The sequence below is a fragment of the Rhizobium sp. N621 genome, assembly GCF_001664325.1.
Classification (GTDB): domain Bacteria; phylum Pseudomonadota; class Alphaproteobacteria; order Rhizobiales; family Rhizobiaceae; genus Rhizobium; species Rhizobium esperanzae.
This window is the reverse complement of the sequence record NZ_CP013495.1, coordinates 3,749,212-3,804,907: the sequence shown is the minus strand read 5'-3', so window position 1 is coordinate 3,804,907 and position 55,696 is coordinate 3,749,212. Positions and strand designations below refer to the sequence as shown.

The window sequence follows — 55,696 nt, the reverse complement described above, 5'->3', positions numbered from 1 at the left end:
AGGCGAGCCGGCTGTCTTCGAAATCCGCCCTTTCGTAGCCGACGCCGACTTCACCCTTCAGCTTTTCGCCGAGGTCGACTTCGACGCCGGCCTTGGCGCCATAACTGTGGCCTGAACGCTCGTAACCGGCGGAATCGCGCGTCTCGTCATAGATCGTACGGCCGATCGTGGCCTCGATGAAGGGGATGAGCGCGGGCGACAACTCGTAGCCGACGCGACCGCGCAACGTACCGGTCGTCTGATTGCGATCGCTCAACGCCAGGGTCGTGCCGTTCGCAAGCGTGGCGTCGGAATAGATCGAACGGTTCAGTGCCAGCGCCGTCGTGCCGCGCAGGATGCCGAAATCGCGCTGGACGGAGGCGCCGGCGGTGAACTCCTGCACATCGGACTGCTGTGTGGCATCGGCGATGGCGTCGGGATCGTCCGTATCTTCGCGGTAGAAATTGTAGCCGGCCGTGAGGTGCGCCACCGCGTCGTCGGGAAGGTCCAGCCGGAGATCGCCGTTGACCTTGAAAGACGGCTGCTCCTCGCCTTCGCCGCTGATATTCCTCTGCCAGGCGCCTTCCGAGGTCACGGTCAGCTGGTGTCGTCCCCAGTCGGAGGTGAGCGTCGCGGCTGCGTCCGTTTCGAGGAAAGCGCGCCGCTGCCTGGTATTGCCGTCCTTGGTGGTCTCGGTGTTGATGCTTTGGGTCACGCTCGGACGGAGCACGAAGGTGCCGATCGGAATGCCGGGTGTTTCTGCCGTCGAGGCACTTTCGCCAGCCCTGCGGACCGGCGGCGTCTCGTCGATCCGCGCTTCACGGGTGTTCAGTCGGCGCATGTCCTCATCGAGGATGGAGCCGGTAATGTCGTCGCCGGATTGCGCGTCCGGTATGGCGGGCCTCTGGGCATCGTCCGCGTTTGCGGCCGCACTGTTTGCGGCCGGCGTGGCCGAACCGTCGCTCTCGTCATCGAGGCCGGTTTCGGATGCCGCGCCGGTCGTCGCGCGATTGTTCTCGGAGGATACCGCGCGGCTGGTCGCCGACTGCAACGTGGCGGACTGTGCGAGTGCCGCAGTCTGGCCGAACAGCAGTGTGCCGAACGCAGTAAAGCAGACGACACGCCTCATCGCGCGGAGCGGCGTCACACTGCTCGTCTGTTTTGGCTGGCCCATTCACTCGCCTGACATGCTTTCGGTTCTTACTCAAAGGTAAAGCCTTGTGGTTAATCATTCGTTGCTCGCGGCGGGCGCTGTTCACAATTCGGAAATGGTGCGGGGTGGACTTGGAAAGTGAAAAGGTCTAACGCATCTCCATGAACAGAAGAGCGATCAAACTCGTTGAAAACAGCGTGCTCGAATCGGCAAAACGCACGATAGAGACCGAGAAACGCGGTCTTGAAGCGCTTGAACAGGCCTTTGACAACGGACTGGCCGGTCCTTTCACCCGCGCCGTCGAGATCATCGGCGACATCTCCGGGCGGGTCATCGTTACCGGCGTCGGCAAGAGCGGCCATATCGGTACCAAGCTCGCGGCGACATTCGCCTCGACCGGCACCCCCGCCTTTTTCGTGCATGCGGCCGAAGCCAATCATGGCGATCTCGGCATGATCGCGCGCGATGACGTCGTCTTGGCGATTTCCAAGGGCGGCGAGAGCGCCGAGCTCAAGAGCATCATCTCCTACACGCGGCGCTTCTCCATTCCGCTGATCGCAATCACCTGCAGCGAACGTTCTTCGCTTGCTACGGCCGCCGATATCGTCCTTCTGGTGCCGAACGAGCAGGAGGCCTGCCCCAACGGCTTGGCGCCGACGACGTCGACGCTGATGCAGCTTGCGCTCGGCGATGCCCTGGCGGTGGCGCTTCTGGAGGCGCGGGGCTTTACCGCCACCGATTTCCACGTCTTCCATCCCGGCGGCAAGCTGGGTGCGAGCCTGATGCATGTCGGCGATATCATGCATATCGGCGAGAAGCTGCCGCTCGTTGCCAAGGGCACGCCGATGCCGGAGGCGATCACGGTGCTGTCGCGCAAGCATTTCGGCTGCGTCGGTGTGCTCGACGAAGACGGACGGCTCTGCGGCATCGTCACCGAAGGTGACATGGCGCGCAACCTGACGCGCAATCTTGCCAATCTTGCCGTCGACGACATCATGACGAAGACGCCGAAGACGGTGAAACCGACGATGCTGGCGACGGCGGCCCTGGCGCTGCTCAACCAGCACCACATTGGCGCCCTGATCGTCATCGACGAGGACAGCCGGCCGATCGGGCTGGTGCACTTCCATGACCTGCTGCGGATCGGCGTCGCCTGATCAGACCGGTTCGACCCGCAGGTCGCGGCCGTGACACGAGATCACCTTCACCTGTGTTCCAACGGGCAAATCAGGCCCCATTACCTGCCATAGCGTATCGTCGAGGCGGATGCGGCCGCGGCCCTCGCGGATCGGCTCCTGCAGCGTGGCGGTGCGTCCGACAAGACTTGCGCCGCGCTGATTGAGGAAGGGCTCGTCGGTCTCGGCGTTGCGCAGTGTCAGTCGGCGGCCGGCAAAGGTCGTGGCCACGGCCAGAAGCGCAAAAAGGATCGCCTGGATTTCCCAGACCCAGAAGACGCTGTCCCAGAAGAGCAGCGACAGTGCGCCGACGATCAAGGCCGCGAGGCCGATCCAGACCAGGAAGAAACCGGGCACGATCATTTCGGCGGCGAGCAGCACGAGGCCTGCAACCCACCAGTTCCATGGACCGAGTTCCGCGATGATCTTCGCCAGCATGGCTTATCGCTCCTGATCCGGATTGAAAGGATTGGGGGCCGGTGGATTGATTGGCGGCGTAGAGCGGATCGGCGCGGGACGCGAACGCGGCGGGGGAGGCGGTGGCGGATTGCCCGCGTCACCGAAGACTTCGCGGGCGATGGCGCCGATGCCGCCGAGCGAGCTCAGGATGGAAGAGGCTTCCATCGGCATCAGCACGATCTTGGAATTGGGCGCCGAGCCGACCGAGGCGAGCGCTTCGGTGTATTTCTGGGCGACGAAATAGTTGATCGCCTGAACGTCACCGGCGGCAATCGCTTCGGAGACCATCTTCGTCGCCTTGGCTTCGGCCTCGGCCAGTCGCTCGCGGGCTTCGGCATTGCGGAAGGCGGCTTCGCGCTGGCCTTCTGCCTGGAGGATCGCGGATTGCTTGGCTCCTTCGGCCCTGAGGATCTGCGCATTGCGCGCGCCTTCGGCCTCGAGAACCTGGGCGCGCTTTTCGCGCTCGGCCTTCATCTGGCGAGCCATCGCATCGACGAGGTCGCGTGGCGGCTGGATGTCCTTGATTTCGACGCGGGTGACCTTGATGCCCCAGGGCTGTACCGCCTCGTCGACGACGCGCAGCAGCCGGTCATTGATCGCGTCGCGATTGGAAAGCAGTTCATCGAGATCCATGGAGCCCATGACCGAGCGGATATTGGTCATGGTGAGATTGAGGATGGCATTTTCGAGGTGGGAAACCTGGTAGGCGGCCTGGGCGGCATTCAGAACCTGAAAGAAGGCGACGGCATCGGCTGAAACCGAGGCATTGTCTTTGGTAATCACTTCCTGGGTCGGCACATTCAGCACCTGCTCCATCACGTTCATCCGCGCCCCGACGCGCTCGATGAAGGGAGTGATGAGGTTAAGGCCTGGCTCCAGCGTGCGGGTATAGCGGCCAAAGCGCTCAATGGTGTAGCGATAGCCCTGCGGCACGGTCTTGATCCCGGCAAAGAGCACCAGGATGACGAAGATGACCAGCACGATCACGACGATATCGAAACCGCCCAACAGCATGAAGAATTCCTCCCATCGGCGCATGCGCCCATACACTGATGTGGTGAGTTAGCATGTTCTTCGCGCGGAAGAAATGACCCACGGATGCACCACCTCCGAGGGAAAAGGCAGGTGGCGTCTCGGCAAGATTCTTCGGGCGAACCGGCGGGCGGGAAGGTCTGTCAGACCCAGCCCTGCAATTCGCGGCGGACGACCTTTTCTAGCACCTTCATGCCGTCCTCGCCGTCATTGAGGCAGGGGATATGCGTAAACTTCTCGCCGCCGTTCTCGTGGAAGGAATGGGCAGCCTGTTCGGCGATTTCCTCCAGCGTCTCCAGACAGTCGGAAACGAAGCCGGGATTGATGACGGCGATGCGCTTGACACCGTCGCTGGCGAGTTTCTCCACAGTCTTGTCGGTATAGGGCTGCAGCCATTCCTCCGGCCCGAAGCGGGACTGGAAAGTGACCATGAAGTTTTCCTGGGTCAGTCCGAGCCGTTCGCGCAGGAGCCGGCCGGTCTTTTGGCATTGACAGTAATAGGGGTCGCCCTGCTTGAAATAGGACATCGGGATGCCGTGGAAGGAGGCGAGCAGCATGTCCGGCTTCCAGTCGAGCGTCGCAAGATGCCTTTCGACGGACTGGGCGAGCGCCTCGATATAGGTCTCGTCATCATGATAGTCCGGCACGGTACGCAGCGCCGGCTGCCAGCGCATCGAGAGCAGCTTCTGGAAGGCCTTGTCGTTCACGGTCGCGGTCGTCGCTGCCGCATATTGCGGATAGAGCGGAAAGAGCACGATGCGGTCACAGCCTTCCTCCTTCAGCGTCTCGATGCGTGAAGCGATCGACGGCGTGCCATAACGCATTGCCCAGTCGACCTTGACGTTGGCAAGATCGTGCAGGCGCTTGGCCATCAGTTCCGACTGGTTGCGCGTGTAGGTGCGGAGATAACTTTCGTTCTTCTCCTTGTTCCAGATCAGTTCGTAAGCCTTGCCGACCTTCTGCGGACGGGTGTTGAGCACGATGCCAAAGAGGATCGGATACCATTTCCAGGGCGACCATTCGATGACGCGGCGATCGGTCAGGAACTCCTTGAGATAGCGGCGCATCGAGGTGTAGTCGGTGCCGTCGGGCGTGCCGAGATTGACCAGCAGGACGCCGATCTTGCCTGATTTGATGGCTGGATGATCTGCCGGACGGAGTGAAATATCTGCTGTCATTCTGGCCCCAACGGTCGTTGTCTCGTCGGCTGATACGCAGCCTCGAGAACATGGTTTACCCTATAGAAAGAAAAGCCGGCCCGGGAAACCCCGAGCCGGCCGATGGTGTCGAGACAAATCGTCTTACTTTGCAGGAACCTGGATCTCCTTGCCAACCGTTAGGTGGCGCGGGTTCGGCTTGCCGTTGGCCTCCGAAAGCTTCCGCCACAGCGTGCCGTCACCATAGAAGGTCACAGCCAGATCCCAGAAAGTGTCGCCGGCCGCGATGACGTGAGTGGAAGGTGTTGTTGCGGCGGGTGCGGAGGCCGCCGGAGCCGGTTCCGTCGCGGGCGCGGGAGCTGCCGGTGTTGCCGGGGCTGGCGCGGCCGGGGCAGGCTCGGTGGCTGGTGCGGGTGCAGCCGGGGCCGCCGGGGCAGGAGCGGGCTCAGTGGCCGGTGCAGGTGCCGCCGGCGCGGGAGCCGCCGGTTCGGCAGCGGGCGCCTGTGCCACGGTCGCGCCGATTTCGGTGACGCGGCCATCGGTATAGGGCTTATAAGGCGAATGCGCGGCGACGTAGTCGGCGGTCACGTCGGCAAGATCCGGGCCGTAATCGTAAGCATTCTTGCCTTCCTTGAAGATCGAATAGCCATCGCCGCCTGATCGCATGAAGTTGTTGGTGGCGATCTTGTAGGTCTTGGCCGGATCGATCGGCGCGAAATTGTCGCCCTCCTTCACCTGAACATCGCTGATGCGGCTGCCGACAGGCTTCGACTGGTCGAACGAGAACTTCAGGCCGGCGACCTGCGGGAAGCGGCCGGCGCCCTGATCGATCTGGCTGACGCCGTTTTCGAGCGCCTTGACGACGTCCGCGCCTGTGGCTTCGAAAGTGGCGAGGGTGTTCTGGAAAGGCAGCACGGTGATGACTTCGCCCTGGGTGACATCGCCGCCGTCGATAGACGCGCGCAGGCCGCCGCCGTTCTGAATGGCGATGGTGACACCCTGGTTCCTCGTGCGGTCAAGCATGGCGTCGGCCACCAGATTGCCCATCGAGCACTCCTTGACACGGCAGACCTTGCGGTCGCCCTCGATAGGACTTTCGGAGGAGCCGATCACCTTTTTCCGCAGTTCCTCGATCGGTTTTGCCAGTTCGGCGACGCGAGCGACGACGGCCGGATCGGGTGTAAAGGACGAGTCGATCAGGATCGGGTCGCCCTTGGCATCCTTGACGACGCCATTATCGTCGAAATTGACGACGATGTCGCCGAGGTACTTGCTGTAAGAGGCGGCCTGGACGACCGGCACCTTATAGCCGCCGGGGTTGTCGACCATCGTCGGATACGGGCCTTCAGCCTTCGGGTCGGTATTGGAGAGCAGACTATGGGAGTGGCCGCCGACGACGACGTCGACATCCGGAATCTTGGCGATGAAAGCGAGATCACGGGGATAGCCGACATGGGTCAGCGCAATGATCTTGTTGACGCCCTGGCCCTTCAGGTCCTGGACGGCTGATGTGATCGTCTGAACGTCATCTTCGATCGTGACATTCGGGCCGGGGGAGGAGAGCTCTGGCGTATCGTTGGTGACGGCGCCGACGATGCCGATCTTCTGGCCTCCGACATCGAGCACCAGCGAAGGCTTGATGCGGTCGCCGAGCTTGGAGACGGCGCTCGCCTTGACGTTCGCCGTCACGACGGGGAATTGCACCTTGTCGAGGAAAGTCGCAAGCCCGTCCTCGCTGTCGTCGAATTCATGGTTGCCGACGGTCATGGCGTCGAACTTCATCAGGTTCAAAAATTCTGCTTCAGCCGCGCCCTTATAGGTGGTGTAGAACAGCGAGCCCTGGAAATTGTCGCCGGCATTCAGGAGAAGGAGATTCTTGCCCGATAGCGCCTGGCGGCGCTGGTCGATCGCGGTCTTCAGGCGGGCGGCGCCGCCGAAGCATTCCTTCTTGCCTTCCTCCTCGGCCGAGCAGGTGGAATCGAATTTGTTGATTGACTCGATGCGTGAATGGAAATCGTTGATGTGAAGAATATTGAGTTCGTAATCGGCAAAGGCGGCGCCCGCGCTCAGCGCCAGCATGGACGCGGTCAAAAGACCGAAGCTGAAAGACTTCGTCATCCCTGTTCTCCTGATTGAGGCGAGAGATCCCCCTGATCCTCGCCGATCCCTATAGTGGTGTCAGGCGGTTTCCCGCGTGCCGATGTTTCAACAAACGACGCATGGCCGCAAGAGGGAAGCTGGGTTTGCAGCGGCGCTTTCCAAGAGGCCGCAAAACAAAAAAGCTCCCGAGTGGGAGCTTTCGCAGGGCCATATTGAAGCATTACAAACGACGCGTAAGCGTGAACTGCGAATTCGTTGCAGTCGTACAATTCAGCTGACTCGTGCCGCTCAAGGCGCAATTAACAAGGGAAGTCGTCCGCTTAACATTCGAGTAAAGATTTATCTGAATGATTCCGTCGGGGGTGGTTGTATATGTTCCCGACGCCATCTGCGTGTTCGTTCCGTCGCTGGTGCGGGTTACGAATTGTCCATTCGTGAAGGCGGAGGTCAAGCCGTTGGCATCCGTCCATTCGCCTTCAACAGAATTTGTTGCAGGCGGCGCGACTGCGATCGGTCGCTGTTGCGGTCCTGATGAAACGCAGGCGGCAAGAGTGGCCGCTGCACCGACAAGAACGAGACCAGTTCTGATTTTCATAAGGCTTCTCCCGGCGAATCGGCGTGGCGGTCACCCGCCAAGTTCGCGCAAAACATGGCGTGCGTCCGCCATGATGGCAAGGCTTGGAGCAGCGGGGGGCGGCATTTATACAGCCAGCGTTACAAAAATGCCCGCCTTGCGGCGGGCATTGTCAAAATCCTGTGAGGACGATTTTCAGCGAACGAGGACGTTCCTGAACTGCCAGGGATCCTTGGTGTCGATATCCTCGGGGAAGAGGCCAGGACGTCCGTCGAGCGGCGTCCAGTCGGTGTAGTGGCCTTCGACCGGGCCGAGATAGGGCATCTGCACTTCGAGGCAGCGCTTGTAATCGATCTCGTCGGCCTCGACGATGCCGGCCTTCGGATTTTCCAGCGCCCAGACCATACCGGCGAGAACGGCGGAGGTCACCTGCAAGCCGGTGGCGTTCTGGTAGGGCGCGATGCGGCGGGTTTCTTCCAGCGACAGGCGCGAACCATACCAGTAGGCATTCTTCTCATGACCGTAGAGCAGGACGCCGAGTTCATCGATGCCGTCCTCGAGCTCGTCCTCGTCAAGTACGTGGTGGACCGGCTGCGGGGTGCCGCCGTTGCCGAACATCTCATGCAGCGAGAGCACAGCGTCGTTGGCCGGATGGTAGGCATAGTGGCAGGTCGGACGGAAGGTGACTTCGCCCTCCTTGTCGCGAACCGTGAAATAATCGGCGATCGAGATCGACTCGTTGTGGGTGACGAGGAAGCCGTATTGCGGGCCGGGGGTCGGGCACCAGGTGCGCACGCGGGTGTTGGCGCCCGGCTGCTCCAGGTAGATCGCCGCCTTGTTGCCCTTCTTGTGCTTCTTGGCGTTCTTCGGCATCCACTGCTCGTGCGTGCCCCAGCCGAGTTCGGCCGGCTGCATGCCTTCGGAGATGAAGCCTTCGACGGACCAGGTGTTCCAGAAGACGTTGAGCGGCTTCGGATGCTTGGTGCGCTGGGTGTCGCGCTCGGCGATGTGGACGCCCTTGACGCCGACCTTCTTCATCAGCTTGGCCCAGCCTTCGCGATCGTGCTGGTCCGGTTCGTCGAATTTAACGCCGGTATCATGGGCGAGGTTGACGAGCGCCTGCTTCACGAACCAGGAGACCATGCCCGGGTTGGCGCCGCAGGTGGAGACGGCGGTGGCGCCGCCGGGGTTTTTCGCCTTTTCCTTGCGCACTGTCTCGCGCAGCGCATAGTTGGTGCGGTCGGCATTGCTCATGCCCTTGTCGAAATAGAAGCCGAGCCAGGGCTCGACGACCGTATCGATATAGAGAACGTCGAGCTTGCGGCAGAGCTTGATGATGTCGAGCGAGGAGGTGTCGACCGAGAGGTTGACGCAGAAACCCTGGCCTTCGCCTTTCGTCAGCAGGGGCTTCAGCAGCTCCTTGTAATTGTCCTTGGTGACATATTCCTGAATGTGGCGAACGCCGTGTTTCTTCAGGATCTCCATGTCGGAGGGTTCTTCACGCGGGTCGATGACGACCATCCGGCTTTTGTCGAATTTGAAGTGGCGCTCGATCAGCGGCAGGGTGCCGCGGCCGATGGAGCCAAAGCCGATCATTACGATCGGACCGGTAATTTCGGCATATACCGGGTGGTTCTTGTCCGTCATTCTTTTCTCCTGTGGAAGGGGACGAAGGCGATCAGCCTGAAGAATTCTTTTGAAATTGCCGCAGAAATTGCGAGGTGACCGGCTCTAACCACAAAACGGCGTCACAATAAAGAGTGTTGACCGGGAAAGGTCAAATATCGGGCGGGTGAGGCCGGCAGGCGACGGATCATCCGCCCCGCCTCTGCCAAAATCAGCGTTTCAGGATTTCCAGCCCTTCGACCGTCGTCGTCACCGCAAGCTCGGTGATGTCGTATTCGGCGACGCCGTGGACGGTGAAGGGATCGGCGGCGACATAGGCCTCGATTTCGGCGCGGTCGCCGATGGCGAGGATCGCGCCGCCGGTGCGCGGCACCTTGCGGCCGGAGGCGAGGAACCAGCCCTTGGCATAGCCCTCCTTCACCCAGGCCATATGCGGCTCCATGTGCCTGTCGGCTTCGTCATTGGATTTGCGATAGGTGAGGGAGAGAATGAACATGATCAATTCCTGAGGAGATTGGCGCGGATCAGTCCGCGCAGCGAGTTGCCGACATAAAGCGTGCCGGCATCGAGATCGGCAAGTGTCACATGGCCGACGCGAGCCTTGCGCGCGCAAATGAGCTCGGTGCGCAGCACGCCAGCAAGCAGGCCGCAGGAGATCGGCGGAGTGCGCAGCATACCGGTCCCGTCATCCAGGAAGACGGAGGTGATGGTGCCCTCGCAGACCTCGCCGCGCTCGTTCAACAGGATGACTTCATCGGCCTCGTCGGGCCCATATTCGGCGCGCGCCGTCTCGTAGACGGCGCGGCGCGTGGTCTTGTGGCGCAGCAGCCTGTCGGTGGAAACGAGGCGGGTCTCGGCGATGCGGACCGTCCAGACAGTCTCCGGCGCCAGCGGCACGAAAGCCGCGCTCGTTACCTCGATGCGGCCCTGCGCGTCGAAGATCAGTCGGATGCGCAGCGGACCGGTAGAGCGTGCAACGCCGTCCTCGAGCTTGGCAGCCGCCTCGACCGGCTGCGGAAAACCGAGGCGACGGGCGGAGCGGGAAAGCCGGGCCAGATGCAGGCGCAGACGGATGAAGCCTTCGCCGGGCTGCCAGCGCAACGTCTCGATCAGCGAGAAATCGGTCATCGCGCGATCCATTGGTCGCCCACGGCAAAGCGGGCCTTGAGCAGGCATTCCTCATATTCGGCTTCGGCGGTGGAATCGAAGACGATGCCGCCGCCGACATTGAAGACCGCCCTGCCACCGCCGAAAAGCGTGACGGTGCGGATGGCGACGGAAAAACGCATGGCGCCGGTCGGCGAGATCATGCCGATCGCCCCACAATAGGCGTCGCGTGGGTCATCCTCGAGGGCGTGCAGAATTTCCATCGCCCGTATCTTCGGGGCGCCGGTGATCGACCCGCAGGGGAAGAGGGCGGCAAATATGTCGCGGATCGATAGGCCGGATCGAAGTCTGGCCTGCACATGGCTCACCATCTGGTGGACGGTCGGATAGGTCTCGACGTCGAAGAGCTTCGGGACATCGAGCGTGCCGACCTCGGTGATGCGGGAGATATCGTTGCGCAGGAGATCGACGATCATGCGGTTTTCCGCCTGCGTCTTGATATCAGCCCGCATGGCCGCGATGATTTCGGCATCCTCGGCGGCAGTAGCGCCGCGCTTTGCCGTGCCTTTCATCGGATGGGTTTCGATCCAGCCCTGTTCATCTGTGCGGAAGAAGAGTTCGGGTGAACGCGACAGGATGACCGGACCGCCGAGATCGACCAGTGCGCCGTATTTCACCGGCTGGCGTTCGATCAGCGACCAGAAGGCGGCACGGGGATCGCCGCTCCAGCGGGCTTCGATCGGCATGGTGAGGTTCGCCTGATAGGCGTCGCCGAGCCGCAGGTGCTGGCAAAGGCGGTCGAAACGCTCTTTATATATAGGGAAATCCCAGGCCGCCTTCGGGGCGGTGAGGAATTCCTCGTTTTCGAGACGCTGTTTCGGCTGGGCAAGTGGATGCGTGTCCGGCTGCGGTGCGTCGAAGACGCCGAAACAGAGGAGCGGCGTTTCCCGACCTTCTGCGGCAAAGGACGCGAGTTTTTCCTCGAAGAGATATCCGGCCTCGTAGGCCATGTAACCGGCAAGCCATTTTCCGTCGGCCCTGGCCTCTTCCATACGGGCGAGGCCGGCGAAGAATTCGCTGCGCGTCCGGGCAATGATGATCTCAGCCGGCTCGGCGAAAAGCATCACCTGGCCGGTCGCGTCGTCGCGGAAGAGGATATAGGGTTGATCGGCCACGCAACGCTTTCGGTTTGTTCTGCTCCTCATCACTCAAGATGCGATTGGGAGGGCGAGGTATTTTCTCTTCTCCCCACGGGGGAGAAGATGCCCGAAAGGCAGATGAGGGGGAGGAGCGAAGCGACGTCCTGAGCATATGCGAAGGACGGGTTCTGCTATGTCGTCCCCTCATCCGCCTGCCGGCACCTTCTCCCCTGTGGGGAGAAGGGACTCGTTGCCGCCTCTCCGCTCCTGGCGACGAGAATTCACGCTTTATCTAACGCTTCCAGCTCATCGATCAGGCCCTCGATCATCGACAGGCCCTGGCTCCAGAACGACGGATTGGTGGCGTCGAGGCCGAAAGGCTTCAAGAGTTCGGAGTGATGCTTGGTGCCGCCGGCCTTCAGCAGTTCGAAATACTTCTCCTGAAAGCCCTTCCCGGCTTTCTGGTAGACGGCATAGAGCGAATTGACCAGGCAATCGCCGAAGGCATAGGCGTAGACATAGAAGGGCGAATGGATGAAGTGGGGGATATAGGCCCAATAGGTCTCGTAGCCTTCTGAGATATTGATCGCCGGCCCGAGGCTTTCCGACTGGACGGAGAGCCAGAGCTCGCCGATGTCGTCGGCGGTGAGTTCGCCAGCCTTGCGGGCGGTGTGCAGCTTGCGCTCGAATTCGTAGAAGGCGATCTGGCGCACGACCGTGTTGATCATGTCCTCGACCTTCTGGGCAAGCATCGCCTTGCGCTCGCGTCTGTCGGTGGTCTTTTCCAGGAGCGCGCGGAAGGTCAGCATCTCGCCGAAGACTGATGCGGTTTCGGCAAGTGTCAGCGGCGTCTGGCACATCAGCGCGCCCTGCGCGCCGGCGAGAACCTGATGGACGCCGTGGCCGAGTTCGTGGGCAAGCGTCATGACATCGCGCGGCTTGCCCATATAATTGACGAGCACGTAGGGGTGAGCCGAGGGAACCGTCGGATGAGCGAAGGCGCCGGGCGCCTTGCCTGGGCGAACCGGGGCATCGATCCATTGCTCGTCGAAGAAGCGGCTGGCGATATCGGCCATCTCGGGGGCGAAATTGCCGTAAGCCGAGAGCACCGTGTCCTTCGCGTCCGACCAGGAGATCACGGCGCTCGACGTTTCCGGAAGGGGCGCGTTGCGGTCCCAGAAATTCATCTGCTCCATGCCCAGCCATTTCGCCTTCATTTTATAATAGCGGTGCGAAAGGCGCGGATAGGCTTCCCGGACGGCGGCGGCCAAGGCGTCGACAACCTCTCGCTCGACACGGTTTGCCAGATGCCTGGAGTCGGCGATATCCTCGAAGCCGCGCCAGCGGTCGGAGATATCCTTGTCCTTGGCAAGCGTATTGGTGATCAGCGTGAAGATGCGGATATTCGCCCTGAAGGTTTCGGCAAGCGCCATGGCCGCCTTGCGGCGCACGTCGGGATCCTTCTCCTGCAGCATGTTCAGCGCCACCTCGAGCGGCACTTTCTCGCCATCGATCTCATAGCGAAGTTCCGCCATGGTTTCGTCGAAGAGGCGATTGAAGGCGGAGGCCGATGTCATCGACTTCTCGAGGAAGAGCTGCTCCAGCCTGTCATCGAGCTGATAGGGCTTATCTTTCCTGAGGTCGATCAGCCAGGGGCGATAATGGCCGGCATCGGGATCCTTGGCCATGCAAGCGTCGATGACGGCGTCGTCGATCCGGTTCAGCTCGAGCGCGAAGAACAGGAGATGGCCGGAGAATTCGGTGATCTTTGCCTGGACGTCGCCGTAGAGCTTGCCGTTTGCCGGATTGGTGGTGTCGGAGAAATAAGTGAGGCCGGCAAAGGAGCCGAGGCGGCCCATGATATCGTCAAGCGCCTCATATTCCTTCAGCGCCGCGCCGATGCCTTCGGTGCCGGTCTTCGCTGCCGCTTCGGCGAGTTTGCCCTTCCACTTTTCTTCGAAAGCGATCGCGGCCTTGCCTGCCTTTTCCATGTCGGCGACGAAGGCGGTCGACGTGGCGGAGGGATAAAGATCCTGCAGCTTCCAGACCGGCAGGTCGCCGAGCGCCGGATCGGCCGCCGCCCCGGCTGGCGCTGCTGGCGAGAAAAAAAAGCCGGCGTGCGGGGGCTCGATTTTCATGGGCGCAATTCCTCTCCACTTTATCTCAGGTCTGTTTGAATAAGCGCGAGAAGGCCCCGCATCAAGGGGCTTTCGGCGCATAAAAGGCCTCGCTTCGGCACGAAATCGGCCCATCGTAATCGTTAAAATGCAATTATTTCTCAAAACTGGATGTTCAAGCCTTTCTGCCAGAGTGCGCTTCATGGTTTCGCATGAAGTGGAGCGACAATGACCGGTTACAATGAGCTCAAAGGAGCAGGGCAAATCCTCGTGGTCGAGGACGACCCGGTGCAGCGCCGTCTGCTCAAGAACGCAATCGAGCGTCACGGCCATGTCGTGCACCAGGCGGAAAACGGCCGGATCGGCCTGGAAATGGTCAAGCGCGACAGCACCCTTTTCAACGTTATCGTGCTCGACCTGATGATGCCGGAGATGACCGGCCTCGAATTCCTCGATGCACTGCACGAATTCGGCACGCAGATCCCCGTCATCGTGCAGACGGGTCAAGGCGGCATCGAGACCGTCGTGCAGGCGATGCGCGCCGGCGCCTTCGATTTCGTCGTCAAGCCGGTTTCGCCCGAACGCATCGCTACCTCGATCTCGAACGCCATGAAGCTCGACCAGCGCGAGGTGAAGGCGCGGGCCGGACGCCGGTCGCGCTCGGGCTCCGTCGGTTTCGACGACATCGTTTCGGCCAGCCCGGCGATGATCCGTGTCATCGACCTCGCCCAGCGGGCGGCGCAATCCAACATCCCTGTCGTGCTCGAAGGCGAATCCGGCGTCGGCAAGGAACTGGTGGCGCGCGCCATCCAGTCCGGCGGCGACCGCTCCAACAAGCCGTTCGTCACCGTCAATTGCGGGGCGATCCCGCATAACCTCGTCGAAAGCATTCTCTTCGGCCATGAGAAGGGCGCCTTCACTGGCGCGACCGAGCGTCACATTGGCAAATTCATGGAAGCCGACGGCGGCACCATCTTCCTCGATGAGATCGGCGACCTGCCGCTCGAAGTGCAGGTGAAGCTGCTGCGCGCCGTGCAGCAGGGCGAGATCGAGACGGTCGGCGCGCGCACCGCGCATAAGGTCAATGTCCGGCTGATCTCGGCGACCAACAAGGATCTGATCGAAGAGGTCAAGAACGGCCATTTCCGCGAGGATCTCTATTATCGCCTCAACGTCTTCCCGATTACCATTCCGGCGCTGCGCAAGCGCAAGGAAGACATCCCGCATCTGGTGCGCGTCTTTACCGACCGCTTCTCCAGCGAACAGAAGAACGGCCGCCGCATGACCGTGAATTCAGGCACGCTGGCGCTGCTGACCGCCTATGACTGGCCGGGCAACATCCGCCAGCTCGAAAACGCGATCTTCCGTGCGGTCGTTCTCGCCGAAGGGCCGGAGCTGACGGAGGCGGATTTCCCGCAGATCGCCGCCCAGCTTCCGGAATATGAAGTGGTGGATCATCTGGCGCTCGTGGCCGACAATACCGGCCTCGACCCGGACGAGGCATATAGCGAAGAATACCGCACGCCGCCGGAGGTTCACCATCACCGCCTGTCCGAGGCCTCCGATAATGCAATCGCCAGCGTCAACCCCTCAGGCGACGTGCGCAAGCTTGCCGATGTCGAGGAGGAGCTCATCCGATTCGCGCTCAAATTCTATCGCGGACAGATGAGTCAAGTGGCGCGCAAGCTTGGCATCGGCCGATCCACACTTTATCGCAAACTCAAAGATTACGGCATAGACCCCGATAATCCCCAGAAAGATGCGGCTTAAGCCCTATTTATTAAGACTCAGGCAACCACGATTTGTTACTGATCATAAACCACTTGTTAGTGGCTCGTTCACTATGTAAAGAAAAGGTTGATCATGTGTGGCATTTTTGCCATCGTGTGACCGCATTTGACAGTCATCTGAGACAGTACGGGACATTGTCTGTCTGACGGGGATCGAGTTGCCGAATCTGAATGGGATTTCCAAGCCTTCGCGCTTGAGCTGGCGTTCTTTGTGCGCCGACATCTGCGGAAAGGCAGTGAGGACGGCGGCGGCCGCCCTTCTTGCGCTTGCGGTTTCCTCGCCGGTATTCGTTAGTACGCCTTCCGAGGCCGCGGGCGAAACCCGCAGCCTCAAGCTCTATTTCATTCATACCGGCGAAAAGGCCGTCATCACCTATAAGCGTAACGGCAAGTTCGACCCCAAGGGTCTGGAGCAGCTGAACCGCTTCCTCCGTGACTGGCGCAAGAACCAGCCGACGAAGATGGATCCGCGCCTGTTCGACCTGATCTGGGAAGTCTATCGCCAGAGCGGTTCACGGGACTACATCAATGTCGTCTGCGGCTTCCGCTCGCCGGCGACCAACGAGATGCTGCGCGGGCGCTCGCGCAATTCCGGCGTCGCCGAAAAGAGCCAGCACATGCTCGGCAAGGCGATGGACTTCTTCATTCCCGACGTCAAGCTTGCGACGCTCAGGGCCATCGGCATGAAGATGCAGATCGGCGGCGTCGGCTTCTATCCGAAATCAGGTTCGCCCTTCGTGCACATGGATGTCGGCGGCGTTCGCGCCTGGCCGCGCATGAGCCGCGACGAGCTCGTCCGACTTTTCCCGAACGGCAATACCATCCATATCCCCGCCGACGGTAAGCCGCTGCCGGGCTATCAGCAGGCGATGGCCGACTACAAGCGCCGCGTCAGTGGCACGCAGATCGAGATCGCCAGCGCTTCCGAATCGGCGCCGAAGCACAAGACGCTGTTTGCGGCGCTCTTCGGCGGCGGCGCGGACGAGCAGGAAGACGATACCGACGATTCGGCCCCGGTCGCCGTCGCCAAGGCAACGCCGCCGAAGGCCGAGCCTGCTCCGGCCGAACCTGCTCCGGCCGAACCACAGCAGGCCGAGGTCGCAGCCCTGAACGCGCCGGTGCCGCAGGTTCGCCCGGCCTTCAGCAACCAGCCGGCCGGCAGCGAAATGGCCAGCGCACTGGTGGCGCCGTCTTCGGGTAACGCCGCGCAGCAGGCCCTTGCCGAGGCGCTTCCGGCCGATCAGGCCCAGCCGCAGCAATTCGCCGATCTCAGCGCCTACAGCATTCCCATTCCCTCGCTTCTCGGCCAGCGCCGCGCGCCGGGTGACGCCGAGGTCGCGTCGGTCGATCCGAATATGCAGAACGGAATGCCGGTTCCCACTCCGGTCGAGCGCCCTGCCGTTGCCGAAAATCTGCTTGCGGCGGCGGATGCCGATCCGGAAGCGGAGGCAGACGAGGCCGATCAGGATGGCGGCCTGTCTCCTGCCATCGCCGACGCGCTCGAACAGCAGAACAAGGATACGGAAAGCCAAGTCGCCTCGCATGAGCCTCAAATGAGCGTAGAGCAGGCAATCGCCGCCGCGATGCCGCAAAAGGCGGCCGCCGAAAAGCCGTCATTGCAGCTCGCTGCCTTGGCGTCGGCGACGAAATCGGCGAGCTTCGGTGACGCTTTCGACGCCCCGGCTGCCGAGAGCCCCGCGCCGCAGCCCCTTCCGGTCAAGGGCGGGCGCCCGACGCAGAAGGAAGCCGCAGCAGCCGATGCCAGCCGCACGACAGTGCGTACCGAGCCGAAGCTGACGCAGAAGATGATCTCGCAGTGGGCGCTGACCAATGCCCGTCTCGAAATGGCGTCCAAGCAGGTCAAGGCGCCGCGCTTCGTCAGCCAGACGATGCGCGCCCAACCGACCGCTGTCTATGCCGAGGGCTTCAACGTCAAGACCGCCTCGGTTGATCCGGCCCGCTTCAGCGGCACGGCCGTTAACTTCATGGAAGTGCGCAAGTTCAACACGAACTGAGCCTGCCGATCTCGTCAGACCGAAAACCGCCGGAGTGATCCGGCAGTTTTTCTTCTGACTGTTTGAGCGGTTGGACAAGCGGTTGGACAGTTGGACGGCCAGCAGGATCCGGTGTAAAAGAAAAGCCGCCGGAAGATCCGACGGCTTTTCGAAAGCAGCGATGTTGCCGAATCAGCCTTCCGGCGGCGCCTCGATCATGCCGAGTGCGTGCAGATAGGTGTCGAGGATTGCTTCCTCCTCCATGCGCTCCTGCTCGTCCTTCTTGCGCAGCGCCACGACCTTCTTCAGGATCTTGGTATCGAAGCCCATTCCCTTGGCCTCGCCATAGACGTCCTTGATGTCGTCGGCGATGGTCTTCTTTTCTTCTTCCAGCCGTTCAATGCGCTCGATGAAAGCGCGAAGCTGATCGCGGGCGACGCCATGAGCATCAGACATCGTGTTCTCCTGATTTTTCGGTGATCAATTCGGGATGCACGTGACTGCCGCGAAGCGGCGTCACGGTCAAGCCTGTTAAAGGCCAAGCGGACTATTTGTGTGGCTTGTTCAGCTCAAATGCCGCCTTTTGCACAGGTGAGGCCTCCTTCTGGTGGAGGTTCTTCCAGTCCTCGTAGGGCATGCCGTAGATCATCTCGCGCGATTCGTCCCGGCTGACCGGAACGCCCTCCGCCTCGGCGGCCTCGCGGTACCAGTTCGACAGGCAGTTGCGGCAGAAGCCGGCCAGGTTCATCAGATCGATGTTCTGGACGTCACTGCGGTTACGAAGATGCGCGACCAGACGACGGAAGACGGCGGCTTCGAATTCGGTCTGTTGTTCCTTGCTGAGCGCGGTCATCTCGCTCTCCTTTCATTCCGTGGGCGTCAGTAGGGGCCGGTGCGCGACGGATGGACGTCGTATTCGTGCAGGCCCGGATCGGCATTCATCGCTGTAAAAATCGGCGCCAGGCGCTCCGCCCATGCCGATATGCCGGTTTCATCCGCGATCAAATCCTGACGCACTTCGAGCAGGGCATGCGGGATGCCTGTCACCATACAATGGCGGTACATGGTATCGCCCTTCAGAGCGCCGTCATAGGGTTCGTTGTCGCCGACGACGAGATCGGGATCGGCGCGCAGCTTGTCGATCAGCGGGCCGACGGCGCGCCGGTCGCTGTCCCAAAGAACGGCGGCGTGCCAGGGTCGGGGAATGCTCTTCCACGCCGGCGTGAAAGAATGCAGCGACAGCACCAGCGGTGCCTTGCCGGTGCTATTTGCCACCGTGTCGATCGTACCTGCGACGGCTTCGTGGTAGGGGCGATGAAAGGCTTCGATCCGGTAATTCCATTCCTGCGGCGTGATCGGGTGATTGCCTGATATGACGGCGCCGTCCGATATCTTCATGATCAGCGTCGGGTCATCCTCCCCGCGGTTCGGGTCGATCAGCAGGCGCGAGAAACCGCCGAGCACTGCCGGTATGCCGAGCCTCGCCGAAAGCTGTCGCGTCAGGCCCTCGATGCCGATATCGTAGGCGATGTGGCGGGCAAAGGCAGACTCGGGCAGGCCGAGCCTTTCATACCGGGCGGGAAGGCGGTTCATCGCGTGATCGGCGAGGATCACCATGCCTTTGTCATGTTTTCCAGGTAGGATTTCGAAGGATTGAAAGTCGTCCATGAAGGAATTTGCCGTTGGCCGTTGCGCAGTCGCGCCCAGTGATTGCATGAGCCCGCGACCGGTTCAAGCGCGACAGGCGAAGAGAGCGGATATGAGCCTCCGCGGGCAGTTATGAAAGGGAATATAATCGATTAGCATTGCGTTGACTTTCGGATGAGGGCGGCGCAAGAAGACACGGACATGAATAACCGTGGAGCTATTTGGGAGCCGTGTTGATTCAAGCCGCGCCAAGTTTCCTCACGCGGTCCGGACCGCTGGTCCGACTCGCCCTGTTTGCTCTTGCAGCCGCCATGCCGTTCTTCATCGCAGATGCCGCACGCGCCGATTTTCGCGTCTGCAACGGAACGCAAAATCTGGTTGGGGTGGCAATCGGATACAGGGCCAAGGACGGCTGGATCACGGAGGGCTGGTGGCAGGTGCCGGCAACGACCTGCGCCACGCTGATCGAGGGAGAATTGCAGTCGCGCTATTATTACCTCTACGCAGAGGACGCCGCCCGGGGAGGACGGTGGACGGGGGACGTGCAGATGTGCGTGGCGGAAAACGAATTCAAGATCTCGGGTGTGCAGGATTGTTATGCCCGGGGTTACCAGAAGATGGGATTCAAGGAATATGACACGGGCCGCCAAGGCAGCTGGATGGTTCAACTCTCCGACACCCCCGGGACGCAAGAAAGTCAGAATTGATGAAGCGTAATCGCAAAATTAAAATCCTCGCCACCCTCGGGCCCGCCTCCGCCGAGGAATCGATGATCGAGAAGCTGCACCAAGCCGGTGCCGACGTCTTCCGCATCAATATGAGCCATGCGAGCCACGACCTGATGCGAACGCTCATCCAGCGCATCCGCTCGGTCGAGGCGCGCTCAGGCCGGCCGATTGGCATTCTCGCCGATCTGCAGGGACCGAAGCTGCGCGTCGGCAAGTTTACCGACAGCAAGGTCGACCTGAAACCCGGCCAGACCTTCACGCTCGACAACAATGAAGCGCTCGGCGACCAGAACCGCGTCTATCTGCCGCATCCCGAGATCCTGGAATCGGTGCAGCCCGGCCACCGCCTGTTGATCGACGACGGCAAGCTCGCCCTGCGCGCAGAAAAATGCGACGGCAAGAGCATCGTCACGACGGTGATCTCCGGCACACGCATTTCCGATCGCAAGGGTGTCAGTCTTCCCGACACGCTGCTTGGCGTTGGTGCGCTGACCGACAAGGACCGGTCCGATCTGGACGCCGTGCTCGCGACTGACGATGTCGACTGGGTGGCGCTGTCCTTCGTCCAGCGTCCGGACGACCTTGCCGAAGTGCGCAAGATCGCCCGCGGCCGCGTCGGCCTGATGTCGAAGATCGAAAAACCGCAGGCTCTCGAGCGCATTGAAGAGATCATCGAGCTTTCCGATGCTTTGATGGTCGCCCGCGGCGATCTCGGCGTCGAAATGCCGCTCGAATCGGTTCCCGGCATTCAGAAGCAGCTGATCCGTGCCTGCCGCCGTTCGGGCAAGCCGGTGGTCGTGGCCACGCAGATGCTGGAATCGATGATTTCGGCGCCGGTGCCGACGCGCGCCGAAGTCTCGGACGTCGCGACCGCCGTCTTCGAAGGCGCGGATGCCGTCATGCTCTCGGCCGAATCGGCCTCGGGCGATTATCCGGTCGAAGCCGTCTCGACCATGGCCTCGATTGCCACGGCCATCGAGCGCGAGCCGCATTATCCCGGCATTATCTATGCCCAGCGCGCCCAGCCGGAAGCAACCGGCGCCGATGCGATCTCGCTTGCCGCCCGCCAGATCGCCGAGACGCTGAAGCTGTCGGCGATCGTCTGCTACACCTCGTCCGGCACGACGGGGCTTCGCGCTTCGCGCGAGCGCCCGCAGGTGCCGATCCTGGCATTGTCGCCGATCATCAAGACGGCGCGCCGGCTTGCCATCGTCTGGGGCTTGCATTGCGTCGTCACCCATGATGCGACCGATCTCGACGACATGGTTAACCGCGCCTGCCGCATCGTTGCCGACGAAGGGTTCGGCAAGCCGGGCGATCGCATCATCATCTCGGCCGGCGTGCCGCTCGGCACGCCCGGCGCCACCAACATGCTCCGCATTGCCTATATCGGTTCGGACGGCCAGAGCGGCATCTGATCCGATCGCATCCGTGATAAGGCCCGCTGCCTGAAAAAGGCAGCGGGGCTTTTTTCGTTCATGTGACGAGGCATTGCCAAGGGATGCGGCGCATGCAAGTCTTGATCCCGGGTTTGGAGGGATCACCATGGATGTCGTCACTCTTTTGGCCTTTGCGGCCGTTTCCTTCGTCGGTATCGCGACGCCGGGGCCGACAGTGCTGCTGGCGTTGACAAATGGTTCTCGGCATGGGCTGCGCCGCGCGATCGCCGGCATGGTCGGCGCGGTTCTTTCGGATTTCGTTCTGATCGGCGCTGTGGCTGTCGGACTCGGTGCGCTGCTTGCGGCATCGGAATTCTGGTTCTCGATGCTGAAATGGGCGGGTGCTGCCTATCTCGCCTTTCTCGGCATCGTGCTCTTGCGTTGGAAGGGCACGATCGAGGCGGCACTGAAATCCGATGAGGCGGCCATGCGATCGACCTTTTCGATCGGGCTGAAGAGTTTCATGGTCGCGGCGACGAACCCGAAGGGCTATCTCTTCTTCTCCGCCTTTCTGCCGCAGTTCATCGATCCCGCCCAGACGCAGACGGCGCAGTATCTGCTGCTCGCCCTCGTCTTCGCTGCGCTCGATTTCATCATCATGTTCGGCTACGCTTTCTTCGGCTCGCAGGCGGTCCGTTTCCTGAAAACGTCAGGCGCCTTGTGGCTGGAACGGGCCTGCGGCGGCGCGCTGCTCGCCCTTGCCGGGTCGCTTGCCTTCTACCGCCGGGCAACGGCCTGATTCAAGGCCGAGGCAGGGATAGATGGCCGACTCGATAGGCCTGCGTATGCCTGCCAATCTCGGAAATCTCCCGCCATAGCCTGAAGCGGACGCGCGTCCATGTCGTCGGTTCGAAGCCGGAGATGGAGGCAAGTGCGCCTCTCGCCAGATCGGCTTCGGTTTCAGCGCTTTCGGCCCGGCGGAGATCGGCAAGCGACGCATAGGCTTGCGTCCGAAGGATATCGCGCGTGGCAAACCGGGACGCCGCAATGTCGGGCGAGACTTCCGCCTGCCACACAATCCAGGTACTCACCTCAGGCCAGCCGAAGGCGCCGGTGACTGCCTCGAAGCCCGGGCCGCAGAGGAAGTCGCTTGCTCCCTCCGGTCTCTGCCAGAGATAGAAAGGCGCGTAAAGATTGTCGCGGCTGCCGATCTCGTTCTTGCGGGCGCTGAGATAGGCCTTGAAGCCGAGATTGGGAAAGCCGTCGAGTAGCGGTCCTTTTTCGCAGATGCGGCGCTCGATGATCGACATGTCGTAATCGGCTGGCAGGGTGAAGCCGTATTGCATGGCCATCATGAGCGTTTCTCCACTGCACGCAGTCGCCAGTCCGGATCCGTCATCTGGGCGATGCCGGCGCCGAAGGACCAGTCCTCAGACGCGCTGGTGCTGACGACGACCATTACGTCTTCTGACCGCAGGCCTGGCGATTGGGCCAGCAGCTCGGCAAGCCGCCGATACAGCGCTGCCTTCATCTCCGCCGTTCGCGGCCGGCCTATGGTGATCGAGATATAGACGAAATCGTCCGAGCGCGGGCCGGCGAGATAGCTGCGGTCGAAGATCAGCTCATTCTCGTCATGCTGATGGATGGCCTGGAAGCGGTCGTTCTCGGGCACATCGAAGGTCTCGACCAGTGCGCGCTGGACGTTGTCGGCAAGCGCTGCGAGATATTCTTGCGACTTGCCTTTGCGAAGAGAGATGCGGACGAAGGGCATTGGGATCTCCATGGTTCGGGCCGTCCGGCGGCCTTGACAGCAGCATCATCGCAGCACACGATGATGCTGAAAATCAGAATTTTATGGATCAACTGTCCCAAAAAACGGAATGTTACGATGCGGCGGACGATCTTCGATCTCGATGTGCTTCGGACCTTTTCGACCGGCATGGAGCTCGGCAATTTCGCCAAGGCGGCGGAAAAGCTCGGGCGTTCGACGTCAGCGGTCAGCGCGCAGCTGAAGAAACTGGAGGAACAGGCGGGCACGGCAATCTTCCGCAAGGCTGGCCGCGGGCTGGCGCTTACCGACGCCGGCGAAACGATGCTCGGTTATGCCAGACGGTTGCTGGATCTCAATGACGAGGCGGCGGCGGCCGTGCACAGCGTCGAGCTGGAAGGCTGGGTGCGGCTCGGTCTGCAGGAGGATTTCGGCGAGACCTTGTTGCCTGAGGTGCTCGGCCGTTTCGCGCGCGCCCACCCGAAGGTCCGCATCGAGGCGCGGGTGGTGCGCAATACCGAACTGCTCGAGCGGGTCACCTCAGGCAAGCTCGATCTGGCGCTTGCCTGGAGCGACGGGACGCTTTCGGCGCATTGCGAGCGCATCGGCGAGGTGCCGATGTGCTGGATCGGGCCTGCCGAGGGACAGCCCGGCTGGCATGTGGCAAGCGGCGAGCCGATGCCGCTTGCCTCGCTGGAGGCGCCATGCCTGTTGCGCAGTGCGGCGACCAAGGCGCTCGACGCGGCGGGAATCTCCTGGCGGCTCGCCTTCGTCAGCCCCAGTCTCGGCGGCCTCTGGGCAGCGACGGCGGCCGGCCTCGGCTTGACTATCCGCACACCGCTCGGCCTGCCGGCGAAGGTCCGGGCGCTCGCACCAGAGGCAATCGGCCTGCCTGAGCTGCCGAAGCTCGGTCTGGTGCTGCACAGAGCCGAAGCCGAGCTGCAACCGGCTGCGGCGCGGCTTGGCGCGCTGGTTCTACAGTCCGTGCATGGCGTGCTGCACGGGACGGCAGACTGATATCTCGATTATCCCGCGAGCGCAGGGCCCGATCACCATGAAGCCGCTCTGATACTCAGCCGAAGCGTTCCAACGCCATGGCGAAGATGTCGGTATCGACATTGCCGCCGGAGGTGACGGCGACGACGCTATCGCTTTCCAGCGCCTCGCCATGGAAAAGAGCGGCAGCCAGCGCCACGGCGCCGCCCGGCTCGACGACGATCTTCAGCCTGACGAAGGCGAGCGCCATGGCGCGCAGCGCCTCGTCGTCGGTGACGACGATGCCGGCGCCGGCGAGGCGCTTCAAGATCGGAAAGGTGATGTTGCCAGGCTGCGGCGTGATGATCGCATCGCAGATCGAACCCGACATCGAGGCGTTGCGCTCGATCCTGCCGGAGGCGAGCGAGCGGGTGGTATCGTCGAAGTCCCTGGGCTCGCAGGGACGGACGCGAAAGCCGGGGGCGCTGGCTTCGAGGGCGAGCGCGATGCCGGACGTCAGTCCGCCGCCGCCGCAGGGAACGAGCACCTCGGCTTCCGTTACGCCTTCTTCTTCCGCCTGTTCGGAGATTTCGAGGCCAGTCGTGCCTTGGCCGGCAATGACAAGCGGTTCGTCGAAAGGCTTGATCAGCGTCAGGCCGCGCTCGGCGGAGAGCCGGGCGCCGATTTCGTCGCGATCCTCATTGGCGCGGTCGTAGAGCACGACTTCGGCGCCGAAGGCGCGGGTGTTGGCGATCTTCAGCTTCGGCGCATCGCTCGGCATGATGATGACGGCGGGCACGCCGTGCAGCTTGGCGGCAAGGGCGACGCCCTGCGCATGATTGCCCGAGGAGAAGGCGATGACGCCGCGCGTGCGTACGGCCGAGTCGAGGCCGGAGACGGCAGACCAGCCGCCGCGAAACTTGAAGGAACCCGAATGCTGCAGGCATTCCGCCTTCACGAACAGGCGCCGGCCGGCGATCTCGTTCAGGAAGGGGGAGGAGAGAAGCGGCGTTCGGCGCGCGCGACCGCGCAGTCGAGCGCGGGCGGCAACAATCATTTCAATGCTGACCATTCGAGAATCGTCCTGCTTGCGGCGTCGCTCCTGCATAGGACGGGGCAAACGGTTTGTGAACGGTGACTTTGTCACCGTGACATGAATGACCATTGCGCCTATGCCCGGCGGCTCGCCGACCGTCAATAGCCGCCCGCCGAGCCTTCCGTCGCGCGGGCGTCCATAGCGCCGTTGTAACGAGCGCCGCCGCCCTTTTCGATGGTGGCAAGGCTTTTGCCGCCGACGAGGATGCCGGCGGCCTGACCCCAGAGCGGCGCATCGTTGCCGCCGTCGAAGCTATAGCCCATCGCCGCAAGCATCTTTTCCGTATCCGGCGAAAGCGCATAGGGCTCGAGATAGACCTTGTCTGGCTGCCATTGGTGATGAAACCGCGGCGCGTTGACGGCCTGGCTGATATCCATGCCGAAGTCGACGACATTCAAAATCGCCTCCAGCGTGATGGTGATGATGCGCGAGCCGCCGGGGCTGCCGATCACCATGAAGGGCTTGCCATCGCGGGTGACGATCGTCGGGCTCATCGAGGAGAGCGGCGTCTTCTTCGGAGCGATGGCATTGGCTTCGCCCTGAACGAGGCCATAAAGGTTCGGCACACCCGGTTTGGAAGTGAAATCGTCCATCTCGTTGTTGAGCAGAACGCCGGTGCCGGGTGCCACGACCGCCGCGCCGAAGGAGCCGTTCAGCGTATAAGTGACGGCAACCGCATTGCCCTCGTCGTCGATGATCGAATAATGGGTCGTCTCGTTGCTTTCCTTGCCGCCGAGCGGTTTCAGGTTGGCCGAAGTCCCGGCCTTGTAGGGATCGATCTTTGCTGCGATCTCCTTGGCGTAGCTCTTGTCGAGCATTTTCTCGACCGGGTTCTCGACGAAATCGGGATCGCCGAGCGCGGCGTTGCGGTCGACATAGGCGTAGCGCATCGCCTCGACCATCACATGCACGGTTTCAGCCGAGGCGTAGCCGAGATAGGAGAGCGGATAACCTTCGAGGACGTTGAGGATCTCGCAGATGATGACGCCGCCGGAGGAGGGTGGTGGCGAGGAGATGATGTCGTAGCCGCGGTAGTTGCACTCGATCGGCTTCAGCTCGCGGACGGTGTATTGCTCGAAATCCTCCTTGGCGAGGATGCCGCCCTTGGCCTGGCTCGCGTTTACGATCGCTTCGGCGGGCGCGGCCTTATAGAAGGCGTCGGGTCCTTTTTCCGAGATGGCCGCAAGGACCGCAGCGAGATCCGGCTGCGCAAGCTTTTCGCCAGAGCCATAGGGCTTGCCGTCCGGTTTCAGGAAAATCTTCGCCGCCGTCTCGTCCTTGGCAAGGCGCTTGGCGCTGCCGGCAAGGATCGCCGCGTCACCCTGTTCCAGCGTGAAGCCCTCCTTGGCGAAACGCAGCGCAGGCCCGATCAGGTCCTGGCGTGACCGGGTGCCGTATTTCTCGCGCGCCGTCTCGAAACCCATGACGGAGCCGGGGACGCCGACGGCGAGATAGCCGTCAAGGCTGGCCCGCGGCACGATATCGCCCTTTGCATCGAGATACATGGTCTTCGTCGCGGCGATCGGCGCGCGCTCGCGGAAATCGAGGAAGGTCTTGGTGCCGTCTTTCAGCCGGATGGTCATGAAGCCGCCGCCGCCGAGATTGCCGGCCGAGGGATAGACGACCGCCAGTGCATAACCGACGGCGACCGCCGCATCGACGGCGTTGCCGCCGCTCTTCAGCACCTCGACGCCGACATCGGTCGCCAGATGCTGGGCGGTGACGACCATCCCGTGTTCGGCTTCGACTGGCGCGGGCGATGCCGCGAAAGTCGCAGTCAGGCTCAGCGACAATGCCGATATGATGGAGATCGTCCCGATATGCAGGCGGCCCATGATTTCCCCTCCTATGGACAACAACGGAAAGACATATGGGGCTGCTGCGGCCCGCGGCAATGCGGGGAACAGGCTTTGTGCGAGGAAGCCGGCCGAATGTCCAACAGGGACACCGCCGCAGAGATCAACCGCCGTGGAGAGCGCCGGGCATGAGCGACGGCTGGATTTGGATCGCCTGATCGCGGAGAGAGGCGGCGAGCCGCTCTTCGGCGCGGCGGGCGGCCGCCTGGAGGTCGCGCGGCTCGCCGGCGATCTTTTCCATGGCGGCGATAGCGACGTCGGTGGCGAGATAATCCGGCTTATGGCCCACGCCGCCGACAGTCACGAGTTCGGAGCCTGCTATATCGCGGGCGAGGCCGCGCGAATGCAGGTGTTCCCAGACGATCTCGTCGCGGTCGCCTGTGATGATGACGGTCGGCGCGGTGATCTGCGAATAGAGCGGCGACTGCTCCTTCACATAGGCGAGCAGTCTTTTGAAATCGGCGGCATTGTTGTGGAAGGTGCGTGGCCGCAGCACCAGCGATGGGCCGGTTTTTTCGATGTAGTCGGCAGGGCGTGGATTGGGACGGAAGACATTCAGCGTGCCGCGCTCCAGCCGGCTCAGTCCAAGCGGAACGACGATGGCGTGGTTGAAGAGCCAACCGATGACCGGCACGGTTGCCACATGATAATACCAGTCGATGCCGCCGGGCCACGGATGGGTGGCGGGTGCGAGGAAGAGCAGACCGGCGGTCTTATCCGGATGGCGCAGTCCGAAGGCGGCGGTGATCGCACCGCCGAAGGAATGGCCGACGATGATCGCCTTCTCGATGCTGCGCTTTTCCATCAGTCGGGCGATTGCGTCGGCCTGGCCGGAGGGGACGGCGTTCTCAGGGCCGCCGCGTTCGGAATAACCGTGACCGGGACGATCGACGAACAGCATTTCCGCCCGGCCATCGAGCGGGGCGCGAAAGGCGACGAGCTGATCGAGCAGATTGCCGCTGGCGCCGTGGATGAAGACGAGGGCCGGCAGATCCGCATTTTGGGGACGCTCGACATGGACGGCGTTCATGCGATAGCCGCCGACATCCGTCAATTCGCCGATATTCGGATAGGTCTGTTCGAATTGCCGGGCCTTGTAAGAGGAGTAGCCCATAGCGGCGGCGAGCGGGGCGAGAAGAGCGGAAACTTCGGCAAGCATGATCTTAGCGGCGACGATCGATGGATTTTGCGGGGGATGGTCGTGTCAAATTCCCTCGACAGTTTCTAAAATTGTGCGCTCTGGCCGCAGGTCAAGCTCGGTGAGCCTGCTTCAGGTTCGATTGCCGGCCAGTTTTTCCGCAAGCATGTTGACCTGCTCCTGCGCGGTGCGATCGGCGGGATAGATATCGAGGAACCGTTCCCAGGCCTTCAGCGTCAATTGGTCATTGCCGGAATTGCTGAGGATCGCGGCCATGCCGGAGAGCGCGCCGAAATGGCGCGGCTCGATATCCAGCACATGCTCGATGTCGGACATCGACTTGCGGTAATTGCCCATGACGAAATTCAGCGTGGCGCGGCGATTCCAGCTCTCGGCATAATCGGGTTTGAGGGCAATCGCCTCGTCGAGGAAATCGAGAGCGGCGGGATTGCGCTTTTCCTCGATCGCCTTGTCGGCCCATTGCATCAGCAGGTTCACGGTCGCACTGCCGGAATCATTCCATACCAGACGAATTTCATTGGCGATGCTGCTGGCCTTGTCAGGATCACGCTCGCGCTTCAACTGACTGAAGAGCTGATCGAGACGCTGCTTCGGCGAACTACTGGCATCCCTCCGCTCGACAATGACGTTCTTTTCGGCCGCGGCGGCCGGAAACGGGGAAAGGATGAAGGCGAGCGGCAGCACCGCTGACGTCAAAGCAAAAAAGCGCATGGCGGACATATTAGTCCGCCAGCGCCGAAGATCAAACAAATTAGACGTGATCACCGCAGCGACCACCGGATGTCCGTCGGCGCAATCTGCGCGGCGCACGATCCGGATGCGCAATCAGCCCTGACGAGCCTTGTAGCGCGGGTTCAGCTTGTTGATGATGTAGATGCGGCCCTTGCGACGAACCAGACGGTTGTCACGGTGACGAGCCTTGAGCGACTTGAGCGAATTCTTGATCTTCATTTTTCTGATCCGCGATCTCTATGGGGGAATTCACATTCGCCCGTAACTTTAACAATCAAAAGCGCGCCGTCGGGGCGCGCTCTTTAGGTGGGGGTGCAGATACCCCGTCACCTCCAGCGTGTCAACCACGTGACGGTGTTTTTCCCAAGCCGCACGGCCGTTTTCTCACTGCGAAACCGGCAATTTCGGCGCCAATGTCGTGACGTGACCCATTTTGCGGCCGGGGCGCCACTCGTTCTTGCCATAGAGGTGAACCAGCGTGTCGGGACGCTGCAGCCAGTCGCGAACGGCAAGGATATCGTCGCCGACCAGATTCTGCATGACGCAGTCGGAGTGCCGCTCGCCATTGCCGAGCGGCAGGCCGGCGACAGCGCGGATATGCTGCTCGAACTGGCTGACGACGCAGGCGGCTTCCGTCCAGTGACCGGAATTGTGGACGCGCGGCGCCATCTCGTTGGCGATCAGGCCGCCGTCGGCGAGCACGAAGAATTCGATGCCGATCACGCCGACATAGTTCAACGCGGCGAGAATCTTTTCGGCCGATCGACGCGCGGCCTCCGCTGTTGTCGCCGAGATTGCGGCCGGAACGGTCGAGGTGTGGAGAATGCCGTTGCGGTGGACATTCTCGGCGGGATCGAAGCAGACGACCGTACCATCCGCGGCACGCGCGGCGATGATCGAGACCTCGCGCTCGAAGGCGACGAAGCTTTCGAGGATGAGCGGTACGGCCCCGAGCGCGGCATAGGCGCCGTCAGGATTGTCGGCGGGCGAGCGGAAAACCTTCTGCCCCTTGCCGTCATAACCGAGACGGCGGGTCTTCAGCACGCCCTGGCCGCCAAAATCTTTCAGCGCGGTTTCGAGATCGGCCTGGCTGTCGACCGCATGAAAGCGAGCGGTTGATATGCCGCAGCCGTTGAGGAAGCGTTTTTCGACGAGCCGATCCTGGGCGGCCTCGAGCGCCTTGGCAGGCGGATAGACGGCGATGCTTGCCGAGAGCGCTTCGGCGGCCGCGACGGGCACGTTTTCGAATTCGTAGGTGACGACATCGCAGGCGTCTGCCAGTTCGGCCAGCGCCGCCGGATCGTCATAGGCGGCGACGATCTGCCGGTTCGCCAGTTGGGCGGCGGGGCAGTCGAGCTGCGGCTCGAGGATGACAGTGCGGAAATTCAATCTGGCGGCTGCGATGGCCAGCATGCGGCCGAGTTGGCCGCCGCCGACAATGCCGATCGTTCCTATGGTCATTGGTCGTCCATTGGATATTCGGCGACGGCAGCACTCTGGCGCTCGCGCCATTCGTCGAGCCGGTCGGCAATCTCTTCGTCGGAAAGGGCCAGCACGGCGGCGGCGAGAAGAGCGGCGTTGACCGCACCCGCCTTGCCTATGGCGAGGGTCCCAACCGGAATGCCGGCCGGCATCTGCACGATGGAAAGAAGGCTGTCCTGGCCGGACATGGTCTTCGACTGGACCGGCACGCCGAAGACCGGCAGCGGCGTCATCGATGCGGTCATGCCCGGCAGGTGTGCTGCGCCGCCGGCGCCGGCGATGATGACCTTGAAGCCTTCCGCACGCGCGCCCTTGGCGAAATTCATCATGCGCTCGGGCGTACGGTGCGCTGAGATGATGCGCGCATCATAGGCGATTTCCAGCGCTTCCAGCGTGTCAGCCGCGTTCTTCATGGTCTCCCAATCGGATTGGCTGCCCATGATGATGGCGACGAGTGGTCTATCTGTCATCCTGCGACCGTTCCTTTCAGGCAATGATATCGGGAACGATCTGGTCTTCCAGCTTGGAGAGCTTGTCCTTGATGACGAGCTTCTTCTTCTTCATGCGCTGGATTCGCAGAGCGTCGCATCCGGTCTCGATCATGGCATTGATCGCAGCGTCGAAATCCTCGTGCTCCTGGCGCAGACGCGCCACCATGAGCCTGATTTCCGCCTGTTCCTGATCGGCCATATGCATTCCCCGTTATCGTCCTCGGACCTTGTCCGATCTGCCGATGATTTCCGCAAGCTCCTATCACCAAATACGGGTAACGGCTAGTTAGTCTTGATCATGAATTTGCCATCTCTTCTTCATCTTTTCGCCTTCGACAAGCCGTCAAAAATATGTCACAGTCCGCCCCGTTGACACCTTGATCCCCGACGACGATGGTCGGGGAAGGTAAGAGGAAGGAAGGGTCAAATGACAGTTGAAGCTCATCTTGAATCACTCCACAAAAAGCATGTCGCTCTTGAGGAGGAGTTGCATGCACTCAGAACAGCTCCCTCTATCTCCGATACTGAAATTGCCGAATGCAAGCGCCGCAAGCTGCGCATCAAGGACGAGATTCAGCGTCTCAAGTCATCCGTCCATTAATCTTCCCAAGGGTCGCCGGTCGATCATCTTGCGCAAGAGGTAAATCCATCCATTCCGCCTAAAATTTGCAAGAACCGGTGATTACACCAGAATTGCGCCAGCCCGATGCTTTGTGACGTCGCGGCTGGCGCGTTTGCGTCTGCTTGCAGCAAATGACGTTATAATGATTGCGTCCGGGGCGTTATGGGAGGTGCGGTCAGGCCCAGAACTGATCTAGCCACAGATTGAGCTTGTCAAAGCCGCGGTTGTTGACCGCATAGATGCGTTTCGTACCTTCCGAGGTCACGGAGACAAGATTGCTGTCGAGCAGTGCCTTCAGGTGCTGCGAGACAGCGGGACGACTGATCGGCAGGCCCTCGGCAAGCTCGTTGACGGTGCGCGGCGCGCGCCGCAATTCCTCCAGCAGAAAGCGCCGGTTCGGGTCGGCAATCGCAGAGAAAGGGTCCGTGTTCGACATGGCGGGAACGCTACGTCAAACCGGCCGTTGCAGCAAGGAAATTGTGCATTGCAGCGTGCCGCCGCGCTTACCAGCCGAGGCCCTCGCGCATGATCAGAAGGGCCGCGATCAGCGCCATCGTATACATGAAGGGATAAAAGATCTGCGGCTTCATGCGGCGCACGCACCAGGCGCCGGCAAGAGTGGCGAGCGGCGCGAAAGGCAAGAGCGTGGCGGAGGTCGCAAGGTTCTGTGTGTCGAGCTGGCCGAGGGCAAAGTAGGGAATGAGCTTGATGGCGTTGAGGATTGCGAAGAAGCGCACGCTGGTGCCGGTATATTCGCGCGGCTCCAGTTTGAGCGGTAGGGCATAGATCTGAAACGGCGCCCCGCCGGCATGGGCAACGAAGCTGCCATATCCGGAAAACGTCCCCCAGAGACCGGCGGCGACCGGCCGCTGTCCGCGCGGCGGGATCGTCTTGCCGGCGCCGGGGCCGAAATTGTTCCAGAAATAGCGCAGGCAGAAGAGGATCGTCACCGCGCCGATGACGACGCGCAGGACGTTGCCGGGAACGAGCGCCGAGGTCGCCCAGCCGAGGGCAATACCGAGAATTGCGCCCGGCAGCATGATCTTCAGTGTCGCCCAATCGCCATGCCTGCGCCAGATGACGAGCGAGATCATGTCCATGAAGACCAGGATCGGCAGCAGGATCGCCGCCGCTTCGAGCGGCGAGACGACCAGGGCAAGAAAGGGCAGGCCGATCAGCGACAAAGCGTCGCCCATGCCGCCTTTTGCGAGGCCGACGAGCAGAACCGCGGGCACGGCGGCGTAGTAGAATGACAAGTCCTGCGGCATGCTTTCGACGTCCTCCTCTTGCAAGCCTCCTCTAACGGAACTACTCACACAAAACGAGTGCGGATCCGTCCTTTCGAGAAGGGAATTCGCAGGAAACGGAAAGACCTCATGACCGAAGCCGAAAACCGCTGCCGCCTGGTGCTCATCGTCCCTGATATCGCCGACGCCGATGAACAGGCAAGGATCGTCGCCGATGCGCTGAAGGGCGGCGATGTCGCCTCCGTCATCGTGCCGCAATACGGGCTCGACGATGGCGCCTTCCAGAAACATGCCGAAAAGCTGGTGCCGGTGATCCAGGATGCGGGGGCCGCCGCGCTGATTGCAGGCGACAGCCGCGTGGCGGGACGGGTGAAGGCCGATGGCCTGCATCTTACCGGCAACGCGCAGGCACTGTCGGAGGCGATCGACAAACACGCTCCGAAGCTGATCGTCGGCGGCGGCAATGCCAGCGACCGGCACAATGCGCTGGAGATCGGCGAAGCCAGGCCGGATTATATCTTCTTCGGCAAGCTCGATGGGGATATCAAGCCGGAGGCGCATCCCAAGAACCTTGCGCTCGGCGAATGGTGGGCCTCGATGATCGAAATCCCCTGCATCGTCATGGGCGGCACCGATCCGGCGTCTGCTCTTGCCGTCGCCGAGACCGGAGCAGAGTTCGTGGCGCTGCGGCTGGCGGTCTTCGGGGAGCCCGGCCGAGCGCCGTCCATCGTTGCCGAGATCAATGCTCTGCTTGACGAAAAAGCGCCACGGTTTGAGGATTGAAATCCCGCTCATGCCGATCCTGCCCGCCCGCCCTTTGAAATATCTGCTTGCCAGCATAGTCGCCCTCACTGCGGGCGGGTCTGATATCGCCGTGGCGCAGGCACCGGACAGCGTCATCAGCCAGCCGGGTACTGCGCCGGCGTCAAGCTTTCGCACCGACCGGCTCACCAACGGGGATGTGAAGCCCTCGGACGGTGTCGGCGTTTTCGATCGCATGGGCGCGAAGCTGCCCGACCTCCCGCCCGAGAAGGATTACAAAGGGCCGATCGACGAGGCGTATGGCGCCTATCAGCGCGGATATTATCTGACGGCGATGGATAAGGCGCTGCCGCGCGCCCAGCTCGGCGATCCGGCGGCGCAGACGCTGATCGGCGAAATCCTCTCGCAAGGCCTCGGCGTCAAGAAGGATGTGAAAGGCGCTGCCTTCTGGTACGGCAAGGCGGCCGAAGGCGGCGATCCTGCGGCGATGTTCAAATATGCGCTGATGCTGATGGAAGGCCAGGGTTTGCCGCGCGATAAGGTCAAAGCCGACGACTATATGCGCAAGGCGGCCGAGGCCGGCAATCCTTCGGCCGAATTCAACTGGGCGCAGATTGTGGTCGCCGACAATCCCGGCGAAAAGGGGCTGAAGCTCGCGCTACCGTTCTACGAGAAATCGGCCGAACAGGGCATTGCGGATTCGCAATATGCCGTGGCGCAGATCTATGCGACGCTGAAGGACCTGCCGGAGGAAAAGAAGCAGCTCGCCCGCGAGTGGATGGCGCGCGCCGCGCGCGCGGGTTTCGACACGGCCGAGCTCGATCTCGGCATCTGGCTCGTCAACGGCGTTGGTGGCCCCAAGGATTACGTCAAGGGTTTCGAATGGCTGAAACTTGCCGCCAATGGCGGCAATGTCGTTGCCCAGAACAAACTTGCCCATCTTTACATCAACGCCATCGGCACGCCGCCGAATCCGATCGAGGCGGCGAAGTGGTATGTGCTGTCGCGCCGCGCCGGGCTTGCCGATCCGGCGCTCGAGGATTTCTATCTCGGGATCGAGGACGATCAGCAGAAGGCGGCGATCGATGCCGCCAACAAATTCCGGCGGCGATAGCCGCCGCGCGTTTCATTTTCTAAAGCATGTCGCGATCTTTCAGATTCGCGTATCGTGCTTTCGGTCTTTGTTTTTCTGCATGTCTTTATCGCAAAACAACCGCTGCACAGCTTTGCGAGACATGCTCTAGAACAGCGCGTCGGCGAAAAGATCCTCGTCGTTTTCGGCTTTGGTGGTCTCGGCGGGCGCTGGAATGCTTTCCTCGCTCGCCGGGATGATGTCGCGATGAATGTTGCGCTCCTGGACCATCGTGTAGAGCTTGAAGATCTTACGGTCGAGCGGTGCGATGGCCTCCGCGAAATCGGAGATATCGGCGACATCGGTGCCGGCGACGTCTTCGAGCACATTGGCGCAGCGGGCAAGGACATCGCCGAGTTCGTGCTGAAAGTCGAGCTTGCCGATCAGCTGGCCGATCTTGGTGGCGACCTCGCGACCGTTCTCGGCGAGCACCTCCAGCTCATTTTCCATGACATTAGCCGCGAAGCGGATGTTGCTGACGGCCGAGGTCAGGCTCTCGCCCAGTCCGCCGGCCGCGGCGTCCGTGGCGGGAGCCACGCGCCCGGCGGCGGCTTCGAGCGCCGGCAGGCCGTTGACGATGGCGTCGGCGGATTCATCGAGCTTGCCGGCGAAGATGCGCAGCTCGGCGGTGACGACATTGATCGATTTGCCTTCCTCTCCAAGCCGGCTGCAGCGCAGATTGGTGTTCAAAGCCATGTAATGGATGTCGGTCCTGACAACGCGGATGTTGGTGATGGCTTCGGAAAGCTTGGCGGCCGTGCCGATTGTCGAATGGCTTAGCTGGTCGGCCTGCCGGCTTGCCGCGTCGACCTGCTTGACGATCTCGTGGGCGGCGGAAACGCTGGATTCCAGTGCGCGCATGAAATTGCCGCCGGTTTCGCCGCTTTCAGTGCCCATTTGATCGCGGAGCTTGAGGATTTCCCGCATGTCGTGGTCGAAACTCGCAATCGTCTTGACGACGTTCTCCGAATCCCGCTGGAAATTGACGCACATGTCGCTCATCTGCGCCGCGGTCAGATGGTGAACGACATTCTGGAGACGCTGGCGCGCACCGGCGTCGAGCCTTGCGCCATCTTCGCCGGCGAGGAAATCTTCAAGCAGCGAAAAGGTTGCTTGTACATGCTCGATGCGCTGACGGGTGATATCGCCGATCTGCAGGGCCGACAGAGTCGAGCTGACCTTGCTCTGGACGCCGCGTGCAATCGCGCCGACCTCACGGGCGATGACGCCGAGGTTCTTGCGATGTTCGGCAATCTTGGCGGCATCATCGCGCAGGGCTCGGGCGACGGCGGGAACGGTATCGGCGTAGCCTTTGGAAACGCTGACGCCGAAGGAGGCGGCGAGTTTGACCTCTTTCTCGAGGCTGTCGAGATGGGCGGCGAAGCGATTGACCTCGTCGGTGCCCGAATAGATTCGTTCCAGGATCTCTTGAGCAAAGCCGGCGAATTCCGCAAGGCCGGCGCCGGTGATCTTGACGGTCACGGCAAAGGTTCTGAGATAACGCATCGTCTCCTGCATGTCGGCGACATGCTTGCGCAGTTCCCTGCCGGTTTGCGCCAACGAGATGAGCGCCTGCTGGCGATTTTCTTCGGTGACCGGCAATGCAGTCAGGCTTTCCACCGTGGCGCGGAGATCGGCGCTGGTATCGCTCGCCTCGTTGTCATCGAGTGCCTTGGCGACACTTTCGAGCGAATTCAGCAGGCGGTTGAGGACATCCATCACCGACAGCAGCACCGAGCCGCCCTCGAGAAAACGCTCCTCGACTTGGCAGCGGGCGGATTCCAGGGTCTGACTGATCTCCCGCCCCGATGTGTAGGCTGCAGCGTTGGATGTTACCAGAGCGTGTGCCACATTTATACCTTTTCTTAAAACGCAGGCCATTTGACTCTATTTCTACGGGCAGGATGGAAATGTCCGGTAAACGCGCCAGACTCGCCTGCGTTGTGATTAATGAAAGGTTTGAGACGCGGCGCCGGTGCAGCGCCTGGCCGAAAGGGACCATTTAAGATTCTGTTTTTACTTTATTTATCTCTAAACTTTCACAGAAAGATACAACTTATTCCAGATAAGAATTGGGAGTCGCGGATTGCGCCGCACGTCGGCTTTCTACAACCGCTGTTTACGCTGCATTAACGCTGTCGTGAGAGTCCTCTTAGGGTCGTAAGTATTTCTCGGGCCCAGGAGGCTGCATTGGATGCTCAGAGCCAATATTATGAATCTATAAATTTACCGGGCGCACTAAGCATTCGCCATATGGCTGAACTACATTCCAAGCTTAGCGATGAATTTCATAGTAAAGCTGACATTGTCGTCAGCATCATCGCTGACGCCGAAGCTGACCTGAGTTTCATTCAGCTTATCGAGGCAGCGCGTCGTCAAGCAAAATCTGACGGAAAGACGTTCAGACTTTCTTCTCCCGCCAGCGGCTCACTGCTGAAGGTACTTGAGCGCGCCGGTTTCATCGAATCCTTCGATCATGAAGACTTAAAGTTCTGGTTGCATAAAGAGGTGACATTATGAGTGCCAACATCCTGACCGTAGACGATTCCGCCAGCATCCGCCTGACTACAAAGGTCACGCTGACCAATGCCGGCTACAGCGTCACCGAAGCGGTCAACGGGGCGGAAGGGCTCATGGCGGCCAAGGGCAGCAGCTTCGATCTGATCGTGACCGATCTCAACATGCCTGTCATGGACGGGCTAACGATGATCGAGGAATTGCGCAAGCTGCCGGCGCAGGCCGGTGTTCCGATTATCTTTCTAACGACGGAATCCGACGCCGATCTCAAGGCACGTGCCAAGGCTGCCGGCGCGACTGGCTGGCTGACCAAGCCGTTCGACCCGGAAAGTCTTGTGAAGATCGTGAAGAAGGTCCTCGGAAGATGAGTACGCTCGACCCCGTCGCCGTATTCCGCATGGAGGCTGCCGAATGCCTCGAAGCGATCGAGGCCGGTCTTCTCGACCTCACTCACCAACTCGACAATAAGGATCTCGTCGACGCGGTATTTCGCGGGCTTCACACGCTCAAGGGATCGGGCGCGATGTTCGGTTTCGAGGCGCTCGCCGCCTTCACCCACCATTGCGAAACGGCCTTCGACCGCGTCCGAAAGGGCGAGGTCGCGGCGACCAGGGAACTCGTCGCCGCCGTTCTCGCCGCCCAGGACCATATGCGTGCCCTGGTCGAACAGCCCGACGCCGATCACGGCGACACCGGGCACAAGCTTCTCGCACAGCTGCAGGCCGCGGTCGGCGCCAAGGCTGCGGCGCCCGCCACAGCGACAGCCGCCGTCGCAGCGCCCGTGCAAGAGGCGTCGGCGAAGAAGACGAAGAACAGCTGGCGCATCCGCTTCAGCCTGCCGGCCAATTCGATGGCCAACGGCACCAATCCGCTCGGTCTGCTGGACGAACTGCGCGATCTCGGCGAATGCACCGTGCGCGCCGACACTTCGACCATTCCGCCTCTCGACGAGCTCACGCCGACGGAACTCTATATTTCCTGGGATGTGACGCTGATGAGCGAGCAGGACCGTTCGGCGATCGACGACGTCTTCATCTTCGTGCTCGACGACATGGAACTCAGCGTCGAGGAGATCGACGGCGCGGTAGCGGCAACGGCCGATCCGGCTGAAACAACGCCGCCGCCTGCCGCTGTCGCCTCAGCACCACCACCGCCTGTCCCGGCGGCCGCCGTGCCGGAATTCCGTCCCGTCGAAGCGGTTCCCGTCAAGCGTGAGGCACCCGCCGCCAGCCAGGCGAAGGCTGCCGAGAACGTGCGCGTCCCGGCAGAGCGCCTGGACGAACTGATGGACCGCGTCGGCGAGCTCGTGATCGCGCAATCGCGCCTCAGCCAGCTCGCCAGCGCCAGCACCGATATCGCATTGCGCTCGGTCTCGGAAGAAATCGAACGTCTGTCCGGCGAATTGCGCGACACGATGATGGTGCTGCGCATGGTGCCGGTTGCGACCCTCTTTTCCCGCTTCCGCCGCCTCGTCCACGATCTTGCCCGCGAGACCGGCAAGGTGATCGAACTGGTGATGGAGGGCGAGAGCACCGAGGTCGACAAAACGGTGATCGAGCGGCTGGCCGATCCGCTGGTGCACCTGGTGCGCAACTCGATCGATCACGGCCTCGAAGTGCCCGCCGACCGCCTTGCCGCCGGCAAGGCTAAGGCCGGCACGATAACGCTTTCGGCCCGTCAGGCCGGTGGCGAGGTGATTATCTCGATCAAGGACGACGGCCGCGGCATCAACCGTGAACGGGTCCGCGCCAAGGCGGAATCCTCCGGCCTTATCCATCCGGGCCAGCCGCTTTCGGACCCCGAGCTCTTGCAACTGATCTTTGCTCCCGGCTTTTCGACGGCCGCCGCGATCACCAATCTGTCCGGCCGCGGCGTCGGCATGGACGTGGTCAAGAAGACGGTCGAAGAGCTTCGCGGCGCAATCGATATCGTCAGCGTGCCCGGGCAGGGTTCGGAAGTGTCGCTGCGCATTCCGCTGACACTTGCCATTATCGACGGACTGCTGGTGCGTGTCGGCGCGGGCCGTTACGTCATCCCGCTTTCGGCCGTCGAGGAATGCCTCGAACTGTCGCTCGAGGAGGATCTGCGCTCGCGCGGCCGCAGCTTCATCTCGCTGCGTGACAGCCTGGTGCCGTTCCTGCGCTTGCGCGACCTTTTCCGCACCGGCACGAAACCCGACGTGCACCAGAAGGTCGTGGTCATTTCGACCGGCACGGAGCGCGTCGGCCTCGTCGTCGATCAGATCATCGGCGACCATCAGACGGTCATCAAGTCGATGTCGAAATTGCACAACGACGTGGCAACCTTTTCGGGCGCCACCATTCTCGGCGACGGCAGTGTCGCTCTCATTCTCGACGTCGGGCACCTGGTTGCCGCGGGTCAGCAACAGGAGGCGCAATTGCGGGTAGCAGGATGAATGCAACAGCAGCACTCGAACGCTTCGACAATCATTGGAGCTATGCCGAGGAAGTCGAGGTCCTGACTTTCGATCTCAACGGCGAGACCTTTGCGCTGGAGGCGGCCATCGTCCAGGAAATCCTGGACCTGCTTCCGGAGACGGCGGTGCCGGGAAGCCAGCCCTTCGTCGCCAGCGTCATCAATTTTCGCGGCAAGGTTATCCCGCTCGCCGACCTGCGTCTTGCCTTCGGGATGGAGGCGGCGGAGGCGACGATCGACAGCCGCTTCATCGTCATCGAGATCAATCTGCAAGGTGAGCCGACACTCGTCGGCCTCAGAACCGACAAGGTGAACGAGGTGACGACGCTCGCAAAAACCGCGAGCGAGGCGCCACCGAGCGTCGGCATGCGCTGGCGCGCCGACTACATCAACTGCCTGGTGAAGAGGGGTGGAGAGTTCATCATTCTTCCTAATCTGCAGGCGATTTTTTCAACGCGATATGACGCGGCGGGGGCCGTCAATTGACGGCGGATAAATCCAAGAGGGGTTTGGGACGATGAGACTGACAATCAAGACGAAACTGGTGACGGCGTTCACCTTTATTATTCTCATGTTATTGGGCACTGCCGCTTATGGCATTTTCAGCCTTGGATCACTGAACGATACGATCGGCAATCTTCTTGCCGGCCCGGCAGCCCGCCTCGATCTTGCGCAGCAGATCAACATCGCGCAGCTCGAAGCCATCCGCCAGCAGAAGAACCTGCTCACTGCCCGTAGCGCCGATGAAGCGGCCGCGGCGATCGACAAGGGCAACCAGGCTCGCAAGGACTTCAGTGACGCCTTCAATCAAGTGCTGACGCTTGCCACGGAAGAAGGCAAGGCGCGCTGGGCTCGTATTGCCGAATTTTCGAAGTCATTCAACGCAGCCGACGACCAAATCCGTGACTACATGAAGACCGGCAACACGGAAGGTGCAAACAACGTCTCCATCACGACGGCGCGGGCCGCTGCCAACGATATCGACTCGACACTCGCCGAGATTCTGTCGCTTGAAAAGCAGCGCATGAAGGCCGCCGACGCCGATGCCGACGCGCAGTATGGGACGACACGCACGACGATGATCGCTGTCGCTGCCGTTGCACTGCTGATTGCCGCGATAACCGCCTTCTGGATCGCCAGCACGATCAGCAAAGGCCTCAGCCGCGCCAACACCGTGGTTCGCGAAGTGTCTGAAGGCGACCTGACGAAAATGGCCGAAATCACCAGCCATGACGAAATCGGCGAGCTTCTCGGCAATGTCAACATCATGATCGAACGCCTGCGGGGCGTCGTCGCCGATGCGATCTCGGCCGCCGAAAATGTTTCATCCGGCAGCCAGCAGCTTTCGGCAAGTTCCGAACAGGTGTCGCAGGGCGCCACCGAGCAGGCGGCTTCGGCCGAAGAGGCGTCAGCCTCGATGGAACAGATGGCCGCCAACATCAAGCAGAATGCCGACAACGCCGCCCAGACGGAGAAGATCGCCCGTCAATCCGCCAAGGATGCGGAAGCCAGCGGCGAAGCGGTAACGCGTGCTGTCGACGCCATGCGCACGATCGCGCAGAAGATCGGCATCGTGCAGGAAATCGCCCGTCAGACCGATCTGCTTGCCCTTAATGCCGCCGTTGAAGCGGCACGCGCCGGCGAACACGGCAAGGGTTTTGCGGTGGTCGCCTCGGAAGTGCGCAAGCTTGCCGAACGCAGCCAGTCGGCCGCAGCCGAAATCAGCTCGATGTCGAGCGATACCGTCAAGGCCGCTGCCGATGCCGGTGAGATGCTCGGCCGCCTGGTGCCGGACATCCGCAAGACGGCGGAACTCGTTTCCGAGATCAGCGCCGCCTGCCGCGAGCAGGATATCGGTGCCTCGCAGATCAACGAAGCGATCCAGCAGCTCGACAAGGTGACGCAGCAGAACGCCGGCGCCTCGGAGCAGATGTCGGCAACTTCCGAGGAGCTCGCCTCCCAGGCGGAAGAACTGCAGACCTCGATCGCCTTCTTCAAGGTCGATACGACGGGCAGCACGCGGCCCGGCGCCCAGAAGATGCCGGTGAACGGCTCGGCCAAGGTGGTCAAGGCCCCGGCCCGCAAGCCTGCGCCGCAGACCCAAAGCCAGGGCCGCGGTCAGACGGTATCGGCTCAGCAGCAGCGTCTCAAGGGTTTTGCTCTCGATATGTCGATGGGCGGTCCGGACGCCAGCGACGACGATTTTCGGGAAAGCGCGTAAGCGCTTCCCGGGAGGACGCGCATAGCGTTTGCCCGGCGAGGCCTCTGAACGCCTTTGCCCTCATCGGATATCTCGGGCCGCTCCGGTGGCCCGAGGCGGAAATATCCCCAACGCGTGTAGGCGTTGGCGCTGCGACCGATAGATGTCCGGCTGCCGGGAAGTGAATGTAGTCGCTTCCCTCTTTCAGACACATCACTCCGAAGTTCGGCGTTCCTTGGACCGGAACGTCTCTCCATCCGATCGTTTTGGCGCATAGAACGGGGTATCACATGCGTTTCAAGGTCGACAATGAGGGCGCGCGCCGTGATCGGGTGCCGACCGCAAAACCCACCGTCGCCGGCCAGCAGGCCCGCGTGAAGGGATTTGCCCTCGACATGTCAGTGGGCGGACCCGATACGATCGATGACGAGTTCCGGGAGAGCGCCTAGGCGCCCCTCTGGAGAAAAGCGCTTGAGCGCTATCTCCGTTCGCAACCGTCGCGGACCAAAACATGGCCCGCGACGCACGCTTCCGCCGCTCAAGGGGATGGGCGTGGAAGTCTATTCTAATCTCCGTGACAGGTTATCACCTGACGGAATTGCTGCATGATGCTGCGCCACCTGGACCATATTTATTGCCTCGCTCTCAGAGAGGAATATTGAGATGCGTATTACGATCAAACTTAAACTCGCAGCCGCTTTCGGCTTTGTCATACTCTTGCTGGTGGGCAGCGCGGCCTATGGAATTTTGAGCCTCAGCTCACTGAACGACGCTGTCAGCGATCTTATTTCCGGTCCCGCAAAAAGGCTGGAACTGGCTCTGGAAGCCAAGACTGCCGAGCTCGATGCTGTCCGCTGGCAGAAGAATGCGCTTCTGGAAATGGATCCCGAAGCGGTCAAGAAGTACTATCTGAATTCGGCAAAAAGCGTGGATGAAATGCTCGCCCTGGCGACAAGCGGCCAACAGCTCGCAACCGCCGAAGCAAAGCCCACCTGGGACAGGCTGATCGAACTGGCCAAACGCTTCGGCGAAGAGTCCAGCAAAGTCGCCTCCATTCAGGAAAGCGGCGACCGGGCGGGGGCCACCGCATTCTCGCTGGGAGAGGTTCGCGCCCTCGTAGCGGAGCTGGAAGAGGTTTTTGAGAACCTCGTCACGCTGCAGCAGAAAGCGATGAAGCAGGCCGATAGCGACACCGACGATCTCTATAGTTCGACGAAGAACATGCTGATCGGTCTCGCAATCGGCGCTTCCTTTATCGCTTTTGCGGCTGCGTTGTGGATCGCGCTTGGCGTCAACAGCGGCCTGCGCAAGATCATGAGCGTTGCCAGCGCCGTCGCCATCGGTGACCTGAACCAGAAGGTCGAGATCAGGACCAACGACGAGATCAAGGATCTGGTCAACATGATCAACACCATGACGGACAACCTCCGCGTCACTGCCGATATAGCGGCGCGGATCGCCGACGGCGATTTGACGGTGTCCCCGAAACCGCTTTCGGAGAAGGATACGCTCGGTATTGCGCTGGAGCAGATGGTCGAGCGCCTGCGCGGCGTCGTCGGCGACGCGATCTCGGCGGCGGAAAACGTTTCGGCCGGCAGTCAGGAATTGTCTGCAAGCTCCGAGCAGGTGTCGCAGGGTGCCAGCGAACAGGCCGCCTCCGCCGAAGAGGCCTCCGCCTCGATGGAGGAGATGGCCGCCAATATCAAGCAGAACGCCGACAACGCCGCCCAGACGGAAAAGATCGCTCGCCAGTCGGCGAAGGACGCCGAGATGAGTGGTGAAGCGGTATCGCGCGCCGTGCAAGCGATGCGGACCATTGCCGAGAAGATCGGCATCGTCCAGGAAATTGCCCGGCAGACCGATCTACTCGCACTCAACGCTGCCGTGGAAGCGGCACGCGCCGGCGAACACGGCAAGGGTTTTGCGGTCGTCGCCTCGGAAGTGCGCAAGCTTGCCGAACGTAGCCAGTCGGCTGCAGCCGAAATCAGCTCGATGTCCGGCGATACGGTCCAGGCCGCTCAGGATGCCGGCGACATGCTCGGTCGCCTGGTGCCCGATATCCGCAAGACGGCTGAACTCGTTGCCGAAATCAGCGCGGCCTGCCGCGAACAGGATATCGGTGCTGGCCAGATCAACGAGGCGATCCAGCAGCTCGACAGGGTGACGCAGCAGAATGCCGGCGCCTCCGAGCAGATGTCCGCCACCTCGGAAGAGCTCGCGAGCCAGGCCGAAGAACTGCAGGCCTCGATCGCCTTCTTCAAGGTCGATACCACAAGCGACCACCAACCCCGCATGCCGGCTGCGAAAATGACTGTCCGCAGCTCGGCTCCCATCACCGGCCGCAAGCTCGGTGTCAGAAAACTGGCAGCCAACAGCGTCGCCGGCCAGCAAGCGCGGGCGAAGGGTTTCGCTCTCGATCTCTCCATGGGCGGTCCCGATGATGGGGACGCCGAATTCAAGGAAAGCGCCTGATCATGGCTCCGACATCTCTGGAAGCGCAATTCGTGACCTTCAGCCTCGGCGACGAAATTTTCGCCGTGCCGGTCGAGGTCGTGCGGGAAATCCTCGATTATGCGGAAGCTTTCAAAATTCCGAATGGTCCCGACTATCTGCTCGGCCTGCGCGATGTGCGCGGGCAGGGCGTGCCGACGATCGATCTTCGATTGAAACTCGGCATGACGAAGACCGAGCCGACGCCGCATACGAGGGTGCTCGTCCTCGACGTGCCGATGGAAAACCGGCTGCTCACTCTCGGCCTCGTCGCCGATCGCGTCTTTGAGGTCACGCCGTTCCGGCGTGACCAGATCGAGGCGGCGCCCGATATCGGCGTGCGCTGGCGCTCGGACTATATTGCAGGTGTCGTCCGCCGGGAAAACGGCTTCGTCGTCATCATCGATCTCGCGCGGCTTTTGTCGCGCGAGGACGCCTCGGCTCTGCAATCGGCCGCCTGACCCTGCATTAACGGAGTACTGCGTTCCATGAGTGTGGCAGCAATGGCGGAAACCCAATTGCCGGGCGATCGGATCAGCAAGCGCAATTTCGACAAGCTTGCCCGGTTCATCTACGACTATAGCGGCATCAAGATGCCGCCGACCAAGCTGACGATGCTCGAAGGGCGGCTGCGACGCCGCCTTCGTGCGACCAATCATTCGACCTTCGACGATTATTGCGAGTTCCTGTTCGATCACGACGGGCTTGCCCAGGAAACCGTTTACCTGATCGACGTGGTGACGACCAACAAGACCGACTTCTTCCGGGAAGCCAAGCACTTCGAATACATGCAGACCGTGGCGTTGCCGGCGATCGCCAATAGCGGCGTGCGCACCATCCGCACCTGGAGCTCGGCCTGTTCTACGGGGGCCGAACCCTATACGATGGCGATGGTCCTGGCGGAATTCGCGGAAGGCCGCAGTGATCTTTCCTATAGCGTGCTGGCCACCGATCTTTCCACCGACGTGCTGCAGACGGCGCGCCGCGGCATCTATCCGGAAGACCTGATTGCGCCCGTGCCGCGCGACCTGCAGCGCAAATATGTGCTGGTCGCCAAGCAGCCGGGCCGCAAGGAGGTGCGCATAAGCCCTAAGCTGCGCAGCAGGGTGGGATTTGCACGGATGAACCTGATGGACGACAAATATCAGGTTGGCGACTTGATGAACGTCATCTTCTGCCGCAACGTGCTGATCTACTTCGACAAGCAGACTCAGGCGGGCGTGCTCAACCGCCTTTGCAATTGCCTGGCGAAGGGCGGCTACATGTTCATTGGCCACTCCGAGTCGATCACCGGTTTCGACCTGCCGCTGAAACAGGTTTCGAACACGGTGTTTCAGCGTATCTAGAGGCGTTTATGCGCAAGAAAATCCGCGTTCTCATCATCGATGATTCTGCCAGCGTCCGTCAGACGCTGGCCCATGTGCTGGAGCAGGATCCCGATATCGAGATCATGGCGGTGGCGTCCGATCCTTTCGTGGCGGCGCGCAGGCTGCTGGACGAGGTCCCCGACGTCATCACGCTCGACGTGGAGATGCCGCGCATGGACGGCATCACCTTCCTGCGCAAGCTGATGGCGCAGCGGCCAATCCCGGTCGTGATGTGCTCGTCGCTGACGGAGGCGGGTTCGCAAACGCTGATTCAGGCGTTGGAGGCGGGCGCCGTCGACGTCATCCTGAAATCGAAGATCGGCGCCGCCGACAGCCTTGCCGATGACGCCATGCGCATTCGCGAAGTCGTCAAGAGCGCCTCGCAGGCGCGGCTTTCGACCGTGCGCCGCGCCGCGGGAACCATTCGTTCCGCTTCCGCCGAAGGGCCGGCCAGGAAGCTGACGGCGGATGCCATGCTGCCGCCGCCGACGGGGCAGGCGATGGCGAAGACGACGGAGATGGTCGTCTGCGTCGGCGCCTCTACCGGCGGCACCGAGGCGCTGCGCGAATTCCTGGAAGAACTGCCGGCCAATGCGCCCGGCATGGTGATCGTCCAGCATATGCCGGAGAAATTCACTGCCGCCTTCGCCAAACGCCTGAACGGGCTCTGCGAGGTCGAAGTTAAGGAAGCCATCGACGGCGATCCGGTGCTGCGCGGCCATGTGCTGATCGCGCCTGGTGATAAGCACATGCTGCTCGAACGCCAGGGTGCGCGCTATCATGTCAGTGTGAAGACCGGGCCGCTGGTCTCCCGCCACCGGCCTTCCGTCGATGTGCTCTTCCGTTCGGCGGCGCGTTCGGCCGGATCGAACGCCATGGGGATCATCATGACGGGCATGGGCGACGACGGTGCGCGCGGCATGCTGGAGATGCATGAAGCCGGCGCCTACACGGTGGCGCAGGACGAGGCGAGCTCGGTTGTCTTCGGCATGCCGAAGGAGGCGATTGCCAGAGGCGGGGTCGGCCGCATTCTGCCGCTCGATCAGATCGCCCGCGAAGTCCTGATAACGCAGCAGAAGTTCTGAGGCCGGTTCCGGTTCCGATGGCAAATAAGACCGCGCTTTTCAAGCCTGCTGGCAGCCATGCGTGCCTCCCCTTGAAATTTCCGCGATTTTGTGGTCTTGAGGCCGCCAATCTTTGCAGCGCTGCCTGTCATGCATGTTCAGGGACATTTCCCGCCCCTGGCAGCGCGCGTCCCGTATCAGTCCCAAGGAAATGCGCCGATGGCCCGTTCAGCTCTTCTCAATGTCATGGTTCAGGCTGCTCTCAAGGCAGGGAAATCGCTGGGGCGTGATTTCGGCGAAGTGCAAAACCTGCAGGTTTCGGTGAAGGGACCAGGCGATTTCGTTTCCGCCGCCGACCGCAAGGCCGAGAAGATCGTCCGGGAAGAGCTGATGAAGGCGCGTCCGACCTATGGCTTCCTCGGCGAGGAAAGTGAAGAGATCAAGGGCACGGACGGCGCGCATCGCTGGATCGTCGACCCGCTCGACGGCACGACGAACTTCCTGCACGGCATCCCGGCCTTCGCCGTCTCGATCGCGCTCGAACGCAATGGCGAGATCGTTGCCGCCGTCGTCTTCAATCCGGCGACCGACGAACTTTACACTGCCGAGCGCGGCGGCGGCGCCTTCCTCAATGACCGGCGCCTGCGCGTCGCTGCGCGCCGCGTGCTGTCGGATTGCGTCGTCGGCTGCGGTGTGCCCGCGCTCGGCAAGCGCAATCACGGCAAGTTCCTGGTCGAGCTGCGCCACGTGATGGGCGAAGTGGCCGGCATCCGCCGCCTGGGCTCGCCGACCCTCGATCTCGCCCATGTCGCCGCCGGACGTTTCGACGGCTTCTGGGAGGCGGAGCTTGCGCCCTGGGACATGGCAGCCGGTATCCTGCTCATCCGCGAAGCCGGCGGCTTCGCCACCGATTGGGATGGCGGAACGGCCATTCTGGAGGGCGGCGCGATCGTCGCCGGCAACGAACACATCCATAAGGCGCTGATCGAGGTCATCAAGCGGCCGATCCCCGCCAAGTGAGCGCATGAAAAACCGGCTGTTGTAAAGTCACGGTTTTCGCCCCGGCATACTTCAATTCGGCACAATGTTGCTCTAGTCTCCGCCAGCAATGAGTTCGGAGGCTGCTGAACCTATGGAAAATGTGAATGTGGCGGAGATCGGCTCCACCGAAAAGACGGCCGGCGGTTATACCCACAGGCTCTCGAGCCCCATGCCCTTCCTCTGGACGATGCTGCTTTTCCTCGTCATTGTCGGGTTCATTGCCGCAATCCTCTTTCGGCAGACGCAGACCGCCTTCATGCACAACCCGGGCCTCAACGGCCTGATCCTCGGCGTTCTCGCAGTCGGAATCGTCCTTGTTTTCAATCACGTGCTGGCGCTTCGCCCCGAAGTGCGCTGGTTCAATTCCTTCCGCGCTGCCGGCAGCGCGGATAAGGTCAACCGTAACCCGCGACTGCTTGCGCCGATGCGGGCGCTGATCGGCAGCCGCAAGAGCTCGGTGGCGCTGTCGACGACGGCGCTGCGTTCGATTCTCGATTCGATCGCCACCCGCCTCGACGAATCGCGTGACGTTTCTCGCTACCTGATCGGCCTCTTGGTCTTCCTCGGCCTGCTCGGCACGTTCTGGGGTCTCATCGGCACGATCGGTTCGATCAGCGCCGTCATCCAGTCGCTCGATCCCGGCTCGAACGGCACGGGAGACGTGCTCTCGGCGTTGAAGGAGGGACTTTCCATGCCGCTTTCCGGCATGGGGCAGGCCTTCTCGTCGTCGCTGCTGGGCCTCTCCGGTTCGCTCATTCTCGGCTTCCTCGACCTTCAGGCCGGTCGCGCGCAGAATCGCTTCTATACGGAGCTGGAAAACTGGCTCTCCTCGGTCACCGATGTCGGCTCCGATCTTGCGCCGGCGCTCGACGCCGTTGCCGGGTCTTCCTCGGACGACATGCGCGCACTCTCCGAGTATCTGCGCAAAGTCTCCGAAGAAGGCGGCGTCGGCAACCAGCGCTCTGTCGCTGCCATGGCAAGCCTTGCCGAAGGCATTCAGGGTCTGGTCAAAAATATGCGCAACGAGCAGCAGATGCTGCGTGACTGGATCGAGGCACAGCAGGACGAGGCGAAAGCCATGCGCCGCACGCTCGACCGGCTGGCCGAGCGCATCGGCCTGCAGGAGCGGGGCGGCGAGCGGGCCGAGCGCCTGCGCGAGCGCACGAGCCATGCAGAAAAGAGCGAGGGCAAGTAAGCCATGGCACTTGCCCGCAACCGCCGCCGCGAACGCACGGTGGATTACTGGCCGGGCTTCGTCGATGCGTTGTCGACGCTGCTCATTTCGATCATGTTCCTGCTGACGGTCTTCGTCGTCGGGCAGTTTATCCTCAGCCGCGAAATCACCGGACGCGACGAGGTGCTCAATCGCCTCAATAGCCAGATCAACGAGCTGACGCAGCTTCTGGCGCTCGAAAAGGGCAGCAATCAGGATCTCCAGGATTCCGTCGCCAATCTGCAGGCTTCGCTCGCGACGGCCGAAGGCGACCGCTCGCGGCTTCAGGCGCTGCTGAACGCCGGTTCGGGCGGCCAGGATGCGGCACAGAAGCGGATCGGCGCGATGACGCAGGAGCTCGACGAGCAGAAGCAGGTGAGCGAACGGGCGCTGAGCCAGGTCGAACTCTTGAACCAGCAGATCGCCGCACTCCGCAGCCAGATCGCCGCGGTCGAGGCGGCGCTGCAGGCATCCGAGGAGAAGGACCGGGTCTCGCAGACCAAGATCGCCGATCTCGGCAGTCGCCTCAACGTGGCGCTGGCCGCTCGCGTGCAGGAACTGAACCGTTATCGGTCCGACTTCTTCGGTCGGTTGCGTGAAATCCTGTCGGATCGCGAGAATATCCGCATCGTCGGCGACCGGTTCGTCTTCCAGTCGGAAGTGCTGTTTCCCTCGGGCGGCGCCGATCTCAACCCGGACGGGCAGACGGAGATGGCGAAGCTCGCCGCCGCTCTTCTCGATCTCGCCAAGGAAATTCCCCCGGAGATCAACTGGGTGCTGCGTGTTGACGGCCATACCGACAATGTGCCGCTCGCCGGGACCGGCCGCTATCGCGACAACTGGGAACTCTCCTCAGAGCGCGCGATTTCGGTCGTCAAGTTCCTGATCGGCCAGGGCGTGCCGGCCGACCGGCTGGTTGCCGCCGGCTTCGGAGAGTTCCAGCCGATCGCGCCGGGCGATACGCCGGATGCGCGCGCCACCAACCGGCGCATCGAGCTGAAGCTGACCGAGAAATGATCAACCTGGCGAGGCTTGGCGCACCTGCTCTAGAGCGGTTCAGGTTTTCACGGAAGCGCTGAACCGCTCTAAGCGTTTGTTTTACGCAATTCCGGACGGAAAACCGCTTCGCACTTTTCCTGGAATTGCTTCCAGCCGGCTGGCGAGGAAGTCGCGCACGGCGGGACTGTCGCTGAGACCAATCGCCGTCATATAGGCATCGGCCGCCGCGATATCGTCGCCGGCGTGCGCCAGAAGAAAGGCGCGAACGGCCCAGTAGGGCTGATAGGCCGCGACGTCACGCGGATCGAGTGTGTCGAGCCGCTCCAGGCCGGCGGCCGCGCTCACCGCCCTGCCGATCACCGCAGCCTGGCCGACGCGTGCGCCGAGGATCGGCTTCATTGTCACGAGTGCGGCGTAGAGCGTCGTCAGCGCCTGCCAGTCAGTCGCTCCCGAAAACCGCCGCGCTGCATGCACGGATTGGATCGCTGCCTGGCACTGGAAGGGACCGAAACGGTCGAAACCTCCGGCCCTGCGCAGCAGCGCATCCGCTTCCGCAGTCATGGTCGCATTCCAGACCGCCGTATCCTGCTCGTCCAGCGGCACGTATCGGCCGTTGCGGTCGCGCCGCGCGCTGCGGCGGGCTTCGCAATGAAGCATGAGGGAAAGGAGACCAATCGCTTCCGGCTCGTCGGGCAATACCGTGAGAAGCGCGCGGCCGAGCCAGATGGCCTCGCCGGCGAGCGAATGGCGCTCCTCCTCACCGTCGAGGCCGTCCCAGCCGAGGCCGTAGGCGGCGTAGATCGCTGAGAGAACGGCGGTGAGGCGCCCCGATAGAGCGGGGCCGGGGGGAATGGCGAAAGGAATGCCGGCTTCGCGGATCTTCACCTTGGCCCGCACCAGCCGCTGGCTCATCGCTTCCGGTGACACGACGAAGGCCCGGGCGATGGTTTTCGCCTCGATGCCGAGAACCGTCTGCAGCATCAGCGCAGTATGCACCGACCTATCGATGGCGGGATGGGTGCAGGCGAAAAGCAGTTTCAGCCGCTCATCGGGAAAGACGGATTTTCCGGCCTCGTTCATGCGTTCCTCCGCTTCCTCGAAGGCAAGCGATATCGTCGCCTGTGCGTTGGCCTGGACGGAGCGGTGGCGGGCCGCCTGCATGAGGTTGCGGCGTGCGGCGACCATCAGCCAGGCTTCAGGATTATCGGGGACGCCGCGTTCCGGCCAGACGCGCAGGGCCGCAGCCAGGGCTTCCGACAACGCGTCTTCCGCTGCCGGCACGTCGCGCGAGCGGGCGGCGAGAAAGGCGACCAGCTTACCGTAGGATTGACGCGCCACCTGTTCGGCGGCGCGTCCGGCATCGGGGGGCATCGCAGCCTCACATCTGCAGGCGCGGGCGCACTTCGACCGAGCCCTTGTCGGAGATCGGGACGCGCGTCGCCCATTCGAGGGCGGTGTCGATATCGGGGACCTCGATCAGGTAAAAACCGCCGAGCTGTTCCTTGACCTCCGGATAGGGGCCGTCTTGAACGTCGTGATCCTCGCCCTTGCGCCGCACGATCGTCCCGGTCTCAGGGCTCGTCAACCCGGCGCCGGCGATCACGATTCCTGCCTGGCCGATCGCCTTGATGTAGGCCATCCAGCCGTCGCGATAGACGGGATCACCGCGCCGGGCGAAATCTTCTGGGGCTTCGCGAATGATGAGGGCATATTGCATGGAAAACTCCTGATCTCATTGTTGGCGTTGATCCAGGCGTCCGGATGTCGGAGAAGGATATCCCGAAAGTCGTCACGCCGGCGGAGCGGCTCAGCCGTTCCGAGACAATGAGGCGCGGCCAACGGTCATTTCGACACGGGTTGTAAAAAATATGCGAAAAAGTGAAACGGCGCATGAGCTCACAAGCAAACAGGCCGGGCTCGAAGCCGGCTTTGCTCGCGAATGCGGAAAGGCAGAGCGGCGTTCAAGCCGCTGCTGCCGCCTTGATCAGGCTTCGGCCTTGGTCTGGTCTACGATGTCGGCGCCGGGCGAGTTCTTCTTGATGGATTCGATGGCGTTCAGGGCGGACGCCTTCGCCTTGTAGCCTTCGGAACTGAACATGGTTTCGCCGTTCGATGCCTTGAATCGGAAACGGAACTCGCCTGATTTATCCTTGTAGACTTCGAATTTATACATTGATGTCTCCCAAAATGCTGAATTCCAACCATCAGCATGGCGGAGGCTAGACCAAAATGGTGAGCTTTTCCACCACCTTAATTAGAAGTGAATTACACGGCGTCCAATTGCGGCCGCTTCCATCGGATGCAAGCGAGGCGAGCGGCTGCATAGACCCGGCGTCACTCCATCTGGATGTTCGCGTCCTTGACGACAGGTCCCCATTTGGCGAGCTCGGCTTTCACATGGGCGGCGAGTTCCTCCGGCGTCGAGCCGACGATGGTGGCGCTGAATTCCTTCATGCGTTCGGCAACGGCCGGGTCTTTGAGTGCCTTGTTCGCCGAGGCGTTGAGGCGCGTCACCACCTCGCTCGGCGTGTTGGCCGGGGCAAAAAGCGCGTTCCAGGTATAGGTCTCGTAGCCCGGTATGCCCGACTCGGCGATCGTGGGCACGTCGGGGAAGGAGGGCGCACGCTCGGCGGTCGTCACCGCCAGCGCCCGCAGCGTGCCCGCCTTGATGTGGCTGGAGGACGAGGGCAGGTTGTCGAACATGATCGGCACCTGGTTGCCGATGACATCGTTCAGTGCCGGACCGGCGCCCTTATAGGGGATATGCTGCATGCTGACGCCGGCCATGGACTTGAAGAGCTCGCCGGAGAGATGCAGCGGCGTGCCGTTGCCCGACGAGGCGTAACTATATTTGTCGGGCTCGGCTTTCAGCAGCGCGACCAGTTCCTGCACGGTTTTTGCCGGCAATTCCGGATTGACGACCAGCACGTTCGGCACGACCACGAGCAGCGAGACCGGCGCGAAATCCTTCTCCGGGTCGTAGGGAGTCGATTTCAGGATCAGCGGATTGAGGGCATGGGTCGCGACGGTGCCCATCAGAATGGTGTAGCCGTCAGGCTCGGCTCGGGCGACGTTGCCGGCGCCGAGATTGCCGCCGGCGCCGGCGACGTTCTGGACGATCACCTGCTGGTCGAGATCTTCCGACATCTTCTGCGCGACGATGCGGGCGACGACATCGGTCGAGCCGCCGGCCGCGAAGGGCACGACCAAGGTGATCGCGCGATCGGGAAAATCCTCGGCCACAGCAGAGCTGCCGAACCCCACCATTGCAGTCAGACCAAGAGCGAGCGCGAGGCTCGTGCGTCGCGTCATGTTGGAAAGCGCCATTCCTATCTCCTCCCACGATTTCTACGGCAATCCCCACCCAGGGGCATGAAGAGGGTAGGGCAGGAGGCGGGAAAGACAACCGCGGCGAGGTGCAGCGGAACCAGACTTTAGTCTCGTGCGACCAGAGGCGCCTGCCGGCTATTGGCTGCGAGCACATCCTCGTTGGCGGCATCGAACTGCAGCCGGGCGAGGCGGGCATAGATGCCGCCGTGGCGGATGAGGCTCTGATGCGTGCCCTCCTCGACGACGCGGCCCTGATCCATGACGAGGATGCGGTCGGCCTTCAGCACGGTTGCGAGGCGATGGGCGATGACGAGCGTCGTGCGGCCGTCGACCAGGCCGTCGAGCGCCTTCTGCACCAGCGTCTCGCTTTCGGCGTCGAGCGCGGAGGTCGCCTCGTCGAGCAGCAGCACGGACGCGTTCTTCAGGATGGCGCGAGCAATGGCGATGCGCTGTCGCTGGCCGCCGGAGAGGGTGACGCCGCGTTCGCCGACCTCGGTCTCGTAGCCGTTATCCAGCCGGGCGATGAATTCATCGGCCTGGGCGGCAAGCGCTGCGGCGTGGACGTCCTCACGCGATGCACCGGGGCGGCCGAACGCGATGTTGTCATGGATCGATGCGGCAAAGATGGTGACGTCCTGCGGCACGATGGCGATGCGCTGGCGCAACTCGTCAGGTGTGGTCAGTCGGGCATCGACACCGTCGATCGCCACGCTGCCCTGCTGCGGATCGTAGAAGCGCAAGAGCAGCGAAAAGACTGTGCTCTTGCCGGCGCCGGAGGGGCCGACAATGGCGACCGTTTCGCCCGGGGCAACGGCGAAGCTCAAGCCATGCAAGGCAGATTTGCCGGGGCGCGAGGGATAGGCGAAATGCACGTCGGAAAACTCGACGCGGCCGCGGCTGGGCGAAGGGAGAGCCTCGGGGTTGGCGGGGGCTGATATCGGCGACACCTCGTCAAGAAGTTCGGTCAACCGGTCGGCGGCGCCGGCCGCCTGCGAAAGTTCGCCCCAGACCTCCGACAGCGCGCCGAGCGACCCCGCGGAGATCACGGCGTAGAGCAAGAACTGACCGAGCGTGCCGGCAGACAGCGTGCCGGCCAGCACGCTGTGGGCGCCGACCCAGAGCACGGCGACGACGCTGCCGAAGATCAGGGTGATAGCGATGCCAGTCAGCAGGGCACGCGAGCGGATGGCGGCGCGGGCGGCGTCATAGGCAGATTCGACGGCGCCACCGTAGCGCGCCGCTGCAGCATCCTCGCCATTGAAGGCCTGCACTGTGCGGGTCGCGGCGATCGTCTCGTTGGCGAAGGCGGACGCCTCGGCAAGCGTATCCTGGGCGGCGCGGGAACGCCTGCGCACCGAGCGGCCGAAGGCGACGAGCGGGAAGACGATCAGCGGGATCGCCCCGATGACGAGGCTCGAAAGCTTCGGCGAGGTGACGACCATCATGCCCATGGCGCCGAGACAGAGGATGAGGTTCCTGAGCGCCACCGAGGCGGTGGCGCCGACGGCGGACTTGATCTGCGTCGTGTCGGCGGTCAGCCGCGAGACAATTTCGCCGGACTGGTTGACGTCGAAGAAGGAGGGCGACAGCCGCGTCACATGGGCAAAGACGTCGCGACGAAGATCGGCGACGATGCGTTCGCCGATGGTGATAACGAAATAATAGCGCAGCGCGCTGGCGATCGCGAGCACGAGGGCCATGACCATCAGCATGGCGAAGTAGCTGTTGATGAAGCTGCCGTCGGACTGGGTGAAGCCATGATCGATCATGCGGCGCACGGCAAGCGGCAGGGCCAGTGAGGTGATGGCGGCAAGCGCCAGTGAAATCAGCGCGCCAGCCACCAGCCCGCGATAGCGCATGACATAAGGCGCCAGCCTGCCAAGCGGCCGCAGCGATCGTCTCTTGTTTTCCTCAGCCCGTGCCTGTTCTGCCAAATCGTCTCCGATCGCCTGCAGGACCCGCTAATGCGGCCTGTTGGCTCTTGTTATCCCGGCGTCCTTCATGTATAGGCACCGCATCCTAATGGGAAGCCGTAGCCATCGCGACTGCGGCTTCATTTATTCAATCGGTTCGTTGGTCGCAACTGCATGCGGCAAATTGAACTCCGGTATCGCAGGAAGATTGTTATGAAGGCAGGCATCCATCCCGACTATCACACGATCAAGGTAGTCATGACCGATGGCACCGAATACGAAACCCGCTCGACCTGGGGTTCGGAAGGTGCTGTCATGAACCTCGAAATCGATTCCAAGTCGCATCCGGCCTGGACGGGCGGCAACCAGCAGCTCATGGACCGCGGCGGCCGCGTATCCAAGTTCAACAAGCGTTTCGGCGGCCTCGGTCTCTAATCGCTTTTGATTGACGAAATTTCGCAAGGAGCCCGGTTCTGCCGGGCTTTTTTGCGTTGGCAGAACGGTGCGCAGCGGCAACAAAAAACCGGCCGCGCACCGCGCAGCCGGTCCAAATGGATTTAGCAGATCTGGTCAGTTGTTGCCGAAGGCCGTCTGCAGCAGGGAAAGCTGCGCCTGGACGCTGTTCTGATTGTCATGAACGATCACGGC

The 55,696-nt window shown here is 62.1% G+C and carries 56 protein-coding genes and 2 pseudogenes (2 of these 58 running past the window's edge); 25 read left to right on the top strand and 33 right to left on the bottom strand.

What is annotated here, in order from left to right:
• Positions 1-1,153 carry the 5' portion of an outer membrane beta-barrel protein gene (locus AMK00_RS18355; RefSeq protein WP_064811324.1) on the bottom strand. Its footprint begins 386 nt before the window's first position, so only the first 1,153 of its 1,539 coding nucleotides appear in the window; its start codon is at positions 1,151-1,153; its stop codon lies beyond the left edge, outside the window.
• 140 nt (positions 1,154-1,293) lie between these two features.
• Between AMK00_RS18355 and AMK00_RS18350 the strand changes: the two genes are divergently transcribed.
• Positions 1,294-2,289 (top strand): KpsF/GutQ family sugar-phosphate isomerase, encoded by a 996-nt coding sequence (locus AMK00_RS18350; protein WP_064811323.1) that lies wholly within the window; start codon positions 1,294-1,296, stop codon positions 2,287-2,289.
• On the opposite strand, the gene AMK00_RS18345 is transcribed toward AMK00_RS18350, so the two are convergent.
• From AMK00_RS18345 to AMK00_RS18305, 10 genes are all read right to left on the bottom strand, one after another.
• Positions 2,290-2,745, bottom strand: a complete 456-nt coding sequence (locus AMK00_RS18345) for an NfeD family protein (RefSeq protein ID WP_064811322.1) — start codon at positions 2,743-2,745, stop codon at positions 2,290-2,292.
• Positions 2,746-2,748: 3 nt separating this feature from the next.
• Positions 2,749-3,780, bottom strand: a complete 1,032-nt coding sequence (locus AMK00_RS18340; protein WP_064811760.1) for an SPFH domain-containing protein — start codon at positions 3,778-3,780, stop codon at positions 2,749-2,751.
• Between the two features lie 161 nt (positions 3,781-3,941).
• On the bottom strand, positions 3,942-4,976 hold the full coding sequence (hemH, locus tag AMK00_RS18335) for a ferrochelatase (protein WP_064811321.1): 1,035 nt from the start codon (positions 4,974-4,976) through the stop codon (positions 3,942-3,944).
• Between the two features lie 123 nt (positions 4,977-5,099).
• Positions 5,100-7,073 (bottom strand): bifunctional metallophosphatase/5'-nucleotidase, encoded by a 1,974-nt coding sequence (locus AMK00_RS18330; RefSeq protein ID WP_064811320.1) that lies wholly within the window; start codon positions 7,071-7,073, stop codon positions 5,100-5,102.
• A 202-nt stretch (positions 7,074-7,275) separates the two neighbouring features.
• Positions 7,276-7,650, bottom strand: coding sequence for a hypothetical protein (locus AMK00_RS30975; protein ID WP_082240334.1), 375 nt, complete (start codon positions 7,648-7,650; stop codon positions 7,276-7,278).
• 174 nt (positions 7,651-7,824) lie between these two features.
• Positions 7,825-9,276: a homospermidine synthase gene (locus tag AMK00_RS18325; RefSeq protein WP_064804907.1), complete on the bottom strand. Its 1,452-nt coding sequence runs from the start codon at positions 9,274-9,276 to the stop codon at positions 7,825-7,827.
• 190 nt (positions 9,277-9,466) lie between these two features.
• Positions 9,467-9,751: a YciI family protein gene (locus AMK00_RS18320; protein WP_064811319.1), complete on the bottom strand. Its 285-nt coding sequence runs from the start codon at positions 9,749-9,751 to the stop codon at positions 9,467-9,469.
• 2 nt (positions 9,752-9,753) lie between these two features.
• Positions 9,754-10,383, bottom strand: coding sequence for an aminotransferase class IV family protein (locus AMK00_RS18315; protein WP_064811759.1), 630 nt, complete (start codon positions 10,381-10,383; stop codon positions 9,754-9,756).
• Entirely contained in the window at positions 10,380-11,567 is a 1,188-nt protein-coding gene (locus AMK00_RS18310; protein WP_064811758.1) for an aminodeoxychorismate synthase component I, read from the bottom strand. The genes AMK00_RS18315 and AMK00_RS18310 overlap by 4 nt, the downstream gene beginning before the upstream one ends.
• Before the next feature lie 215 nt (positions 11,568-11,782).
• Complete coding sequence (locus tag AMK00_RS18305) at positions 11,783-13,639, bottom strand: M3 family oligoendopeptidase (protein WP_064811318.1); 1,857 nt, start codon at positions 13,637-13,639, stop codon at positions 11,783-11,785.
• Between the two features lie 207 nt (positions 13,640-13,846).
• On the opposite strand from AMK00_RS18305, the gene AMK00_RS18300 reads away from it, so the two are divergent.
• A complete protein-coding gene (locus tag AMK00_RS18300) occupies positions 13,847-15,388 on the top strand; it encodes a sigma-54-dependent transcriptional regulator (RefSeq protein ID WP_064804901.1) in 1,542 nt (513 codons plus the stop codon).
• 178 nt (positions 15,389-15,566) lie between these two features.
• On the top strand, positions 15,567-17,423 hold the full coding sequence (locus AMK00_RS18295) for a DUF882 domain-containing protein (RefSeq protein ID WP_064811317.1): 1,857 nt from the start codon (positions 15,567-15,569) through the stop codon (positions 17,421-17,423).
• A 171-nt stretch (positions 17,424-17,594) separates the two neighbouring features.
• Here AMK00_RS18295 and AMK00_RS18290 read toward each other — a convergent pair whose 3' ends face one another.
• From AMK00_RS18290 to AMK00_RS18280, 3 genes are all read right to left on the bottom strand, one after another.
• Complete coding sequence (locus AMK00_RS18290) at positions 17,595-17,858, bottom strand: DUF2312 domain-containing protein (RefSeq protein ID WP_008533181.1); 264 nt, start codon at positions 17,856-17,858, stop codon at positions 17,595-17,597.
• Positions 17,859-17,949: 91 nt separating this feature from the next.
• On the bottom strand, positions 17,950-18,255 hold the full coding sequence (locus AMK00_RS18285; RefSeq protein ID WP_064811316.1) for a DUF1244 domain-containing protein: 306 nt from the start codon (positions 18,253-18,255) through the stop codon (positions 17,950-17,952).
• A 26-nt stretch (positions 18,256-18,281) separates the two neighbouring features.
• Positions 18,282-19,070 carry an N-formylglutamate amidohydrolase gene (locus tag AMK00_RS18280; RefSeq protein ID WP_064811315.1) on the bottom strand — a complete coding sequence of 263 codons (789 nt, stop codon included), beginning with the start codon at positions 19,068-19,070 and terminating at the stop codon, positions 18,282-18,284.
• Between the two features lie 200 nt (positions 19,071-19,270).
• Here AMK00_RS18280 and AMK00_RS18275 point away from each other — a divergent pair, with 200 nt between their 5' ends.
• From AMK00_RS18275 to AMK00_RS18265, 3 genes are all read left to right on the top strand, one after another.
• Positions 19,271-19,756: a DUF1036 domain-containing protein gene (locus AMK00_RS18275; RefSeq protein ID WP_011426762.1), complete on the top strand. Its 486-nt coding sequence runs from the start codon at positions 19,271-19,273 to the stop codon at positions 19,754-19,756.
• On the top strand, positions 19,756-21,195 hold the full coding sequence (pyk, locus tag AMK00_RS18270) for a pyruvate kinase (RefSeq protein WP_064804893.1): 1,440 nt from the start codon (positions 19,756-19,758) through the stop codon (positions 21,193-21,195). The genes AMK00_RS18275 and pyk overlap by 1 nt, the downstream gene beginning before the upstream one ends.
• A 127-nt stretch (positions 21,196-21,322) precedes the next feature.
• Positions 21,323-21,955, top strand: coding sequence for a LysE family translocator (locus AMK00_RS18265; protein ID WP_064811314.1), 633 nt, complete (start codon positions 21,323-21,325; stop codon positions 21,953-21,955).
• Between the two features lies 1 nt (position 21,956).
• Here AMK00_RS18265 and AMK00_RS18260 read toward each other — a convergent pair whose 3' ends face one another.
• On the bottom strand, positions 21,957-22,511 hold the full coding sequence (locus tag AMK00_RS18260) for a DUF4865 family protein (protein ID WP_064811313.1): 555 nt from the start codon (positions 22,509-22,511) through the stop codon (positions 21,957-21,959).
• A complete protein-coding gene (locus AMK00_RS18255; RefSeq protein WP_064811312.1) occupies positions 22,508-22,927 on the bottom strand; it encodes a tautomerase family protein in 420 nt (139 codons plus the stop codon). Before AMK00_RS18255 ends, AMK00_RS18260 begins: the two co-directional genes overlap by 4 nt.
• A gap of 117 nt (positions 22,928-23,044) precedes the next feature.
• Between AMK00_RS18255 and AMK00_RS18250 the strand changes: the two genes are divergently transcribed.
• On the top strand, positions 23,045-23,941 hold the full coding sequence (locus AMK00_RS18250; protein WP_064811311.1) for a LysR substrate-binding domain-containing protein: 897 nt from the start codon (positions 23,045-23,047) through the stop codon (positions 23,939-23,941).
• A 55-nt stretch (positions 23,942-23,996) separates the two neighbouring features.
• Here the strand turns inward: AMK00_RS18250 and AMK00_RS18245 are convergent, their stop codons facing one another.
• The 8 genes from AMK00_RS18245 to AMK00_RS18210 form a co-directional block, all read right to left on the bottom strand.
• The gene (locus AMK00_RS18245; RefSeq protein WP_064811310.1) at positions 23,997-24,971 is read right to left on the bottom strand and encodes a threonine ammonia-lyase; all 975 of its coding nucleotides are present in this window, start codon (positions 24,969-24,971) and stop codon (positions 23,997-23,999) included.
• A 122-nt stretch (positions 24,972-25,093) separates the two neighbouring features.
• On the bottom strand, positions 25,094-26,830 hold the full coding sequence (ggt, locus tag AMK00_RS18240) for a gamma-glutamyltransferase (protein WP_064811309.1): 1,737 nt from the start codon (positions 26,828-26,830) through the stop codon (positions 25,094-25,096).
• A 124-nt stretch (positions 26,831-26,954) separates the two neighbouring features.
• Positions 26,955-28,010, bottom strand: a complete 1,056-nt coding sequence (locus tag AMK00_RS18235; RefSeq protein WP_064804880.1) for an alpha/beta fold hydrolase — start codon at positions 28,008-28,010, stop codon at positions 26,955-26,957.
• Positions 28,011-28,121: 111 nt separating this feature from the next.
• Complete coding sequence (locus AMK00_RS18230) at positions 28,122-28,730, bottom strand: tetratricopeptide repeat protein (RefSeq protein WP_064811308.1); 609 nt, start codon at positions 28,728-28,730, stop codon at positions 28,122-28,124.
• 105 nt (positions 28,731-28,835) lie between these two features.
• Positions 28,836-28,961, bottom strand: coding sequence for a type B 50S ribosomal protein L36 (gene ykgO, locus AMK00_RS18225; RefSeq protein ID WP_003582204.1), 126 nt, complete (start codon positions 28,959-28,961; stop codon positions 28,836-28,838).
• A gap of 165 nt (positions 28,962-29,126) precedes the next feature.
• Complete coding sequence (locus AMK00_RS18220) at positions 29,127-30,203, bottom strand: 5-(carboxyamino)imidazole ribonucleotide synthase (protein ID WP_064811307.1); 1,077 nt, start codon at positions 30,201-30,203, stop codon at positions 29,127-29,129.
• On the bottom strand, positions 30,200-30,694 hold the full coding sequence (gene purE / locus AMK00_RS18215; RefSeq protein ID WP_064811306.1) for a 5-(carboxyamino)imidazole ribonucleotide mutase: 495 nt from the start codon (positions 30,692-30,694) through the stop codon (positions 30,200-30,202). The genes AMK00_RS18220 and purE overlap by 4 nt, the downstream gene beginning before the upstream one ends.
• A gap of 16 nt (positions 30,695-30,710) precedes the next feature.
• Complete coding sequence (locus AMK00_RS18210) at positions 30,711-30,914, bottom strand: YdcH family protein (protein ID WP_010028538.1); 204 nt, start codon at positions 30,912-30,914, stop codon at positions 30,711-30,713.
• 228 nt (positions 30,915-31,142) lie between these two features.
• Here AMK00_RS18210 and AMK00_RS18205 point away from each other — a divergent pair, with 228 nt between their 5' ends.
• Positions 31,143-31,316: a YdcH family protein gene (locus AMK00_RS18205; protein WP_064804872.1), complete on the top strand. Its 174-nt coding sequence runs from the start codon at positions 31,143-31,145 to the stop codon at positions 31,314-31,316.
• 196 nt (positions 31,317-31,512) lie between these two features.
• Here the strand turns inward: AMK00_RS18205 and AMK00_RS18200 are convergent, their stop codons facing one another.
• Positions 31,513-31,773 carry an ArsR/SmtB family transcription factor gene (locus tag AMK00_RS18200; protein ID WP_003552646.1) on the bottom strand — a complete coding sequence of 87 codons (261 nt, stop codon included), beginning with the start codon at positions 31,771-31,773 and terminating at the stop codon, positions 31,513-31,515.
• A gap of 67 nt (positions 31,774-31,840) precedes the next feature.
• A complete protein-coding gene (locus AMK00_RS18195; RefSeq protein WP_064804870.1) occupies positions 31,841-32,605 on the bottom strand; it encodes a sulfite exporter TauE/SafE family protein in 765 nt (254 codons plus the stop codon).
• A 108-nt stretch (positions 32,606-32,713) separates the two neighbouring features.
• Between AMK00_RS18195 and AMK00_RS18190 the strand changes: the two genes are divergently transcribed.
• Positions 32,714-33,367 (top strand): thiamine phosphate synthase, encoded by a 654-nt coding sequence (locus tag AMK00_RS18190; RefSeq protein WP_064804868.1) that lies wholly within the window; start codon positions 32,714-32,716, stop codon positions 33,365-33,367.
• A gap of 10 nt (positions 33,368-33,377) precedes the next feature.
• Positions 33,378-34,460: a tetratricopeptide repeat protein gene (locus tag AMK00_RS18185; RefSeq protein ID WP_064811305.1), complete on the top strand. Its 1,083-nt coding sequence runs from the start codon at positions 33,378-33,380 to the stop codon at positions 34,458-34,460.
• A 126-nt stretch (positions 34,461-34,586) separates the two neighbouring features.
• Here AMK00_RS18185 and AMK00_RS18180 read toward each other — a convergent pair whose 3' ends face one another.
• Positions 34,587-36,329: a chemotaxis protein gene (locus AMK00_RS18180; RefSeq protein ID WP_082240333.1), complete on the bottom strand. Its 1,743-nt coding sequence runs from the start codon at positions 36,327-36,329 to the stop codon at positions 34,587-34,589.
• Positions 36,330-36,668: 339 nt separating this feature from the next.
• On the opposite strand from AMK00_RS18180, the gene AMK00_RS18175 reads away from it, so the two are divergent.
• From AMK00_RS18175 to AMK00_RS18120, 14 genes and pseudogenes are all read left to right on the top strand, one after another.
• On the top strand, positions 36,669-36,998 hold the full coding sequence (locus AMK00_RS18175; protein ID WP_064811303.1) for an STAS domain-containing protein: 330 nt from the start codon (positions 36,669-36,671) through the stop codon (positions 36,996-36,998).
• Positions 36,995-37,363 (top strand): response regulator, encoded by a 369-nt coding sequence (locus tag AMK00_RS18170; RefSeq protein WP_064804861.1) that lies wholly within the window; start codon positions 36,995-36,997, stop codon positions 37,361-37,363. The genes AMK00_RS18175 and AMK00_RS18170 overlap by 4 nt, the downstream gene beginning before the upstream one ends.
• Complete coding sequence (locus AMK00_RS18165; RefSeq protein ID WP_064811302.1) at positions 37,360-39,411, top strand: chemotaxis protein CheA; 2,052 nt, start codon at positions 37,360-37,362, stop codon at positions 39,409-39,411. The genes AMK00_RS18170 and AMK00_RS18165 overlap by 4 nt, the downstream gene beginning before the upstream one ends.
• Positions 39,408-39,917: a chemotaxis protein CheW gene (locus AMK00_RS18160; RefSeq protein WP_064811301.1), complete on the top strand. Its 510-nt coding sequence runs from the start codon at positions 39,408-39,410 to the stop codon at positions 39,915-39,917. The genes AMK00_RS18165 and AMK00_RS18160 overlap by 4 nt, the downstream gene beginning before the upstream one ends.
• A gap of 31 nt (positions 39,918-39,948) precedes the next feature.
• Positions 39,949-40,431, top strand: a pseudogene (locus tag AMK00_RS33710) (MCP four helix bundle domain-containing protein); the annotation flags it as partial.
• Positions 40,432-40,605: 174 nt separating this feature from the next.
• A pseudogene (locus tag AMK00_RS33705) lies at positions 40,606-41,652 on the top strand (methyl-accepting chemotaxis protein); the annotation flags it as partial.
• 269 nt (positions 41,653-41,921) lie between these two features.
• Positions 41,922-42,080: a hypothetical protein gene (locus tag AMK00_RS32625; protein WP_164517748.1), complete on the top strand. Its 159-nt coding sequence runs from the start codon at positions 41,922-41,924 to the stop codon at positions 42,078-42,080.
• Between the two features lie 214 nt (positions 42,081-42,294).
• Complete coding sequence (locus tag AMK00_RS18150) at positions 42,295-44,103, top strand: methyl-accepting chemotaxis protein (RefSeq protein ID WP_064804856.1); 1,809 nt, start codon at positions 42,295-42,297, stop codon at positions 44,101-44,103.
• A 2-nt stretch (positions 44,104-44,105) separates the two neighbouring features.
• Positions 44,106-44,582, top strand: coding sequence for a chemotaxis protein CheW (locus tag AMK00_RS18145; RefSeq protein WP_064804854.1), 477 nt, complete (start codon positions 44,106-44,108; stop codon positions 44,580-44,582).
• 27 nt (positions 44,583-44,609) lie between these two features.
• Entirely contained in the window at positions 44,610-45,467 is an 858-nt protein-coding gene (locus AMK00_RS18140) for a CheR family methyltransferase (RefSeq protein WP_064811299.1), read from the top strand.
• 8 nt (positions 45,468-45,475) lie between these two features.
• Positions 45,476-46,573 (top strand): protein-glutamate methylesterase/protein-glutamine glutaminase, encoded by a 1,098-nt coding sequence (locus AMK00_RS18135; protein ID WP_064811298.1) that lies wholly within the window; start codon positions 45,476-45,478, stop codon positions 46,571-46,573.
• 198 nt (positions 46,574-46,771) lie between these two features.
• Positions 46,772-47,572, top strand: a complete 801-nt coding sequence (locus AMK00_RS18130; RefSeq protein WP_064811297.1) for an inositol monophosphatase family protein — start codon at positions 46,772-46,774, stop codon at positions 47,570-47,572.
• A 112-nt stretch (positions 47,573-47,684) separates the two neighbouring features.
• Positions 47,685-48,788 (top strand): MotA/TolQ/ExbB proton channel family protein, encoded by a 1,104-nt coding sequence (locus tag AMK00_RS18125; protein ID WP_064811296.1) that lies wholly within the window; start codon positions 47,685-47,687, stop codon positions 48,786-48,788.
• Between the two features lie 3 nt (positions 48,789-48,791).
• Positions 48,792-49,823, top strand: coding sequence for a peptidoglycan -binding protein (locus AMK00_RS18120; RefSeq protein WP_064811295.1), 1,032 nt, complete (start codon positions 48,792-48,794; stop codon positions 49,821-49,823).
• Between the two features lie 81 nt (positions 49,824-49,904).
• Here the strand turns inward: AMK00_RS18120 and AMK00_RS18115 are convergent, their stop codons facing one another.
• From AMK00_RS18115 to AMK00_RS18095, 5 genes are all read right to left on the bottom strand, one after another.
• Positions 49,905-51,176 carry an RNA polymerase sigma factor gene (locus tag AMK00_RS18115; RefSeq protein ID WP_064811294.1) on the bottom strand — a complete coding sequence of 424 codons (1,272 nt, stop codon included), beginning with the start codon at positions 51,174-51,176 and terminating at the stop codon, positions 49,905-49,907.
• A 7-nt stretch (positions 51,177-51,183) separates the two neighbouring features.
• Positions 51,184-51,522: a YciI family protein gene (locus AMK00_RS18110; RefSeq protein ID WP_011426731.1), complete on the bottom strand. Its 339-nt coding sequence runs from the start codon at positions 51,520-51,522 to the stop codon at positions 51,184-51,186.
• A 267-nt stretch (positions 51,523-51,789) separates the two neighbouring features.
• A complete protein-coding gene (locus tag AMK00_RS18105) occupies positions 51,790-51,978 on the bottom strand; it encodes a YegP family protein (protein WP_064804840.1) in 189 nt (62 codons plus the stop codon).
• Positions 51,979-52,139: 161 nt separating this feature from the next.
• Positions 52,140-53,132: a Bug family tripartite tricarboxylate transporter substrate binding protein gene (locus AMK00_RS18100; protein ID WP_064811293.1), complete on the bottom strand. Its 993-nt coding sequence runs from the start codon at positions 53,130-53,132 to the stop codon at positions 52,140-52,142.
• A 107-nt stretch (positions 53,133-53,239) separates the two neighbouring features.
• Positions 53,240-55,069, bottom strand: coding sequence for an ABC transporter transmembrane domain-containing protein (locus AMK00_RS18095; RefSeq protein WP_064811292.1), 1,830 nt, complete (start codon positions 55,067-55,069; stop codon positions 53,240-53,242).
• Positions 55,070-55,261: 192 nt separating this feature from the next.
• Between AMK00_RS18095 and rpmE the strand changes: the two genes are divergently transcribed.
• Positions 55,262-55,483 carry a 50S ribosomal protein L31 gene (gene rpmE / locus AMK00_RS18090; protein ID WP_009990270.1) on the top strand — a complete coding sequence of 74 codons (222 nt, stop codon included), beginning with the start codon at positions 55,262-55,264 and terminating at the stop codon, positions 55,481-55,483.
• A gap of 135 nt (positions 55,484-55,618) precedes the next feature.
• Here the strand turns inward: rpmE and rcdA are convergent, their stop codons facing one another.
• On the bottom strand, positions 55,619-55,696 hold the 3' portion of the coding sequence (rcdA, locus tag AMK00_RS18085; RefSeq protein WP_004679442.1) for a protease adaptor protein RcdA. It continues 438 nt past the right edge of the window; the window shows 78 of its 516 coding nt (coding positions 439-516); the start codon falls outside the window, past its right edge — the gene reads right to left on this strand; the stop codon is at positions 55,619-55,621.

Bases quoted from the DNA above. Each gene is read 5' to 3' on its own strand.
- AMK00_RS18350 (WP_064811323.1), top strand. From the start codon at position 1,294: ATGAACAGAAGAGCGATCAAACTCGTTGAAAACAGCGTGCTCGAATCG.
- AMK00_RS18345 (WP_064811322.1), bottom strand. From the start codon at position 2,745: ATGCTGGCGAAGATCATCGCGGAACTCGGTCCATGGAACTGGTGGGTT.
- AMK00_RS18340 (WP_064811760.1), bottom strand. From the start codon at position 3,780: ATGCTGTTGGGCGGTTTCGATATCGTCGTGATCGTGCTGGTCATCTTC.
- hemH (WP_064811321.1), bottom strand. From the start codon at position 4,976: ATGACAGCAGATATTTCACTCCGTCCGGCAGATCATCCAGCCATCAAA.
- AMK00_RS18330 (WP_064811320.1), bottom strand. From the start codon at position 7,073: ATGACGAAGTCTTTCAGCTTCGGTCTTTTGACCGCGTCCATGCTGGCG.
- AMK00_RS30975 (WP_082240334.1), bottom strand. From the start codon at position 7,650: ATGAAAATCAGAACTGGTCTCGTTCTTGTCGGTGCAGCGGCCACTCTT.
- AMK00_RS18325 (WP_064804907.1), bottom strand. From the start codon at position 9,276: ATGACGGACAAGAACCACCCGGTATATGCCGAAATTACCGGTCCGATC.
- AMK00_RS18320 (WP_064811319.1), bottom strand. From the start codon at position 9,751: ATGTTCATTCTCTCCCTCACCTATCGCAAATCCAATGACGAAGCCGAC.
- AMK00_RS18315 (WP_064811759.1), bottom strand. From the start codon at position 10,383: ATGACCGATTTCTCGCTGATCGAGACGTTGCGCTGGCAGCCCGGCGAA.
- AMK00_RS18310 (WP_064811758.1), bottom strand. From the start codon at position 11,567: ATGAGGAGCAGAACAAACCGAAAGCGTTGCGTGGCCGATCAACCCTAT.
- AMK00_RS18305 (WP_064811318.1), bottom strand. From the start codon at position 13,639: ATGAAAATCGAGCCCCCGCACGCCGGCTTTTTTTTCTCGCCAGCAGCG.
- AMK00_RS18300 (WP_064804901.1), top strand. From the start codon at position 13,847: ATGACCGGTTACAATGAGCTCAAAGGAGCAGGGCAAATCCTCGTGGTC.
- AMK00_RS18290 (WP_008533181.1), bottom strand. From the start codon at position 17,858: ATGTCTGATGCTCATGGCGTCGCCCGCGATCAGCTTCGCGCTTTCATC.
- AMK00_RS18285 (WP_064811316.1), bottom strand. From the start codon at position 18,255: ATGACCGCGCTCAGCAAGGAACAACAGACCGAATTCGAAGCCGCCGTC.
- AMK00_RS18280 (WP_064811315.1), bottom strand. From the start codon at position 19,070: ATGGACGACTTTCAATCCTTCGAAATCCTACCTGGAAAACATGACAAA.
- pyk (WP_064804893.1), top strand. From the start codon at position 19,756: ATGAAGCGTAATCGCAAAATTAAAATCCTCGCCACCCTCGGGCCCGCC.
- AMK00_RS18265 (WP_064811314.1), top strand. From the start codon at position 21,323: ATGGATGTCGTCACTCTTTTGGCCTTTGCGGCCGTTTCCTTCGTCGGT.
- AMK00_RS18260 (WP_064811313.1), bottom strand. From the start codon at position 22,511: ATGATGGCCATGCAATACGGCTTCACCCTGCCAGCCGATTACGACATG.
- AMK00_RS18255 (WP_064811312.1), bottom strand. From the start codon at position 22,927: ATGCCCTTCGTCCGCATCTCTCTTCGCAAAGGCAAGTCGCAAGAATAT.
- AMK00_RS18250 (WP_064811311.1), top strand. From the start codon at position 23,045: ATGCGGCGGACGATCTTCGATCTCGATGTGCTTCGGACCTTTTCGACC.
- AMK00_RS18245 (WP_064811310.1), bottom strand. From the start codon at position 24,971: ATGGTCAGCATTGAAATGATTGTTGCCGCCCGCGCTCGACTGCGCGGT.
- ggt (WP_064811309.1), bottom strand. From the start codon at position 26,830: ATGGGCCGCCTGCATATCGGGACGATCTCCATCATATCGGCATTGTCG.
- AMK00_RS18235 (WP_064804880.1), bottom strand. From the start codon at position 28,010: ATGCTTGCCGAAGTTTCCGCTCTTCTCGCCCCGCTCGCCGCCGCTATG.
- AMK00_RS18230 (WP_064811308.1), bottom strand. From the start codon at position 28,730: ATGTCCGCCATGCGCTTTTTTGCTTTGACGTCAGCGGTGCTGCCGCTC.
- ykgO (WP_003582204.1), bottom strand. From the start codon at position 28,961: ATGAAGATCAAGAATTCGCTCAAGTCGCTCAAGGCTCGTCACCGTGAC.
- AMK00_RS18220 (WP_064811307.1), bottom strand. From the start codon at position 30,203: ATGACCATAGGAACGATCGGCATTGTCGGCGGCGGCCAACTCGGCCGC.
- purE (WP_064811306.1), bottom strand. From the start codon at position 30,694: ATGACAGATAGACCACTCGTCGCCATCATCATGGGCAGCCAATCCGAT.
- AMK00_RS18210 (WP_010028538.1), bottom strand. From the start codon at position 30,914: ATGGCCGATCAGGAACAGGCGGAAATCAGGCTCATGGTGGCGCGTCTG.
- AMK00_RS18205 (WP_064804872.1), top strand. From the start codon at position 31,143: ATGACAGTTGAAGCTCATCTTGAATCACTCCACAAAAAGCATGTCGCT.
- AMK00_RS18200 (WP_003552646.1), bottom strand. From the start codon at position 31,773: ATGTCGAACACGGACCCTTTCTCTGCGATTGCCGACCCGAACCGGCGC.
- AMK00_RS18195 (WP_064804870.1), bottom strand. From the start codon at position 32,605: ATGCCGCAGGACTTGTCATTCTACTACGCCGCCGTGCCCGCGGTTCTG.
- AMK00_RS18190 (WP_064804868.1), top strand. From the start codon at position 32,714: ATGACCGAAGCCGAAAACCGCTGCCGCCTGGTGCTCATCGTCCCTGAT.
- AMK00_RS18185 (WP_064811305.1), top strand. From the start codon at position 33,378: ATGCCGATCCTGCCCGCCCGCCCTTTGAAATATCTGCTTGCCAGCATA.
- AMK00_RS18170 (WP_064804861.1), top strand. From the start codon at position 36,995: ATGAGTGCCAACATCCTGACCGTAGACGATTCCGCCAGCATCCGCCTG.
- AMK00_RS18165 (WP_064811302.1), top strand. From the start codon at position 37,360: ATGAGTACGCTCGACCCCGTCGCCGTATTCCGCATGGAGGCTGCCGAA.
- AMK00_RS18160 (WP_064811301.1), top strand. From the start codon at position 39,408: ATGAATGCAACAGCAGCACTCGAACGCTTCGACAATCATTGGAGCTAT.
- AMK00_RS32625 (WP_164517748.1), top strand. From the start codon at position 41,922: ATGCGTTTCAAGGTCGACAATGAGGGCGCGCGCCGTGATCGGGTGCCG.
- AMK00_RS18150 (WP_064804856.1), top strand. From the start codon at position 42,295: ATGCGTATTACGATCAAACTTAAACTCGCAGCCGCTTTCGGCTTTGTC.
- AMK00_RS18145 (WP_064804854.1), top strand. From the start codon at position 44,106: ATGGCTCCGACATCTCTGGAAGCGCAATTCGTGACCTTCAGCCTCGGC.
- AMK00_RS18140 (WP_064811299.1), top strand. From the start codon at position 44,610: ATGAGTGTGGCAGCAATGGCGGAAACCCAATTGCCGGGCGATCGGATC.
- AMK00_RS18135 (WP_064811298.1), top strand. From the start codon at position 45,476: ATGCGCAAGAAAATCCGCGTTCTCATCATCGATGATTCTGCCAGCGTC.
- AMK00_RS18130 (WP_064811297.1), top strand. From the start codon at position 46,772: ATGGCCCGTTCAGCTCTTCTCAATGTCATGGTTCAGGCTGCTCTCAAG.
- AMK00_RS18125 (WP_064811296.1), top strand. From the start codon at position 47,685: ATGGAAAATGTGAATGTGGCGGAGATCGGCTCCACCGAAAAGACGGCC.
- AMK00_RS18120 (WP_064811295.1), top strand. From the start codon at position 48,792: ATGGCACTTGCCCGCAACCGCCGCCGCGAACGCACGGTGGATTACTGG.
- AMK00_RS18115 (WP_064811294.1), bottom strand. From the start codon at position 51,176: ATGCCCCCCGATGCCGGACGCGCCGCCGAACAGGTGGCGCGTCAATCC.
- AMK00_RS18110 (WP_011426731.1), bottom strand. From the start codon at position 51,522: ATGCAATATGCCCTCATCATTCGCGAAGCCCCAGAAGATTTCGCCCGG.
- AMK00_RS18105 (WP_064804840.1), bottom strand. From the start codon at position 51,978: ATGTATAAATTCGAAGTCTACAAGGATAAATCAGGCGAGTTCCGTTTC.
- AMK00_RS18100 (WP_064811293.1), bottom strand. From the start codon at position 53,132: ATGGCGCTTTCCAACATGACGCGACGCACGAGCCTCGCGCTCGCTCTT.
- rpmE (WP_009990270.1), top strand. From the start codon at position 55,262: ATGAAGGCAGGCATCCATCCCGACTATCACACGATCAAGGTAGTCATG.